This is a genomic window from Enterobacter sp. 168J2 (assembly GCF_034107265.1).
Lineage (GTDB): Bacteria > Pseudomonadota > Gammaproteobacteria > Enterobacterales > Enterobacteriaceae > Enterobacter > Enterobacter nematophilus.
Window position 1 is genome coordinate 173,015 of record NZ_JAWNEB010000004.1, and the last position, 57,671, is coordinate 230,685.

The 57,671-nt window shown below is 57.8% G+C and carries 48 protein-coding genes and 1 tRNA gene (2 of these 49 running past the window's edge); 28 read left to right on the forward strand and 21 right to left on the reverse strand.

Annotation, left to right across the window (positions count from 1 at the left end):
• Together nuoN and USG84_RS13205 are read left to right on the forward strand one after the other, a co-directional pair.
• On the forward strand, positions 1-277 hold the 3' portion of the coding sequence (gene nuoN / locus USG84_RS13200) for an NADH-quinone oxidoreductase subunit NuoN (RefSeq protein ID WP_061097547.1). 1,181 nt of this gene lie to the left of the window's left edge; only the last 277 of its 1,458 coding nucleotides appear in the window; its start codon lies beyond the left edge, outside the window; it ends in the stop codon at positions 275-277.
• A gap of 498 nt (positions 278-775) precedes the next feature.
• Positions 776-1,204, forward strand: coding sequence for a hypothetical protein (locus USG84_RS13205; RefSeq protein ID WP_253542840.1), 429 nt, complete (start codon positions 776-778; stop codon positions 1,202-1,204).
• Positions 1,205-1,327: 123 nt separating this feature from the next.
• On the opposite strand, the gene USG84_RS13210 is transcribed toward USG84_RS13205, so the two are convergent.
• Both USG84_RS13210 and rbn read right to left on the reverse strand, forming a co-directional pair.
• On the reverse strand, positions 1,328-2,332 hold the full coding sequence (locus USG84_RS13210) for a chemotaxis protein (protein WP_253542839.1): 1,005 nt from the start codon (positions 2,330-2,332) through the stop codon (positions 1,328-1,330).
• Between the two features lie 64 nt (positions 2,333-2,396).
• Positions 2,397-3,314: a ribonuclease BN gene (gene rbn / locus USG84_RS13215; RefSeq protein WP_151413965.1), complete on the reverse strand. Its 918-nt coding sequence runs from the start codon at positions 3,312-3,314 to the stop codon at positions 2,397-2,399.
• Positions 3,315-3,385: 71 nt separating this feature from the next.
• Here rbn and USG84_RS13220 point away from each other — a divergent pair, with 71 nt between their 5' ends.
• The 8 genes from USG84_RS13220 (at position 3,386) to menE (ending at position 11,296) form a co-directional block, all read left to right on the forward strand.
• Entirely contained in the window at positions 3,386-3,847 is a 462-nt protein-coding gene (locus USG84_RS13220; protein WP_151413966.1) for a GNAT family N-acetyltransferase, read from the forward strand.
• 53 nt (positions 3,848-3,900) lie between these two features.
• Entirely contained in the window at positions 3,901-4,206 is a 306-nt protein-coding gene (elaB, locus tag USG84_RS13225) for a stress response protein ElaB (protein ID WP_028013924.1), read from the forward strand.
• An 85-nt stretch (positions 4,207-4,291) separates the two neighbouring features.
• Positions 4,292-5,587, forward strand: coding sequence for an isochorismate synthase MenF (gene menF, locus USG84_RS13230; protein WP_320738306.1), 1,296 nt, complete (start codon positions 4,292-4,294; stop codon positions 5,585-5,587).
• 88 nt (positions 5,588-5,675) lie between these two features.
• Positions 5,676-7,346 carry a 2-succinyl-5-enolpyruvyl-6-hydroxy-3-cyclohexene-1-carboxylic-acid synthase gene (gene menD, locus USG84_RS13235; RefSeq protein ID WP_253542836.1) on the forward strand — a complete coding sequence of 557 codons (1,671 nt, stop codon included), beginning with the start codon at positions 5,676-5,678 and terminating at the stop codon, positions 7,344-7,346.
• Positions 7,343-8,119, forward strand: coding sequence for a 2-succinyl-6-hydroxy-2,4-cyclohexadiene-1-carboxylate synthase (gene menH / locus USG84_RS13240; protein WP_253542835.1), 777 nt, complete (start codon positions 7,343-7,345; stop codon positions 8,117-8,119). The genes menD and menH overlap by 4 nt, the downstream gene beginning before the upstream one ends.
• Complete coding sequence (gene menB, locus USG84_RS13245; RefSeq protein WP_061097555.1) at positions 8,116-8,973, forward strand: 1,4-dihydroxy-2-naphthoyl-CoA synthase; 858 nt, start codon at positions 8,116-8,118, stop codon at positions 8,971-8,973. Before menH ends, menB begins: the two co-directional genes overlap by 4 nt.
• Entirely contained in the window at positions 8,973-9,938 is a 966-nt protein-coding gene (menC, locus tag USG84_RS13250) for an o-succinylbenzoate synthase (RefSeq protein ID WP_253542833.1), read from the forward strand. The genes menB and menC overlap by 1 nt, the downstream gene beginning before the upstream one ends.
• Positions 9,935-11,296 carry an o-succinylbenzoate--CoA ligase gene (gene menE, locus USG84_RS13255; protein WP_253542831.1) on the forward strand — a complete coding sequence of 454 codons (1,362 nt, stop codon included), beginning with the start codon at positions 9,935-9,937 and terminating at the stop codon, positions 11,294-11,296. Before menC ends, menE begins: the two co-directional genes overlap by 4 nt.
• On the opposite strand, the gene USG84_RS13260 is transcribed toward menE, so the two are convergent.
• Genes USG84_RS13260 through USG84_RS13270 form a run of 3 tightly spaced genes read right to left on the reverse strand, consistent with a single transcriptional unit; the run spans position 11,297 to position 14,246 of the window.
• Complete coding sequence (locus USG84_RS13260; RefSeq protein ID WP_061097558.1) at positions 11,297-12,811, reverse strand: tripartite tricarboxylate transporter permease; 1,515 nt, start codon at positions 12,809-12,811, stop codon at positions 11,297-11,299. It lies immediately after the preceding gene.
• Positions 12,812-12,822: 11 nt separating this feature from the next.
• Positions 12,823-13,254: a tripartite tricarboxylate transporter TctB family protein gene (locus tag USG84_RS13265; RefSeq protein WP_151413967.1), complete on the reverse strand. Its 432-nt coding sequence runs from the start codon at positions 13,252-13,254 to the stop codon at positions 12,823-12,825.
• Positions 13,255-13,265: 11 nt separating this feature from the next.
• A complete protein-coding gene (locus USG84_RS13270) occupies positions 13,266-14,246 on the reverse strand; it encodes a Bug family tripartite tricarboxylate transporter substrate binding protein (protein WP_252001999.1) in 981 nt (326 codons plus the stop codon).
• Positions 14,247-14,387: 141 nt separating this feature from the next.
• Between USG84_RS13270 and tctD the strand changes: the two genes are divergently transcribed.
• The 4 genes from tctD (at position 14,388) to USG84_RS13290 (ending at position 18,419) form a co-directional block, all read left to right on the forward strand.
• Positions 14,388-15,062: a transcriptional regulator TctD gene (gene tctD, locus USG84_RS13275; RefSeq protein WP_061097559.1), complete on the forward strand. Its 675-nt coding sequence runs from the start codon at positions 14,388-14,390 to the stop codon at positions 15,060-15,062.
• A complete protein-coding gene (locus tag USG84_RS13280) occupies positions 15,049-16,458 on the forward strand; it encodes a sensor histidine kinase (RefSeq protein WP_253542830.1) in 1,410 nt (469 codons plus the stop codon). Before tctD ends, USG84_RS13280 begins: the two co-directional genes overlap by 14 nt.
• Positions 16,459-16,586: 128 nt before the next feature.
• Positions 16,587-17,126 carry a YfaZ family outer membrane protein gene (locus USG84_RS13285; RefSeq protein ID WP_061097561.1) on the forward strand — a complete coding sequence of 180 codons (540 nt, stop codon included), beginning with the start codon at positions 16,587-16,589 and terminating at the stop codon, positions 17,124-17,126.
• A 93-nt stretch (positions 17,127-17,219) separates the two neighbouring features.
• Complete coding sequence (locus USG84_RS13290; protein ID WP_151413968.1) at positions 17,220-18,419, forward strand: nicotinamide mononucleotide deamidase-related protein YfaY; 1,200 nt, start codon at positions 17,220-17,222, stop codon at positions 18,417-18,419.
• A gap of 33 nt (positions 18,420-18,452) precedes the next feature.
• On the opposite strand, the gene glpC is transcribed toward USG84_RS13290, so the two are convergent.
• Genes glpC through glpA form a run of 3 tightly spaced genes read right to left on the reverse strand, consistent with a single transcriptional unit; the run spans position 18,453 to position 22,475 of the window.
• A complete protein-coding gene (gene glpC / locus USG84_RS13295) occupies positions 18,453-19,643 on the reverse strand; it encodes an anaerobic glycerol-3-phosphate dehydrogenase subunit GlpC (RefSeq protein WP_253542829.1) in 1,191 nt (396 codons plus the stop codon).
• Entirely contained in the window at positions 19,640-20,857 is a 1,218-nt protein-coding gene (gene glpB, locus USG84_RS13300) for a glycerol-3-phosphate dehydrogenase subunit GlpB (RefSeq protein WP_320738307.1), read from the reverse strand. The genes glpC and glpB overlap by 4 nt, the downstream gene beginning before the upstream one ends.
• On the reverse strand, positions 20,847-22,475 hold the full coding sequence (glpA, locus tag USG84_RS13305; RefSeq protein ID WP_253542827.1) for an anaerobic glycerol-3-phosphate dehydrogenase subunit A: 1,629 nt from the start codon (positions 22,473-22,475) through the stop codon (positions 20,847-20,849). Before glpA ends, glpB begins: the two co-directional genes overlap by 11 nt.
• A gap of 250 nt (positions 22,476-22,725) precedes the next feature.
• Here glpA and glpT point away from each other — a divergent pair, with 250 nt between their 5' ends.
• Positions 22,726-24,078, forward strand: a complete 1,353-nt coding sequence (gene glpT, locus USG84_RS13310; protein ID WP_028013908.1) for a glycerol-3-phosphate transporter — start codon at positions 22,726-22,728, stop codon at positions 24,076-24,078.
• 11 nt (positions 24,079-24,089) lie between these two features.
• A complete protein-coding gene (gene glpQ / locus USG84_RS13315) occupies positions 24,090-25,148 on the forward strand; it encodes a glycerophosphodiester phosphodiesterase (RefSeq protein ID WP_151413969.1) in 1,059 nt (352 codons plus the stop codon).
• A gap of 105 nt (positions 25,149-25,253) precedes the next feature.
• On the opposite strand, the gene yfaE is transcribed toward glpQ, so the two are convergent.
• The 4 genes from yfaE to ubiG all read right to left on the reverse strand — a co-directional run bounded on the left by yfaE (position 25,254) and on the right by ubiG (position 30,049).
• The gene (gene yfaE, locus USG84_RS13320) at positions 25,254-25,508 is read right to left on the reverse strand and encodes a class I ribonucleotide reductase maintenance protein YfaE (protein WP_061097567.1); all 255 of its coding nucleotides are present in this window, start codon (positions 25,506-25,508) and stop codon (positions 25,254-25,256) included.
• Positions 25,508-26,638, reverse strand: a complete 1,131-nt coding sequence (nrdB, locus tag USG84_RS13325; protein WP_041908962.1) for a class Ia ribonucleoside-diphosphate reductase subunit beta — start codon at positions 26,636-26,638, stop codon at positions 25,508-25,510. The genes yfaE and nrdB overlap by 1 nt, the downstream gene beginning before the upstream one ends.
• A 49-nt stretch (positions 26,639-26,687) precedes the next feature.
• A complete protein-coding gene (gene nrdA, locus USG84_RS13330; protein WP_061097568.1) occupies positions 26,688-28,973 on the reverse strand; it encodes a class 1a ribonucleoside-diphosphate reductase subunit alpha in 2,286 nt (761 codons plus the stop codon).
• Positions 28,974-29,320: 347 nt separating this feature from the next.
• A complete protein-coding gene (ubiG, locus tag USG84_RS13335) occupies positions 29,321-30,049 on the reverse strand; it encodes a bifunctional 2-polyprenyl-6-hydroxyphenol methylase/3-demethylubiquinol 3-O-methyltransferase UbiG (RefSeq protein WP_151413971.1) in 729 nt (242 codons plus the stop codon).
• Positions 30,050-30,195: 146 nt separating this feature from the next.
• Between ubiG and gyrA the strand changes: the two genes are divergently transcribed.
• Entirely contained in the window at positions 30,196-32,832 is a 2,637-nt protein-coding gene (gyrA, locus tag USG84_RS13340; protein WP_061097570.1) for a DNA topoisomerase (ATP-hydrolyzing) subunit A, read from the forward strand.
• Positions 32,833-32,966: 134 nt separating this feature from the next.
• Complete coding sequence (gene rcsC, locus USG84_RS13345; RefSeq protein WP_061097571.1) at positions 32,967-35,813, forward strand: two-component system sensor histidine kinase RcsC; 2,847 nt, start codon at positions 32,967-32,969, stop codon at positions 35,811-35,813.
• A 75-nt stretch (positions 35,814-35,888) separates the two neighbouring features.
• Here rcsC and rcsB read toward each other — a convergent pair whose 3' ends face one another.
• Both rcsB and rcsD read right to left on the reverse strand, forming a co-directional pair.
• Positions 35,889-36,539, reverse strand: coding sequence for a response regulator transcription factor RcsB (gene rcsB / locus USG84_RS13350; RefSeq protein ID WP_006176468.1), 651 nt, complete (start codon positions 36,537-36,539; stop codon positions 35,889-35,891).
• Between the two features lie 16 nt (positions 36,540-36,555).
• On the reverse strand, positions 36,556-39,228 hold the full coding sequence (rcsD, locus tag USG84_RS13355; RefSeq protein ID WP_253542825.1) for a phosphotransferase RcsD: 2,673 nt from the start codon (positions 39,226-39,228) through the stop codon (positions 36,556-36,558).
• A 743-nt stretch (positions 39,229-39,971) separates the two neighbouring features.
• On the opposite strand from rcsD, the gene USG84_RS13360 reads away from it, so the two are divergent.
• The 6 genes from USG84_RS13360 to mgtE all read left to right on the forward strand — a co-directional run bounded on the left by USG84_RS13360 (position 39,972) and on the right by mgtE (position 47,339).
• Positions 39,972-41,084: a porin OmpC gene (locus USG84_RS13360; RefSeq protein WP_061097573.1), complete on the forward strand. Its 1,113-nt coding sequence runs from the start codon at positions 39,972-39,974 to the stop codon at positions 41,082-41,084.
• A 114-nt stretch (positions 41,085-41,198) separates the two neighbouring features.
• On the forward strand, positions 41,199-42,254 hold the full coding sequence (gene apbE / locus USG84_RS13365; RefSeq protein WP_151413972.1) for an FAD:protein FMN transferase ApbE: 1,056 nt from the start codon (positions 41,199-41,201) through the stop codon (positions 42,252-42,254).
• Positions 42,255-42,326: 72 nt separating this feature from the next.
• Positions 42,327-43,385, forward strand: a complete 1,059-nt coding sequence (gene ada, locus USG84_RS13370; protein ID WP_061097575.1) for a bifunctional DNA-binding transcriptional regulator/O6-methylguanine-DNA methyltransferase Ada — start codon at positions 42,327-42,329, stop codon at positions 43,383-43,385.
• The gene (gene alkB / locus USG84_RS13375; protein WP_253542824.1) at positions 43,385-44,041 is read left to right on the forward strand and encodes a DNA oxidative demethylase AlkB; all 657 of its coding nucleotides are present in this window, start codon (positions 43,385-43,387) and stop codon (positions 44,039-44,041) included. The genes ada and alkB overlap by 1 nt, the downstream gene beginning before the upstream one ends.
• A 69-nt stretch (positions 44,042-44,110) precedes the next feature.
• The gene (locus tag USG84_RS13380; protein ID WP_151413973.1) at positions 44,111-45,754 is read left to right on the forward strand and encodes a multidrug ABC transporter permease/ATP-binding protein; all 1,644 of its coding nucleotides are present in this window, start codon (positions 44,111-44,113) and stop codon (positions 45,752-45,754) included.
• A 148-nt stretch (positions 45,755-45,902) separates the two neighbouring features.
• Positions 45,903-47,339 carry a magnesium transporter gene (gene mgtE / locus USG84_RS13385; RefSeq protein ID WP_320738308.1) on the forward strand — a complete coding sequence of 479 codons (1,437 nt, stop codon included), beginning with the start codon at positions 45,903-45,905 and terminating at the stop codon, positions 47,337-47,339.
• On the opposite strand, the gene USG84_RS13390 is transcribed toward mgtE, so the two are convergent.
• Positions 47,302-48,591 carry a SulP family inorganic anion transporter gene (locus tag USG84_RS13390; RefSeq protein WP_151414001.1) on the reverse strand — a complete coding sequence of 430 codons (1,290 nt, stop codon included), beginning with the start codon at positions 48,589-48,591 and terminating at the stop codon, positions 47,302-47,304. The two genes, mgtE and USG84_RS13390, sit on opposite strands and share 38 nt — an antisense overlap.
• A gap of 188 nt (positions 48,592-48,779) precedes the next feature.
• Between USG84_RS13390 and mqo the strand changes: the two genes are divergently transcribed.
• Positions 48,780-50,429, forward strand: coding sequence for a malate dehydrogenase (quinone) (gene mqo / locus USG84_RS13395; RefSeq protein WP_151413974.1), 1,650 nt, complete (start codon positions 48,780-48,782; stop codon positions 50,427-50,429).
• Between the two features lie 135 nt (positions 50,430-50,564).
• On the opposite strand, the gene eco is transcribed toward mqo, so the two are convergent.
• A complete protein-coding gene (gene eco / locus USG84_RS13400; RefSeq protein WP_253542821.1) occupies positions 50,565-51,068 on the reverse strand; it encodes a serine protease inhibitor ecotin in 504 nt (167 codons plus the stop codon).
• A 209-nt stretch (positions 51,069-51,277) separates the two neighbouring features.
• Between eco and USG84_RS13405 the strand changes: the two genes are divergently transcribed.
• Positions 51,278-51,538, forward strand: coding sequence for a DUF2534 family protein (locus USG84_RS13405; RefSeq protein ID WP_008500962.1), 261 nt, complete (start codon positions 51,278-51,280; stop codon positions 51,536-51,538).
• Positions 51,539-51,632: 94 nt separating this feature from the next.
• Here USG84_RS13405 and USG84_RS13410 read toward each other — a convergent pair.
• From USG84_RS13410 to USG84_RS13420, 3 genes are all read right to left on the reverse strand, one after another.
• Positions 51,633-51,709 (reverse strand) — tRNA-Pro (locus USG84_RS13410).
• A 71-nt stretch (positions 51,710-51,780) separates the two neighbouring features.
• Positions 51,781-53,541: an LPS biosynthesis-modulating metalloenzyme YejM gene (gene yejM / locus USG84_RS13415; protein WP_061097581.1), complete on the reverse strand. Its 1,761-nt coding sequence runs from the start codon at positions 53,539-53,541 to the stop codon at positions 51,781-51,783.
• Between the two features lie 19 nt (positions 53,542-53,560).
• Complete coding sequence (locus USG84_RS13420; protein WP_014884596.1) at positions 53,561-53,788, reverse strand: YejL family protein; 228 nt, start codon at positions 53,786-53,788, stop codon at positions 53,561-53,563.
• A 134-nt stretch (positions 53,789-53,922) separates the two neighbouring features.
• Between USG84_RS13420 and yejK the strand changes: the two genes are divergently transcribed.
• Positions 53,923-54,930: a nucleoid-associated protein YejK gene (gene yejK / locus USG84_RS13425; RefSeq protein WP_032641831.1), complete on the forward strand. Its 1,008-nt coding sequence runs from the start codon at positions 53,923-53,925 to the stop codon at positions 54,928-54,930.
• Positions 54,931-54,981: 51 nt separating this feature from the next.
• Here yejK and rplY read toward each other — a convergent pair whose 3' ends face one another.
• Both rplY and USG84_RS13435 read right to left on the reverse strand, forming a co-directional pair.
• Positions 54,982-55,266: a 50S ribosomal protein L25 gene (rplY, locus tag USG84_RS13430; RefSeq protein WP_015572298.1), complete on the reverse strand. Its 285-nt coding sequence runs from the start codon at positions 55,264-55,266 to the stop codon at positions 54,982-54,984.
• Positions 55,267-55,391: 125 nt separating this feature from the next.
• Positions 55,392-57,152 carry a DEAD/DEAH box helicase gene (locus USG84_RS13435; RefSeq protein ID WP_151413976.1) on the reverse strand — a complete coding sequence of 587 codons (1,761 nt, stop codon included), beginning with the start codon at positions 57,150-57,152 and terminating at the stop codon, positions 55,392-55,394.
• Between the two features lie 281 nt (positions 57,153-57,433).
• On the opposite strand from USG84_RS13435, the gene rsuA reads away from it, so the two are divergent.
• Positions 57,434-57,671 carry the start of a 16S rRNA pseudouridine(516) synthase RsuA gene (gene rsuA / locus USG84_RS13440; RefSeq protein ID WP_151413977.1) on the forward strand. 470 nt of this gene lie beyond the right edge of the window, so 238 of the gene's 708 nt are visible here — the first part of the coding sequence; the start codon lies at positions 57,434-57,436; its stop codon lies off the right edge, out of view.

The window sequence follows — 57,671 nt, forward strand, 5'->3', positions numbered from 1 at the left end:
TAAGTTCTACGTGCTGGCCGTTGGTGTGCAGGCGCACCTGTGGTGGCTGACTGCGGGCGTGGTTATCGGCTCCGCGATTGGTCTCTACTACTACCTGCGCGTGGCCGTGAGCCTGTACCTGAGCGCGCCTCAGCAGCTCAATCGCGATGCGCCATCCAACTGGCAGTACAGCGCCGGTGGTATCGTGGTGCTTATCTCCGCGCTGCTGGTGCTGATCTTCGGTATCTATCCGCAGCCGCTGATTGACATCGTGCAGCGAGCGATGCCGCTGATGTAAGCCGGTAAAAAATAAAAAGCCCGCATCTGGACTGCCCCATAAAATCGGGCAGTTCATGAAAAGCGACTAACAGGGCCTGGGTTCGGTTTTCTACCGGACTCAGGCCTTTTAATTTATGCCATGAATACCGTGAGTTACCAGGCTCTTACCCAGCGTCGAACCAATGTTCTCTCTACACCAAAGCGTACAGCTGTACGATGTACTCCCTCTTTTCCGGGAAAAAAATAGTTTTCTTCTTTAGGGTTTATGCTAAATATAAATATACCCTTTGCTTTGTCAGAGAATAAATCCGTTATTTCATGTGAAGCAAATAAATGTATACATTTATTTGGTAATTATTATTTTTGAGCGCCATGTTAAGCGGCGTGTGAATTTAATTATAACGCTGCTGTGAATTAACAAAGTATTAATGCTGACATTCAGAAGAAACGTTTAACTCTTATTCGGTGGTTTCTCTGCTGAGAATAAAATTATATTTTGATGATGGATAAGAAAGAGATGAAAAAAAGATTCATAACCACGCTGACGCTGGCCGCTATTTTGATCTCGCCTGCGCACGCCATTAGCGAGAAATACCGTGCCCAGCTTGAGCGCTCGGGATGCACGCAGGTTACGGACGGTAACGGGTGCGATATTCACAAAACCAAAGCGCAGAATGCGGCAGCCGCTCAAAAGAGTGGACCTGCGGTAGCCGACTTCCAGCCTTACGTGGGCACCTGGCAGTCACTCGATCAGAACGGAAAAACGATCGATACGTTTACTGTCACCCGTACCAGCGTAAAGACGCGTGGCCATCTTGTCGAGCAGGCGAGGGTGGACAATGGTCGCCTGACGTTCCGTGTTCAGGCCGCGGAGTTCAATCTGCTTCCGGAAGGTTTTGGAAGCTGGTTAACCTCAACACAATCAGGCGCAATTAAGCGTCATTAATCAGAGAGGAAAGAGCATGTGCGTTAATCTTTATGACAATGCGCGTCGCTATGCCGACGACAAGAAGTAATCATCAGCTAAAATAGAATGCACTGCCCGAAATAAGGGCAGTGCATTCGACTGTTATGCCAGCGCTTTACGGCTGATCAACGGCCCGTCAATCTTCTTCATCGAGCGGTCCAGCACTTCCTCAATGACCGACGACAGCTCGTTCAGCTCAAACTTCGCCACATACCCGTCCGCCTTCACCTTGCGAATATGGTCTTCGTTGGCGTTGCCGGAAAGGGACGAGTGGATCACCACCGGAATATCCTTAAGCACCGGGTCGGTTTTGATTTTGCGCGTCAGCGTAAAGCCGTCCATCTCCGGCATTTCGAGGTCCGTCAGCACCAGAGCGATCTTATCGGTGATCGGCACGCCCTCGGCCTGCGCCTGAGCGGCCAGCACGCCAATTTTTTCCCACGCGTCTTTGCCGGTGATGTGCAGCTGCGCCGGGATCTCCATCGCCTGCAGACCTTTCTCAAGCATCGAACGCGCCACTTTGGAATCTTCCGCCACAATGGCGACAGAACCCGGCTTGATGTTGAATTTGGTGGTCTTCAGATTGGTCGCGTGGAGATCGTGATTGGCCGGGGTGATGTCATAGAGGATCTGCTCAACGTCCAGCACCATCGCCAGATCGTTGGTATCCGTTTTCTCTTCCAGGCAGGCAATGCTGGTGATATAGCGGCCGCTGACGGCGGTTTCCGCCGCGTGCACCTGCTTCCAGTCCAGACGCATGATGTTCTCAACCGATTCCACGGCAAAGGCCTGCACGCTGCGGGCATATTCGGTGATCAGCAGGATGTTCAGCCCGGTAGTGGGCTTACAGCCCGCCACGGCGGCCAGGTCGATCACCGGGATCACCTGATCGCGAATATTCACCATCCCCATCAGGGGCGACTTCATCCCGGCGGGTTTTGTGAATTCCGGCATTGGCACAATTTCACGCAGCTTAAAGACGTTAATGCCAAACAGCTCGGATTTATTTTCGTTCAGAGAGGTGCCAAGACGGAACAGCAACAGTTCAAAACGGTTCGACAGGGTGAGATTCGCCCTGTCATCAATATCTTTCTGGAAATTATCCATTCTACCCTCGAGAGAAATGCTGACCTTTTAATCGTTATCGGCATTCTGAGAGAAAAATGAAGGGCTAAACGCTGACCTTAGCGAAATCTTCCGCCAGCTCGCACGCCGGGAACACCGCCAGGCACTCTGCCAGCAGGCTTGCACACCCCCGCGCGTCGTAGCGAGAACTGACGTGAGTGACGATCAGCCTCCCGACGCCCGCGTCGCGGGCAAGCTGCGCCGCCTGACGCGTTGAGCTATGGCCGCGGCCGTTGGCTTTCTCTTCCATCGCCGTTTCCAGCGTGGCCTCGTGCACCATCACGTCAACGCCCTTGGCAAGCTGAAGGGCGGCAGGGCACGGCGCCGTGTCGCCAAAAATCGCCAGCTTCTTGCCCGGCTCGGGCGCGGCGAGATAATCCTGGCCGTCGATCGTGCGCCCGTCCTCCAGCGTAACGCTCTCGCCCTGTTTGAGTCGCTGGAACAGCGGCCCTGGCTTGACGCCGTCGGCAACGAGCGCGGCGGCATTTAGAGCGCCGGGTTTATCATGCTCTTCCACGCGATAGCCGTAGCACTCCACCGGATGGTTAAGCGGAAAAGCCCGCACCTGATAATCCCCGTCGTCGAATACCAGACCTTCGCCAATTTCAACCACCTCCAGCGGATAATCGGTCCACGAGCCGCTCAGGCGCAGCGTGGTTTCAACGAATTCCCGAATACCCGCAGGCCCGTAAATCGTCAGCGGGTTGGCGTTACCCGCCATGGAGCGGCTGCACAGCAGGCCGGGAAGGCCAAACAGATGGTCCCCATGCAGGTGAGTGATAAAAATTTTGTCCAGCTTGCCGGGGTGATACGCGGTGTGCAGCAGCTGATGCTGCGTCCCTTCACCGCAGTCAAACAGCCACAGCCCGCCGCGGGTGGGGTGCTTAAGATCCAGCAGAATTGCCGTCACGTTTCGTGAGCGGGTTGGCACGCCAGCGGACGTACCCAGAAAAATCAGTTCCATAACGCAATCAGCCCTTTGCCGAACGGGGAGGGGTTTAGTATAACGTGATGAACCCCAGGAAGGAGAAAGAGATGATCCAGTGGCAAGATTTACATCATAGCGAGCTTACCGTTCATTCCCTTTACGCGCTGCTTAAACTGCGCTGCGAAGTGTTTGTGGTTGAACAGACCTGCCCGTATCAGGACATCGACGGCGATGACCTCGTTGGCGAAAACCGCCATATTCTCGGCTGGAAGGATAACGAGCTGGTGGCGTATGCGAGGATTCTGAAAAGCGAGGACGATGTTGAGCCCGTGGTGATAGGCCGCGTCATCATCAGCGGTAACGCGCGCGGTGAAAAACTGGGCTATCAGCTGATGGAAAAAACGCTGGAGGCGTGCCAGAAACAGTGGCCGGACAAGGCGTTATACCTGGGCGCGCAGGCGCACCTGCAATCCTTCTACGGTCATTTCGGTTTTATGCCGGTCACCGACGTCTACGACGAAGACGGTATTCCGCACATCGGCATGGCGCGCGAAGCGAAACAGGCGTAATGGCGCGTCGTTGTCTATAGTTAGCGGACTGGTGTACTAACATGGAGAAAAATATGTCATTTCAATCCTGGGATACCCGTATCGACGACGACCTGACCCTACTGAGCGAAACGCTGGAAGAGGTGTTACGTTCCTCGGGCGACCCTGCCGATCAGAAATATATCGAGCTGAAAGCCCGTGCCGAGCAGGCGCTCCACGACGTTAAAAACCGCGTCAGCCATGCGTCTGATACATACTACTACCGCGCCAAAAAAGCGGTTTATCGAGCCGATGACTACGTCCACGAAAAACCGTGGCAGGGCATTGGGGTGGGTGCAGCCGTAGGGCTGGTGCTGGGTCTGCTGTTAGCCCGTCGTTAAGCCGCATAACCACTCCCTATACGTGGGTACTGATATTTCTTATGGTACCCCGTATAATATGAGGTTTTAACAGGGAGAGGTTCGCGTGAATTCGATTTTCCTCGCGCTGGAACAACTGCGTATCCATCTTTCGCAAGCGTTACCTGCCACATCCGGCCTGCGTCATTTCGACGTCTCTTTCCCGTTAAACGATGCCTTCGATCCCCTCGCCTGGCTGGGCGAGCAGCAGTGCTATCCGCAGTTTTACTGGCAGCAGCGTAACGGCGATGAAGAGCTGGCCGCGCTGGGAGCGGTCGTCCAATTCTCCTCTCTGACCTTAGCCTCGCAGTTTTTAAGCGCGCAACACGCGCCTGAAGATACCCGAATCTGCGGCCTGAACGCGTTTAACCCGGAGCAGGGCAGCCTCTTTTTACCGCGCCTGCTGTGGCGACGTACCGCTGGCCACGCCACGTTGCGCCTGCAGCTGTGGAGCGACAGCTCGCTTGAGGACGACGTCCGCACCGCGCGGGCGTTCTTACAGCAGCTGCTTCCTGCCAGACCTATCCGTCCGCTCTCCGTGCAGGTTGAGCGCGAAACCCATCACCCGGAAAAACCGCAATGGCTTAGCCTTATCGGCAAAGCGACAGAGACGATTGCACGCGGTGATTTCGAAAAGGTGGTTCTCGCCCGCGCAACAGACCTGCAGTGTAAAGCGCGCGTTAACCCCGTCGCGCTGATGGCGGCCAGCCGCGCCCTGAACTTAAACTGCTATCATTTCTGCATGATATTCGACGCCAGCAACGCGTTTCTCGGCTCCACGCCCGAGCGTCTCTGGCGGCGGCGCGGCAAGCTGCTGCGCACCGAAGCGCTGGCGGGCACCGTCGCCAGCCATACTGACGATAAGCAGGCGCAGCGTCTGGGCGAGTGGCTGCTGAATGACGATAAAAACCAGCGTGAAAATATGCTGGTGGTGGAAGATATCTGCCAGCGTCTTCAACACCATACGCAGACGCTGGAGGTGCTGCCGGCTCAGGTTGTCCGCCTGCGTAAAGTGCAGCACTTACGCCGCTGTATCTGGACCGAGCTCAAGCAGGCCGACGATGAGCTGTGCCTGCTCGTGCTACAGCCGACGGCGGCGGTAGCCGGGCTGCCGCGACAGCCAGCGCGCGAGTTTATTCAGCACGTTGAACCCTTTAGCCGCGAGTGGTACGCCGGTTCGGCCGGGTATCTATCCCCTGAACAAAGCGAATTCTGCGTGGCGCTACGCTCGGCGCGCGTGCGAAATGATGCTCTGAGGCTCTACGCCGGGGCGGGCATTGTCAGCGGGTCTGATCCGGAGCAGGAGTGGCAGGAGATCGAAAACAAAGCCGCCGGATTGCGCTCTCTGCTCCTAAGGGATTAATACTGATTCGCGCAATCCCGATTCATATCAAAATTCCAATTTTTTCTATTATTTATACTGTGTCGCATTCTTGATACCGGACAATCTCATGTCAGTAAGTTCTTTTAACCGACGCTGGGCGGCGGTGATCCTTGAAGCCCTGACGCGCCATGGCGTCAGGCACGTGTGTATTGCACCGGGTTCTCGCTCAACGCCGCTGACGCTGGCGGCCGCTGAAAACCGGGCGTTGATTCACCACACCCATTTTGACGAACGCGGCCTTGGTCATCTGGCGCTCGGGCTGGCGAAGGTCAGTAAAGAACCCGTGGCGGTGATTGTCACCTCCGGTACCGCCGTGGCGAACCTCTATCCGGCTCTGATTGAAGCCGGGTTAACCGGTGAAAAACTGATCCTGCTGACGGCCGACCGTCCGCCTGAGCTAATCGACTGCGGCGCCAATCAGGCCATTCGCCAGCCGGGACTCTTTTCTTCTCATCCTTCGCAGACGGTTTCGTTACCGCGTCCCACCCAGGACATTCCGGCAAGCTGGCTGGTCTCCACCGTCGATCACGCCATGGCGGCATTGCGCAGCGGGGCGCTGCATATCAACTGCCCGTTTGCCGAGCCTCTTTACGGCGAGCTGGACGATACCGGCCTTGACTGGCAGCGGTCGCTCGGCGACTGGTGGCAGAGCGAAAAGCCGTGGCTGCGCGAGCAGACGCATCTTGAGAGCGCGAAACAGCGTGACTGGTTCTTCTGGCGGCAGAAGCGAGGCGTGGTCATCGCCGGGCGCATGAGCGCCGCGGAAGGCAGGCTGGTCGCTGAATGGGCGCAAACCCTCGGATGGCCGTTGATTGGCGACGTGCTTTCCCAGACCGGCCAGCCGCTGCCGTGCGCCGATCTCTGGCTGGGTAACGCGAAAGCGGTTACTGAGCTTTCGCAGGCGCAGATTGTGGTCCAGATCGGCGCAAGCCTCACCGGAAAACGTCTGCTGCAGTGGCAGGCGACCTGCACCCCGGAAGAGTACTGGGTGGTGGACGTGCTGGAAGGGCGGCTCGACCCGGCGCACCATCGCGGCCGTCGTCTGGTGAGCAAAATTGACAGCTGGCTGGAACTGCACCCGGCGGAAAAACGTCAGCCCTGGGCGGTGGCGATCCCGGAGCTGTCGCGTCAGGCGTGGGAAATCACCAAAGCGCGCTGTGAGGCATTCAGCGAAGCCGGGCTGGCGCACCGTATTCGCAAGTACCTGCCGGAACAGGGGCAGCTGTTTGTCGGCAACAGCCTGGTGGTGCGGCTGATTGACGCCTTTTCGAAGCTGCCGTCGGGCTACCCGGTATACAGCAACCGCGGTGCCAGCGGCATCGACGGGCTGATCTCGACGGCGGCGGGCGTGCAGCGCGCCAGCGCGAAATCGACGCTGGCGATCGTGGGCGATCTCTCCGCGCTCTACGACCTCAACGCGCTGGCGCTGCTGCGTCAGGCGTCCGCGCCGTTTGTGCTGATTGTGGTCAACAACAACGGCGGGCAGATTTTCTCCCTGCTGCCAACGCCCCAGAGCGAGCGCGAGCGCTTCTATCTGATGCCGCAGAACGTGCAGTTTGAACACGCCGCGGCGATGTTCAGCCTGAAATACCATCGCCCGGAAAGCTGGGAACAGCTGGAAGCGGCGTTAAGCACCGCCTGGAAGCAGCCGGGCGCGACGCTGATTGAGCTGGTGGTGAACGAGGCCGACGGCGCGCAGACCCTGCAAAGCCTGCTGGCGCAGGTAAGCCAGCTGTGATCCTCTCGGGCGTGCAGCAGGCCGGAAAACCAGGCTATCCCTGGCTGGTCTTTTTGCACGGTTTTTCCGGCGACTGCCGCGAGTGGCAGGCTGTCGGGAAGCAGCTCAGCGACTATCCCCGGCTCTATCTTGACCTGCCGGGCCACGGTGAGTCAGGGGAGATAACCGTGACGGGGTTCGACGAGATGAGCAATTTGCTCACCCGAACCCTTCTTAGTTACAACATACTAAAATTCTGGCTGGTGGGGTACTCCCTCGGCGGCCGCATTGCGATGTTTCATGCCTGCCAGCGGCCGAAGGGGCTGCTGGGGGTGATTGTTGAAGGCGGGCATCCGGGCCTGCGGGATGAGAACGAGCGCACTGCGCGGCGGGTATCCGACCACCGCTGGGCGACGCGTTTTCGCACCGAACCGCTGGAAAAGGTCTTTACCGACTGGTACCAGCAGCCGGTATTTGCCTCCCTCACGGACCACCAGCGCAAGACGCTTATTGCCCTGCGCAGCCAGAACAACGGCGCGACGCTGGCGAAGATGCTCGAAGCGACGTCGCTGGCCGTGCAGCCCGATTTGCGTGCCGCGATTAGCGTATGCAATTCCCCTTTTGACTATATCTACGGTGAACGTGACCAGAAGTTCGCGGCTCTGGCCGCTGAGCTGGACGCCGTTCGCCATGCGATTCCCAACGCCGGACACAACGCCCACCGGGAAAACCCCGACGCGGTTGCCGCGTGTCTGGCTCAGATACTGCGTCTTCGAATAAAGGACACTCTATGATCTATCCTGATGAACACATGCTTTATGCGCCGGTTGAATGGCAGGACTGCTCCGAAGGCTACACCGACATTCGTTACCACAAATCCACCGACGGCATTGCCAAAATCACCATCAACCGTCCGCAGGTGCGTAACGCCTTCCGTCCGCTGACCGTCAAAGAGATGATTCAGGCCCTGGCGGATGCGCGCTATGACGACAGCATCGGCGTGATTGTCCTGACCGGTGAAGGCGAGAAGGCCTTCTGCTCCGGTGGCGATCAGAAAGTGCGCGGCGACTACGGCGGATACCAGGACGATGCGGGTACGCACCACCTGAACGTCCTCGATTTCCAGCGCCAGATCCGCACCTGCCCGAAACCGGTTGTCGCGATGGTGGCGGGTTACTCCATCGGCGGCGGCCACGTGCTGCACATGATGTGCGACCTGACCATTGCCGCTGAAAACGCCATCTTCGGCCAGACCGGCCCGAAAGTGGGCTCCTTCGACGGCGGCTGGGGCGCTTCTTACATGGCGCGCATCGTCGGGCAGAAAAAAGCGCGCGAAATCTGGTTCCTGTGCCGCCAGTACAACGCTCAGGAAGCGCTGGATATGGGCCTGGTGAATACCGTAGTGCCGATTGCCGATCTCGAAAAAGAGACCGTCCGCTGGTGCCGCGAGATGCTGCAAAACAGCCCGATGGCGCTGCGCTGCCTGAAAGCGGCGCTCAACGCTGACTGTGACGGTCAGGCGGGTCTGCAGGAGCTGGCGGGCAACGCCACCATGCTGTTCTACATGACCGAAGAGGGTCAGGAAGGACGCAACGCGTTTAATGAAAAACGCCAGCCGGACTTCAGCAAATACAAACGGAACCCGTAATGCGTCGCGCGCAGGTTTACCGCTGGCAGATACCGATGGACGCGGGCGTGGTGCTGCGTGAACGGCGGTTAAAAACCCGTGACGGCTTCTTTGTGCATCTGCAGCAGGACGGGCGGGAAGGCTGGGGCGAGATTTCGCCTCTGCCGGGCTTTAGCCTTGAATCGCTGGATGACGCGCAGTCTGCATTGCTGGCGTGGGTAAAGGCGTGGCGCGAGGGTGCAAACCCGGCGTTGCCGGGCGCGCCTTCCGCGGCCTTTGGCATCAGCTGCGCGCTGGCGGAGCTGGACGGCAGCCTGCCGGAAGAGGCTAACTACCGCACGGCACCGCTCTGCACGGGCGACCCGGACGAGCTGTTCGCGCTGCTCGCCGCCATGCCGGGCGAGAAAGTGGCGAAAATCAAAGTCGGTCTCTACGAAGCGGTGCGCGACGGCATGGTCGCCAACCTGCTGCTGGAAGCAATCCCCGATCTGCACCTGCGTCTGGATGCCAACCGCGCGTGGACGCCGCTTAAGGCGCAGCAGTTCGCGAAGTACGTCAACCCGGCGTACCGCAGCCGCATTGCCTTCCTCGAAGAGCCGTGCAAAACCCGCGACGATTCGCGCGCGTTTGCCCGCGAAACGGGGATTGCCATCGCCTGGGATGAAAGCCTGCGCGAGGACGATTTTGAATTTATCGCCGAGCCCGGCGTCAGCGCGGTGGTGATTAAACCGACGCTGACCGGCAGCCTGGTGAAGGTGCGCGAGCAGGTCGCGGCGGCGCACGCGCTGGGGCTGACGGCGGTGATCAGCTCGTCGATAGAGTCCAGCCTGGGGCTGACCCAGCTGGCGCGCATTGCCGCCTGGTTAACGCCGGATACGGTTCCCGGCCTCGACACGCTGAACCTGATGCAGGCGCAGCTTCTCCGCCAGTGGCCTGACAGCACGCTGCCGTGCCTCGACGCAGAGGCGCTGGAGCCGCTGCTATGAGCTTTACCGACTGGCCCTGGCGGCACTGGTGCGCGCGTTTTGCCGATAAACCGGCCCTGAGGCTAAATGACGAAGCGCTCACCTGGCGGCAGCTTTGCGCGCGCGTCGACCGTCTTGCGGCAGGCTTTCACCAGCAGGGCGTGGCGGAGGGCGACGGCGTACTGCTGCTGGCCTATAACCACCCGCAAACGCTGCTGGCATGGCTGGCGCTGCTTCAGTGCGGGGCGCGTATTCTTCCCGTTAATCCCCAGCTGCCGCGCCCGCTGCTCGACGTGCTGATCCCGCAGATGACGCTGCGCTTTGCGCTGGTGCTGGACGGCAGCTACGACGGCCTTCATGGCCTGAGCATGCGCGAGCCGGCGGATGCGTACTGCGCTGCGTGGCAGCCGGCGCGGCTGGCCTCCATGACGCTCACATCCGGCTCCACCGGGCTGCCGAAAGCGGCGGTGCATACCTGCGCCGCCCATCTTGCCAGCGCCCGCGGCGTGCTGTCGCTGATGCCCTACGGGGATAACGACGACTGGCTGCTTTCGCTGCCTCTGTTTCACGTTTCCGGCCAGGGGATTTTGTGGCGCTGGCTGCAGGCCGGTGCGCGCTTAACCGTGCGCGAGAAGCAGCCGCTGGAGCAGGCGCTGCGCGGCTGCACCCACGCCTCGCTGGTGCCGACCCAGCTCTGGCGTCTCCTGAATAGCGAAAGCCACATCGCACTGAAAGCGGTGCTGCTTGGCGGGGCGGCTATTCCCGTGACGCTGACGCAAAAGGCCCTGGAGCAGGGCGTTCGGACGTACTGCGGCTACGGTCTGACCGAGTTTGCCTCTACCGTCTGCGCAAAAGAGGCTGACGGCGATCCGGACGTGGGGCGTGTGCTGCCGGGCAGAGAGGTGCAGGTCGTTAACGGTGAAGTCTGGATCAAAGCGCAGAGCATGGCTTCCGGCTACTGGCGAGACGGCGCGCTGATGCCGCTGACCAACGCGCAGGGCTGGTTCGCCACCCGCGATCGCGGGGAATGGCATGGGGACCGTCTGACGATTTTAGGCCGCATGGACAATCTCTTTTTCAGCGGAGGAGAGGGGGTCCAGCCGGAATCGCTGGAGCGCGTTATCGCCGCGCACCCGCAGATTAACCAGGTGTTTATCGTCCCGCTGGATGACGCAGAGTTTGGACAGCGTCCGGTGGCGGTGGTGGAGTGCGAGCCGGGAACGGATATCACCCGTTTCCCGGAATGGGTGCAGGGCAGGCTGGCGCGGTTTGAACAGCCCGTTCACTGGCTGGTGCTGCCGGCTGAGCTAAAAAATGGCGGGATTAAGATCTCCCGCCAGGCGTTAAAGCAGTGGGTAAATGCCCAGCTGTCCGCGTAGTTAGCCGATATCCGGCTCCGGCTTGCGCTGACGACGACGCAGCAGGCGCAACACCGGCGGCACCACAATCACCATGACCGCGAGCGCTAGCAGAACCTTCGCGACGCTGCTGTCCCACAGTATCGACATATTGCCGTTGCTGATGGAGAGGGCGCGGCGCAGGTTCTGCTCCAGCATCTCACCCAGCACAAAGCCCAGAATCAGCGGTGACATCGGGAAGTGCATTTTTCGCAAGATGTAGCCGAACACGCCCAGAACCACCATCAGCACCAGGTCAAACGTGGTGCTGTGCACCGCGTACACCCCCACCGCAGAGACGGCGGCAATGGCGGGCACCAGGAACCACAGCGGAATGGTCAGCATGCGGGTGAACAGCCCAATCAGCGGGATATTCATCACCAGCAGCATCACGTTAGCGATCAGCAGCGCGGCAATCAGCCCCCAGACTATATCGGGCTGCTCGGTAAACATTGCCGGGCCGGGCGTGATGTTATAGAGCGTCAGCGCGCCCATCATCACCGCCGTGGTGCCGGATCCCGGCACGCCCAGGGTCAGCATCGGGATAAACGAGCCGCAGGCCGAGGCGTTATTGGCCGCCTCAGGCGCGGCGACGCCGCGAATATCGCCTTTACCAAAGCTATCGCTGTTGCCGCTGAGCTTCTTCTCGGTCATGTAGGTGATGGCGCTGGCGATAGTGGCCCCGGCGCCCGGCAGGATGCCGACGAAGAAGCCAATCACCGACGAGCGCAGCGTGGTGCCGATGCACTGCGCGCCCTCTTTAGCGCTAAAGAGCATCCGGCCGGTTTTGCGCACCAGCGTCTGCCCGCTGCTGGTATGCTCCAGCATCAGTAAGATCTCAGACACAGAGAACAGGCCGATCACGACGACAATGAACTGCACGCCGTCGGACAGGTGAACGCTGTCGAAGGTAAAGCGATAGACCCCGGTGTTGGCATCCACGCCGACGGTGGCTAACCCTAAGCCAATCAGCGCGGATAAAAACGACTTCAGCGGATTTTGCGCCATCATGCTGCCGAGGCAGGCAATGGCGAACACCATCAGGGCAAAATATTCTGCCGGACCAAACGCCAGCGACCATTGGGCCAGCGCAGGGGCAAACAGAATGATGCCGCCAATGGCAATCAGCGAGCCACAGAACGAACTGACCGCAGAGATGGAGAGGGCCACGCCGCCGCGTCCCTGCCGCGCCATCGGGTAGCCGTCCAGCGCGGTCATAATCGCCGCCGCATCTCCCGGCACGTTAAGCAGGATCGACGAAATGCGTCCGCCATATTCACAGCCGATGTAGACCGTTGCCAGCAGGATCAGCGCCGATTCCGCAGGCAGATGCAGGGCAAACGCCAGCGGGAGTAAAATCGCCACGCCGTTGATCGGCCCAAGGCCCGGCAGCAGGCCGACAATTGTGCCCACGAAACAGCCTATCAGGGCGATCACCAGGTTTTCCGGGGTCATCGCCACGGCGAACCCCTGCGAGAGGTAAATCCAGGTATCCATAGCGTGCTCCGTTAATTAAGCCAGGCGCCGAGCGGTAACGTCACGTCCAGCAGGCGGTCAAAGGCGTACCACAGTAAAATCCCCATCACCACGCCAGAGATCCCCGCCGCGGGGAGGGTGGCGTTAAACAGCATGCCGATGACCATCGTCAGGATGGCGGTTGCCACCGGGAAGCCGAGCCACTCAAAGCCCCAGGCATACATCAGCAGGACAATCACCATCACCAGCAGACGCTGCAGAATGCGACGCGGCGGCCACTCGACGGTATCCGGGTGGCGAAGCAGCAGCGCCACCGAGCAGAGCAGCATCAGGCCGACGATGCCCATCGGAAAGGGGCGGGGCCCTACGGGTTCATAGCTGTATTCGCTGTGGATCTGCCAGGCGACAAACATCCCGCCAACGCAGAACAGCAGCCATATCCCGGCAAAAATACGATCGCTCATAGCGCCTCCGGTTATTTCGCCAGGCCAAAGGCTTTCGCCTGTTCGCGATAGTCATTCACCTGTTTTTTGACGTACTCATCCAGCGGCTTACCGGTCAGGTTGAATTCAAACAGCCCGCGCAGATCGCGCTGTTTCTTAAACTCTTCGGTCTGCTGGAGTTTGTTGAACGCGTCGACCCACCACTGGTACTCGGCATCGGTCACTTTTGGCCCGACGAAGAACCCGCGGATGATCGGCCAGACCAGGTCATAGCCCTGCTCTTTGGCGGTTGGAACGTTCGCCAGCTGGCCCGGCAGGCGGTTTTCCGAGAAGACCGCCAGCACGCGGATCTTATCCCCGCTCAGGTACGGCACCATCTCGCTGAGATCGCCGGAAACGGCCTGAACGTGGTTGCCCATCAGCGCGGTGACCGGTTCGCCGCCGCCCTCAAAGGCCACGTAGCGCATCTTGTGCGGGTCAACCTTCGCCTGCTGGGCGAGAAGGGCCGCTTTCATCCAGTCCTGGCTGCCGATAGACGCGCCCGCGCCAATCACCACGCTGTTCGGATCTTTTTCCATAGCGGTCAGCAGATCTTTCAGGGATTTCCACGGGGAATCGGCACGCACGGCGATCATCCCGTAGTCGGTGCCGACGGTCGCCAGCCAGCGCACGTCGTCCACGCCGTAGCGGCCAAACTTGCCCTGCGACAGGTTCAGCAGCGAGCCGCCGGAGAAGGCCACCACCGTTCCCGCTTCCGCTGGACGTTGGGCGACGATGGCGTTATAGGCCACCGCGCCCACGCCGCCTGGCATGTAGGTGACGCGCATCGGTTTCTCAATGGCCTTCGTCTCCAGCAGGCTGACCTGAATCAGTTTGCAGGTGAGATCGAAGCCGCCGCCCGGCTTGGCCGGGGCGATACATTCGGTACGGGACGGAGCGTCCTGGGCCTGAACGACAGAGGTACTCAACAGCAATACGCTTGCAGCAAGGGTAGAAAGCAATTGTTTTTTCATCATTTATCCTCACGCCGGGGTACGGGTATGGGTCTTTTTTCTGATTATGTGAACCACCTTGTAGCGGTTCCGTTGCGTGATTGTTAAAACAATAACCTTTCATTTCCCTTTCAATGGGGCACCAACTTTACAGGATGTGACATGCGTCTCTTACTCGCAGAAGATAATCGTGAGCTGGCTCACTGGCTGGAGAAAGCGCTGGTGCAGGAAGGCTTTGCCGTGGACTGCGTCTCCGACGGACGTGCCGCCGACCATCTGCTGCAGGGTGAAAACTACGCGGTTGCCATTCTGGACATCGGCATGCCCGGTTTTGACGGCCTGGAAGTGGTCCAGCGCCTCAGAAAACGGGGGCAGACGCTGCCGGTGCTGTTTCTTACCGCCCGCAGCAACGTGGCGGATCGGGTGAAGGGGCTGAACGCCGGGGCAGATGACTATCTGCCAAAACCGTTTGAGCTGGAGGAGCTTGACGCGCGCCTGCGCGCCCTGCTGCGCCGAAGCGAGGGGCGGACGCAGGAGCGCCAGCGCCTTGGGGAGCTGGAGTATGACGACGAGGGCTTTTTCCTGCTGCGCGATGAACCGCTTTCCCTGACGCCGCGAGAGCTCTCCCTGCTGAAGGTGCTGATGCACCGCCGGACCCGTCCGGTTTCACGGCAGCAGCTTTTCGACCAGGTGTTCAGCCTGAACGACGACGTCAGCCCTGAAAGCATCGATCTTTATATTCACCGGCTGCGTAAGAAGCTGACCGGCAGCGGCGTGCGGATCACCACCCTGCGGGGGCTTGGTTACGTTCTGGAGTGCGGCGATGAGGTGGGTTAAGCCGCAGTCGCTCTACCTCCAACTGCTGCTTTTCCTGGGCCTGCCGCTGCTGCTGCTGTGGGGACTGTCGGCCTTTAACAGCTACGTCAGCGCGCTGCAGGCGGCCACGCAGGCCTACGACCGCACGCTGTTATCCTCTGCCCGCACCATCTCGGAGCGGCTGGAAGTACGCAACGGCAGGCTGGCGGTAGACGTGCCCTGGGTGGTGCTCGACAGCTTTGAACTCAACATGAACGACCGGCTCTACTATAAGGTGGTCGACCCCGATGGCCGGGTGATCTCCGGCTATGACGATCTGCCGAAGATGCCGCCTGCGACGTCGCGCACCACGCTCTATCCGGCGCTGGCGTGGTTTTACCACACGGAATATCGCGGCCAGGCGATTCGGGTGGCGCGCCTGCTGCAGCCCGTAAATGAAGATAATATTTTTGGCATGGCGGAGATTTACGTCGCGGAGACGCTCCAGTCCCGCCGCTATCTCGCCAGCCAGCTGCTCTTTTCATCCTGGGTTTCGCAGGGGCTGCTGGTGCTGCTCACGCTGGTGCTGACCGCGTGGCTGCTGCGCCGCGTGCTGCGCCCAATGCGCCAGCTTTCGTCTCTGATGGTGCGGCGCGAGCCGGGCCTGCTCGCACCGCTGCCGGAGCTGCTGCCCTGGTCGGAGACCCGGCTGCTGATTGTCGCCTTTAACCGCTATATCGACCGGCTGCGCGGCGTGCTTTCGCGTCAGGAACGCTTTAACGCGGATGCGTCGCACCAGCTCAAAACGCCGCTGGCGGTGCTGAAAACCCAGGTCTCCGTCGCTCTCGCGCGTCAGGATCCCGCCCTGTGGCAGGAGAGCCTGCGGGCAATGAATGCCACCCTGGACGACACTATCGTGCTCACCGAGCGGCTGCTGCAGCTTTCAGCGGTGAAGGGAAAAGAGCAGGGGGAGCGTCACTTTACGCCCGTGGATCTGGTTCAGGTGGTGCAGAACTGCTGCTTCTCCCGGCTGGCGCAGGCGCGGAGCAAGGCGATTGATTTAGGGTATGACGGTGTACAGCAGCCGGTGACGATCGAGGGCGATGACGTTCTGCTGGGTGAACTGTGCGCCAACCTGCTGGAGAACGCGATTAAATACACGCCTGCAGGCGGAACCGTGACCGTTTTCCTGCGCGTTGACGGCGCTGCCGTTGAGCTGAGCGTTGAGGACAGCGGACCGGGCATTGAAGAGGATCAGATCTACCAGGCGATGCTGCCGTTCCATCGGCTGGACAACGTCGGGGACGCCCCCGGTGCCGGGATTGGGCTGGCGCTGGCGGGGGACATCGCCCGGCTGCACCGCAGCCATTTGCAGCTGACCCGCAGCGAAACGCTGGGTGGCCTGTGCGTCAAAATGCGCTTTCTGCTGCTTACGTAAAAAAGCCGCAGGTTTCAAATCGTTACAATCTTCCTGTCCGCCGCACGCAGAGTGCTTGATCCCCGGGAGACTCAGGTTAAAATCTCGCGGTTTTGGGGACTTCTCTATAATTATGCGGGATCGCGACAATGAAAAAAGTGGCATTACTGGGCCTCGGCCTGATGGTTGTATCTGCGGCGGCTAACGCCATTAGCATTAATGGTTCGGCGGGTCAGGACTATACCCACCTCGGTTTTGGTTTGGGTACTGACACCTCCGGTCTGGCAATGACCGGCGGCTGGACGCACAACGATGACGACGGCGACGCGGCAAGCCTCGGCCTCGGTCTGAATATTCCTCTTGGCCCATTCCTGGCCACCGTTGGCGGTAAAGGTATCTATACCAACCCGAACGACGGTGATGAAGGGTATGCGGCGGCTGTGGGTGGCGGCCTGCAGTGGAAAATTGGCGACAGCTTCGGCCTGTTTGGCGAGTACTACTACTCTCCGGATTCCCTCTCCAGCGGCATCGACAGCTATGAAGAAGCCAACGCCGGCGCGCGCTGGACCATCATGCGTCCGATTACCATCGAAGCGGGCTACCGTTATCTGAACCTGGCCGGTAAAGACGGCAACCGCGATAACGCGCTGGCTGACGGCCCGTACGTGGGCGTGAGCGCAGGCTTCTAATCGTTCCGGCGCGGCGTTCCGTCGCGCCAGTTTCTCTCATCTCCACCCCGCGTTTGCGCTATAGTGTTTTGACTAAATAAGCGGGAGAACACAATGATTAACGTGGAGATGTTATCCACCGGCGACGAAGTGCTGCATGGACAGATTATTGATACCAATGCTGCCTGGCTTGCCGATCTTTTCTTTGAGCAAGGATTACCGTTAACGCGCCGCAATACGGTGGGAGACAATCTTGAGTCCCTGGTCAGCATTCTGCGCGAGCGTAGCGAACAGTGCGACGTGCTGATCGTGAACGGCGGGCTCGGTCCCACCGGTGACGATCTCAGCGCGCTGGCCGCCGCGACCGCAAAAGGCGAAGGGCTGGTGCTGCACGAGGCGTGGCTTTCGCAGATGGAACGCTTCTTCTCCGAACGTGGCCGCGTCATGGCCCCAAGCAACCGCAAGCAGGCTGAAATTCCCGCCAGCGCCGAGCTGGTCGATAACCCGGTCGGGACCGCATGCGGGTTTGCCATGCAGCTGAACCGCTGCCTGATGTTCTTCACGCCGGGCGTGCCCTCCGAATTTAAGGTAATGGTCGAGCAGCAGATCCTGCCGCGCCTTCGCGACCGTTTTACCCTGCCTGAACCCCCGCTGTGCCTGCGCCTGACCACCTTTGGCCGCTCGGAAAGCGATCTGGCCCAGAGCCTTGACCACCTGCCGCTGCCGCCGGGCGTGTCCATGGGCTATCGCTCCTCTATGCCGATCATTGAACTCAAATTAACAGGACCGGCCACGCAAAAAGAGGCGATGCTGGCCCTGTGGCCTGAGGTGCAGCGCGTGGCGGGCGAAAGCCTGATCTTTGAAGGAACGGAAGGGTTACCTGAGCAGATTGCAAAGCATCTCCAGAATCGCCAGCTCAGCGTGACCTTAAGCGAGCAGTTCACCGGTGGCCTGCTGGCGCTGCAATTGTCGCGCGTCAACGCGCCGCTGCTCGCCAGCGAAGTGGTGCCGTTCCAGCAGGAGACCCTGGCGCAAACCGCCCGCTGGGCGTCCGAGAGAAGGGTGAAGCATTTTGCCGGTCTGGCGCTGTTTGTCGGCGGGCTGGATGAGGATTTCCTCAACTTCGCGCTGGCGACGCCGGAAGGCACCTGGGCGCTGCGGGTAAAAATGAGCATCACCCGCCATAGCCTGGCGGTGCGTCAGGAGGTGTGCGCCATGATGGCGCTGAACATGCTGCGCCGCTGGCTCAACGGCAAAGAGGTCGCCAGCGAGCACGGCTGGATTAACGTTGTCGAATCGCTGTTCGTTGAGTAATGCCTGTGCCGGGGCCTTTCGCCCCGGCAACGTTCAGCCCAGCGCTTTCGCCAGCAGGGTAATCGGATGTTCGCAGCGCTTGCTGGTGGACATCTCAATCTGCCATTTACAGGTTTCGCAGTCCGTCACCACGATATCCGCGCCGCTCTCTTCAATCTGGCGGAACAGCGGGGCGCCAATCGCCTGCGAGGTTTCGTAGTTTTCACGCTTAAAGCCGTAGGTGCCTGCGATGCCGCAGCAGCGCGAATCCAGCACCGTCAGCTCCAGCCCCGGAATTAACCGCAGCAGCTCCAGCGTATAGAGCGACCAGCCCATTTTCTCCATATGACACGGGGTGTGATAGACCACCTTCAGCGGCAATGTTCCCAGCGGCAGCGTCTGCCCGCTGTCCAACTTGCGCCACAGGAAGCGCGTCGCCAGCTCGATGTGCTCGCGCAGTCCGGCGTTATCCACGTCCAGCAGATGCGGATACTCATCGCGCAGGGTGAAGGTGCAGGTGGACGACGTCGCCAGCACCGGCATGCCTTTATCGACAATCGCTTCCCGCAGGGAGGTGACGTTGCTTTTGGCCTGCTTGCGCGCTTTATCGGTAAACCCGTTGGCAATCAGCGGCACGCCGCAGCACTTCTCTTTGCTGAGCAGCTGGACGCCGATTCCCATCGCGTTCAAAACCTTCAGCAGGTCTTTTCCCAGCTGCGGATGGTTGTAATTCACATAGCAGCCGTGGAAAAAGGCTACCCGATCGTCGTACTGCGCCTGCTCCGCCGCGACGGACTTGTACCAGCGGCGGAAGGTGCCGTGAGAATATTTTGGCAGGCTGCGGTGATGGTCTATCTTCAGCGTCGCATCCAGCAGCTGGCGTACCGGCTTGAGTGAGGTCGCGGCATTCACCAGCGGGGCAAACGGCGTTGAGACGCTGCCCATCAGGTCGGTATGGCTCAGGATCGCATCGCGCAGCGACGGCTTTTGCGTGCTGTAGCGCGCCCGGGCGCGCTGGATGATGTCGCCGATTTTCACGTCCGACGGGCAGGCGACCTCGCAGCGCTTGCAGTTGATGCAGTATTTCAGCGCCTCGTCGTACAGCTTGCCGTCCTTCAGGCGCAGGCGCTCGCCGTCCGGCCCGGCCTGCTTTGGCCCAGGGTAGCGCGGGTTCACGCCGCTGACCGGGCAGACGGTGGTACAGACCGTGCATTTAATGCAGCTTTCAAAACGGGTGTCGTTCATCGTTCAGCCTCCACGCGCTGGCTAATCTGCTCTGCTACATACAGCGCCGTGACGGCGCAAACCCCGCCGCCGCATCCCTGGATAATGGGATCGTATCCGCCCAGCAGCGAGCCGATGGCAAAAAGATTACCGACGGGCTGACCGGAACGCTGCGGATGCAGCCGGTTATCGACAATCACGCCAAACTGCTGCCAAGGCTGCGGCGTAAAGAAATCACTTTGATACCAGTCCGCGCGGGAGGCGCTTTGCCGCACATCCAGCCCCATAATGGTTTCCCGGATGCCCTCCCGGCTGCTCAGCAGCCCGTTGCTGAAGAAGCTCCCGCTCGCCAGCACCGTATAGCGGGCGCGAAGCGGGATATGCTCGTGGTTGCGTGTCCAGATTTCGCTCACCGCGCCGTCGGTCAGGGTGATTTTTTTCACCTCGTCACCCGCCATCCACACGCCGCCCTGCGCAACAAACTGGCGCTGGAGCTGGGTGTGCAGGCGAATGCCGGGTACGGAAGGGGGCAGCGTGGGCAGCAGGCCGAGCGAGCAGGGCAGACGGTCAGACAGCCAGCGCCACAGCCGGTTGTCGCTGAGGCCAAAGCAGGCGGGCATCATCAGCGCATCGCAGGTTTCACCGAGCGGCCTGAGCGCGTCATACAGCAGCGGCCATTTGTCCTCGTTATCCAGAAAACGGGCGATATTCACCGCGCGAAACTCGCTCGGATTGTCGCGCAGGATATCCAGCTCGGGCAGCTCTATTTCCGCCGTGTCGGCGTTGACGCCCTGGCGACAGAGCGATGCTGCCGCGAGATGGGGCTGAAAATCCAGAAAGCCGCTGATGCCCACCACCCGCACCCGTCGTGCGCTGACGGGGGCAACGGGGACTTCCTCCGGGCTGAGCCACGCGGATCGCAGGGTGCCGAGCGGCGTAATGCGCTGATGATTTTGCCTGGCGCTTCCCTGCAGACGCGCGCCGCAGTCCGCCAGCAGCGCTTCGGCTTCCAGCGCAAAGCGGTCAATATGCTGCGCGCCAATCAGGTGGTAAGGATGCTCCGGCGGCAGCCTGTCGCGGTACGCTTCATCCACCAGGTCCAGCGAGCCGGACGAGAAGTGCAGGGCGCTCTGGCCGCGGGTGATAATGGCGCAGCGCAGCCCCTGCCTCGTGAGTTTGATGCCGCAGAGCAGGCCTGCCAGCCCGCCGCCGACGATGACGGTATCAAATTTCATCGTGTTGCTCCTTCTCCAGGCCGCAAAGCCCCTGATAGACCCAGCGGGTAAATTCGCTTTCGCGCAGGGCATCTCCCCAGGCGACAGGCTGAATGCCTTTCCAGCGCTCGTTCAAAAATGCGCTGAGCTGATCGAGCGACTGGGTGGCGGTGGTGGTATGAAAACGCTGCAGCAGCCCGGCCGCACGACAGGCGCACAGCTCGCCCTGGCAGGTGCCCATTCCGACGCGGGTGCGGCGGCGGAGATCCAGCAGGCTGTTGACCGTCAGGTTCTCTACCGCATACTGCACTTCGCCTGCGGTAACGGCTTCGCACTCGCACACCAGGCTGCGGCTCAATCTTCCTTCACCGAGCCACTGCGGCGTTCTGTCGCCGTGGCGGTAGATGGCCGAACCGCGCAGCGGCGCGGGCAGGGAGATGATTTTTTGCAGCGTTTTTTCGGCAGGCTGGCGCGATCCCGGCAGCGGCTGTTCTGCCGTAACGCACGGTTCGGTATTCCCGAGCTTGCGGCAGACGGCATCGGTCGCCCACTCGGCCATCAGGCGGTAGGTCATCAGCTTGCCGCCGGTGATGGTGATAAACCCGTCCATGCCGTCGCGCTCGGCGTGATCGAGCAGCACAATGCCCCGACTCACGTTGCGTCCGCTCGGATCGTTATCGCTGGCGACAAGGGGGCGCACGCCCGCGTAGGCGCGCAGGATACGCGTCTGCGCCATCACCGGCGCCAGCTTTTCCCCTTCGCGCAGCAGAATATCCACTTCTTCGGCGGTGACCCGGTTGACGTCAATGTCGCTGTAGTCAACGTGCGTTGACGTCGTACCGATGAGCGAAATGGTGTCGCCCGGCACCAGAATGTCGGCGTCAGACGGCTTGCGGCAGCGGTTGATGACGTGGTTATTGATGCGGTGGTCGAGGATCAGCAGCGACCCTTTTGCCGGGAACATGCGGATGGATAAATCGGCGTATTCCGCGATGCGCTGGCCCCAGATCCCCGCCGCGTTGACCACCACGGCGGCGTGCAGCTCGCCGTGCTCGTTATACTGCGTATCAAACACCCGCACGCCGCAGATGCGATGACTCTCGCGGATAAGCCCGGTCACTTCGTGCCCGGTCAGAATGCGCGCGCCGTGCTCGCGGGCGTCCAGCATGTTGGCGGCGGTCAGGCGGAAGGGGTCAACGGTGCCGTCAGGCACCTTCACCGCGCCGATCAGCGCCGGGTTTACCGACGTCTCCAGCCGCCGGGCCATCGCCGGATCCATAGCCTCAGCCTGAATGCCCGCTGCGGTACAGGCGGTTATAAAAGTTTTTTGAAAGGCGAGGTCATCTTCGGGAAGAGTAATAAAGAGGCCGTCGGTTGGCTCAATGCAGTGCCGGGCGATGCGCTTGAGGATCTGGTTTTCAGCGATACATTCGCGCGCGGATTCACCGTCGGTTACCGCATACCGCGCGCCGCTGTGCAGCAGGCCGTGGTTTCGTCCGGTTGCGCCCGTGGCAATATCGTGGCGCTCCAGAAGCGTGACGCTTAAGCCGCGAAGGGCGCAGTCGCGTGCGATGCCGGCGCCGGTTGCGCCACCGCCAATGATAATCACATCGCTGTAGCGTGGATCGTGAATTGTCATTGCCTTTCCTCTATGTTCGTTTTTTAGCATTTAGCCACATAGATCGTGTGGTTTGTTTGATTTCGAACATAAACGCGCGAAATTCGAAACTGAAACGTGATTTCATGCGCTATTTTGCGCATCCTGTCATATTTCTGTAACAATCTGTGCGTTGATTCACAGTAACAAACCGCATGTTTTTTTAACATCCCCGCCTCTGTAACCGGGCGCGAGATGCCTGGTCATTTTTTGAAAGGCCACGGAGGCTGTTATGCTCAGTATCTTCAAACCTGCGCCGCATCGGGCGCGTCTGCCAGAGGCAGAAATTGATCCGCTATACCGTCGTCTGCGTTGGCAAATTTTCCTGGGGATCTTCTTCGGGTACGCGGCGTACTACCTGGTACGTAAAAACTTTGCGCTCGCCATGCCGTATCTGGTGGAGCAGGGCTTTTCACGCGGCGATCTGGGATTCGCGCTGTCGGGGATCTCTATCGCCTACGGTTTTTCTAAATTCATCATGGGTTCGGTGTCGGACCGCTCGAATCCGCGCGTGTTTCTCCCTGCCGGTCTGATCCTGGCGGCAGCGGTGATGCTGTTCATGGGCTTTGTGCCGTGGGCGACGTCCAGCATTGCCATTATGTTTGTTCTGCTGTTCCTCTGCGGCTGGTTCCAGGGGATGGGGTGGCCGCCGTGCGGACGCACCATGGTGCACTGGTGGTCGCAGAAAGAGCGCGGCGGCATTGTATCGGTGTGGAACTGCGCGCATAACGTCGGGGGCGGGCTTCCACCTCTGCTGTTCCTGCTGGGGATGGCCTGGTTCAACGACTGGCACGCGGCGCTCTACATGCCTGCCTTTGGCGCTATTCTGGTGGCGATTATTGCTTTTGCGCTGATGCGCGATACGCCGCAGTCCTGCGGCCTGCCGCCAATTGAAGAGTACAAAAACGACTATCCGGACGATTACAGCGAGAAGCACGAAGAAGAGCTGACCGCGAAACAGATATTCATGAAGTACGTGCTGCCGAACAAGCTGCTGTGGTACATCGCGGTGGCGAACGTGTTCGTTTACCTGCTGCGCTACGGCATCCTCGACTGGTCTCCGACCTATCTGAAAGAGGTGAAGCACTTCGCGCTGGATAAATCCTCCTGGGCGTACTTCCTGTATGAATACGCCGGGATCCCGGGCACGCTGATTTGCGGCTGGATGTCGGACAAAGTGTTTAAAGGCAACCGCGGCGCGACGGGCGTGTTCTTCATGACCCTGGTGACCATCGCGACTGTCGTTTACTGGCTAAACCCGCCGGGCAACCCGTCCGTAGACATGGCCTGTATGATCGTTATCGGCTTCCTGATTTACGGTCCGGTGATGCTGATTGGTCTGCACGCGCTGGAGCTGGCGCCGAAAAAAGCGGCGGGCACGGCGGCAGGCTTTACCGGTCTGTTTGGCTACCTCGGCGGTTCGGTCGCGGCGAGCGCCATTGTGGGCTATACCGTTGACTTCTTCGGCTGGGACGGCGGCTTTATGGTGATGATCGGCGGCAGCGTGCTGGCGGTTCTGCTGCTGGTGGTTGTGATGATCGGCGAGAAACGTCACCACGCGGAAGTGCTGGCGCGTCGTCAATAAGGAGCATTGCGATGAAATTAACTCAATTAACCACCGGCCTGCTGCTGGCAGGCCTGATGACAGGCTCCGCGCTGGCGACGGATAAAATCGTTATCGCCCACCGCGGTGCCAGCGGCTATCTGCCGGAGCATACGCTGCCGGCGAAAGCGATGGCCTATGCCCAGGGCGCGGATTATCTGGAGCAGGATCTGGTGATGACCAAGGACGACCAGCTGGTCGTCCTGCATGACCACTATCTTGACCGCGTGACCGACGTGGCGGAGCGTTTCCCGGACCGCGCGCGCAAAGATGATCGTTATTACGCCATCGACTTCACGCTGGATGAAATCCGCTCTCTGAAGTTTACCGAAGGCTTTGAGATTGAAAACGGCAAGAAGGTGCAGGTCTATCCGGGACGCTTCCCGATGGGCAAATCCGACTTCCGGATCCATACCTTCCAGGAAGAGATTGAGTTTGTTCAGGGGTTGAACCACTCTACCGGGAAAAACATCGGTATCTACCCGGAAATCAAAGCGCCGTGGTTCCACCATCAGGAAGGAAAAGACATTGCCGCGAAGACGCTGGAGGTGCTGAAACAGTACGGCTATACCAATAAGAAGGACAAAGTTTACCTGCAGTGTTTTGACGCCGCCGAGCTGAAGCGCATTAAAACCGAGCTGGAGCCGAAGATGGGGATGGATCTCAACCTGGTGCAGCTGATTGCCTATACCGACTGGAACGAAACCCAGGAGAAGCAGCCGGACGGGAAGTGGGTGAACTACAGCTACGACTGGATGTTCAAGCCGGGCGCGATGAAGCAGATTGCGCAGTACGCCGACGGCATCGGGCCGGATTATCACATGCTGGTGGCGGAAGGCTCAACGCCTGGCCACGTGAAGCTGACGGCGATGGTGAAAGAGGCGCACGCCAGCAAGATGCAGGTGCATCCTTATACGGTGCGTGCAGACCAGCTGCCGCCATATGCCACCGATGTGAATCAGCTTTACGAGGTGTTGTATAAGCAGGCGGACGTGGACGGGCTGTTTACGGATTTCCCGGATAAAGCGGTTGAATTTATTCACCGGAAGTAGGTTTGGTAGGTCGGGTAAGGCGAAGCCGCCACCCGACAATCAGGCTCTGCGGCCTGATGCCCTCACCCTAACCCTCTCCCACAGGGAGAGGGGATAAGGACAACATCACATCTCGATCTCAATATCGCCTTTTGCCCGGCAGCAGCAGGGCAAAATTTCCCCATCACTGATAAAGGCCAGCGGCTCGGTCAGCCAGTCCACCTGGCCTGCGACCAGACGGCAGCGGCAGGAGCCGCAATAGCCTTCACGACACTGGTACTCTACCTCCACCTGATGCGCTTCAAGCGCCACCAGCAGGGAAGGGTGCTCTTCCTGGCACAGCACTTCGGTGCCAGAAAGGCTCAGCGTTACGCGGCTCATCAGAGCTGGAAGTCGCTCAGGTCGTCGGTGTTGACTTCAGAATCAATCTGACCGACCAGATAAGAGCTCACTTCCACTTCCTGCGGCGCAACCTGAACGTTATCGGATACCAGCCAGGTGTTGATCCACGGAATCGGGTTAGAGCGCGTCTGGAACGGCAGGTCCAGGCCAACCGCCTGCATGCGGATGTTGGTAATGTACTCAACGTACTGGCACAGGATGTCTTTGTTCAGGCCAATCATGGAGCCGTCGCGGAACAGGTAGTCTGCCCACTCTTTCTCCTGCTGGGCCGCCAGCACGAACAGGTCATAGCACTCCTGCTTGCACTCTTCGGCGATTTCCGCCATCTCCGGGTCGTCCGTACCGCTGCGCAGCAGGTTCAGCATGTGCTGGGTGCCGGTCAGGTGCAGGGCTTCATCACGGGCGATCAGGCGAATGATTTTGGCGTTGCCTTCCATCAGCTTGCGCTCGGCAAAGGCGAAGGAGCAGGCGAAGCTCACGTAGAAGCGGATCGCTTCCAGGGCGTTAACGCTCATCAGACACAGGTAGAGCTGCTTTTTCAGCGCGCGCAGGTTCACGGTAACGGTTTTGCCGTTCACGCTGTGGGTGCCTTCGCCCAGCAGATGCCAGTAGCTGGTCATCTCGATCAGCTCGTCGTAGTAGTGCGCAATGCCTTCCGCGCGCTTCTGGATCTGCTCGTTAGTAACGATATCGTCAAACACCACCGCCGGATCGTTCACGATGTTGCGGATGATGTGGGTGTAAGAGCGGGAGTGGATCGTCTCGGAGAACGCCCAGGTTTCCACCCAGGTTTCCAGCTCGGGAATGGAGATCAGCGGCAGCAGCGCCACGTTCGGGCTGCGGCCCTGAATGGAGTCCAGCAGCGTCTGGTACTTCAGGTTGCTGATGAAGATATGCTTTTCGTGATCCGGCAGCGACTGGTAGTCAATACGGTCGCGGGAAACGTCCACTTCTTCCGGACGCCAGAAGAAGGAGAGTTGCTTTTCAATCAGCTTTTCGAAGATGTCGTATTTTTGCTGATCGTAGCGTGCCACGTTGACCGGCTGGCCGAAGAACATCGGCTCTTTGAGCTGGTCGTTTTTCGTCTGTGAAAAGGTGGTATATGCCATGAGTGTGTCCTGTCTTACGAAATAAAGGCGGGGATATCCCCGCCCTTCATTAGATCTTACATGCGCCGCTTTCGCAGCCATCGTCCTGAATTGACGGTACCAGGTCGTCCTGCGCGTCTTCTGCACCGTCACGGGTATTGTGATAGTACAGCGTTTTCACGCCAAATTTGTAGGCTGTCAGCAGGTCTTTCAACAGCTGCTGCATTGGTACCTTGCCGGACGGGAAGCGCGTCGGGTCATAGTTGGTGTTGGCAGAGATCGATTGGTCGATAAACTTCTGCATGATACCCACCAGCTGCAGGTAGCCGTCGTTGTTTGGCATCTCCCACAGCAGCTCGTAGTTGTTGCCCAGCGTTTCGTAATCCGGCACCACCTGACGCAGCACGCCGTCTTTCGATGCTTTGATGCTGACGTGGCCGCGCGGTGGCTCAATACCGTTGGTGGCGTTGGAGATCTGCGAAGAGGTCTCGGACGGCATCAGGGCAGAGAGCGTGGAGTTACGCAGGCCGTGCGTTTTGATGGACTCGCGCAGGCCTTCCCAGTCCAGGTGCAGCGGCTCGCTGACGATCGCATCCAGGTCTTTCTTATAGGTGTCGATCGGCAGAATGCCTTTTGCGTAGGTGGTTTCGTTGAACCACGGGCACGCGCCTTGCTCTTTCGCCAGCTCGTTAGAAGCTTTCATCAGGTAATACTGAATGGCTTCGAACGTCTGGTGCGTCAGGTTGTTAGCGCTGCCGTCGGAGTAACGCTTGCCGTTTTTCGCCAGCCAGTAGGCGAAGTTGATCACGCCGATACCCAGAGTACGACGGCCCATCGCACCGCGTTTAGCGGCCGGGATTGGGTAATCCTGGTAGTCCAGCAGGGCATCCAGCGCGCGAACCGCCAGCACGGCCAGCTCTTCCAGCTCGTCCAGGCTCTTAATCGCGCCCAGGTTGAACGCGGACAGCGTACACAGGGCGATTTCGCCGTTTTCGTCGTTCACGTCTTCCAGCGGTTTGGTCGGCAGGGCGATCTCCAGGCACAGGTTAGACTGGCGCACTGGCGCAACCACCGGATCAAACGGGCTGTGCGTGTTGCAGTGGTCAACGTTCTGGATGTAGATACGGCCGGTAGAGGCACGTTCCTGCATCATCAGGGAGAACAGGTCTACCGCCTTCAGGCGCTGTTTGCGGATGCTGTCGTCTTTTTCATATTTGGTGTACAGGCGCTCGAACTCGTCCTGATCGGCGAAGAACGCGTCGTACAGGCCCGGGACGTCGGACGGGCTGAACAGGGTGATGTCTTCCCCTTTCAGCAGGCGGGTGTACATCAGCTTGTTGATCTGCACGCCGTAGTCCATGTGACGCACGCGGTTGCCTTCCACGCCGCGGTTGTTTTTCAGTACCAGCAGGCTTTCCACTTCCAGGTGCCACATCGGGTAGAACAGGGTCGCTGCGCCGCCGCGCACGCCGCCCTGAGAGCAGGATTTTACCGCCGTCTGGAAGTGCTTGTAGAACGGGATACAGCCGGTGTGGAACGCTTCACCGCCGCGAATCGGGCTGCCCAGCGCGCGGATGCGACCGGCGTTGATGCCGATACCGGCACGCTGGGAAACGTATTTCACGATGGCGCTGGAGGTGGCGTTGATGGAATCCAGGCTGTCACCGCACTCGATCAGTACGCAGGAGCTGAACTGACGGGTAGGGGTGCGCACGCCAGACATGATTGGCGTTGGCAGAGAAATTTTGAACGTCGATACCGCATCGTAGAAACGCTTCACGTAGTCCAGACGGGTGTCGCGCGGGTAGTTTGAGAACAGGCAGGCGGCCACCAGAATATAGAGGAACTGGGCGCTTTCGTAGATCTCACCGGTCACACGGTTCTGAACCAGGTATTTGCCTTCGAGCTGCTTCACCGCCGCGTAGGAGAAGTTCATGTCGCGCCAGTGATCGATAAACCCGTTCATCTGCTCGAACTCTTCTTCCGTATAGTCTTCCAGCAGATGCGTGTCGTATTTGCCCAGCTCGACCATTTTCACCACGTGATCGTAAAGCTTCGGCGGCTCAAACTGGCCGTAGGCTTTCTTACGCAGGTGGAAAATCGCCAGACGCGCAGCGAGGTACTGATAATCCGGCGCTTCGCGGGAGATAAGGTCAGCCGCTGCTTTAATGATCGTTTCGTGGATATCAGACGTTTTGATGCCGTCGTAGAACTGAATATGAGAACGCAGTTCAACCTGGGATATAGATACGTTGTTCAGTCCTTCTGCTGCCCAGTCGAGAACTCGATGGATTTTGTCCAGATTGATACGCTCGGTAGTACCGTCGCGCTTTGTCACCAGCAGACTCTGATTCATGTGGGTTTTACCTGTCCGTGAAATAAAAAATATCCCCCGCTTATCCACAGATCCGTCTTGTGACTAACTCTGTGGATAAATACTACATATAGGGGGTTTGCGATAAGAAAAACGCTATATGGTGAGTATTCTAGTATCGAATCTTTTCAGCACAAGGGTTGATTTTGACGTTGAATTGAGGTTGTGAAAGGGTAAAAAAGCGTAAGTCCTCGTACCGTAAGGCCTGGACGACATGTCAATAATTAAGAAAAAAAATTCAAAATTTGATCGAGTGCTGATTTCTTCAACGGGAGGTAAGAATTGCGCAACATGATGTCGCGCAATCTTTATAAGAATAACGAATGACGTTAGTCGTTTTTGGCGGTTGTGTGCAACATATAGTTAACATCCACGCCCGGTGCGAGTTTGAATTTATCGGTCAGGGGATTGTAGTGCAGGCCGGTGATGTGCTGCTCTTTCAGCCACGTCTGGTCAACCCAGCTTAACAGCTCGGCCGGCTTGATGAATTTCTTCACGTCGTGCGTGCCTTTCGGCACCATGCGCAGCACATATTCTGCGCCGACGACGGCCATCAGCCAGGCTTTGCCGTTGCGGTTGATTGTCGAGAAGAAAACCTGGCCGCCCGGCTTCACCAGTTTTGCACAGGCGTTGACCACGGACTGCGGATCGGGAACGTGCTCCAGCATCTCCATGCAGGTCACCACATCGTACTGGTGGGCATGTTTTGCCGCGTGCGCTTCCACGGTTTCCTGCACGTAATCCACCTGTATACCGGACTCCAGCGCATGAAGACGGGCAACCTGCAGCGGCTCAAAGCCCATGTCCAGGCCGGTGACGGTGGCCCCTTCGCGCGCCATGCTCTCCGCCAGGATGCCGCCGCCGCAGCCGACGTCGAGCACTTTTTTACCGAACAGACCGCCGGAACGCTCCGCGATATAGCCCAGACGCAGCGGGTTAATGCGATGCAGCGGTTTGAACTCACCTTCGAGATCCCACCAGCGGGACGCCACCGCTTCAAATTTGGCAATCTCTTCGTGGTCAACGTTGTGTGCCACCGGGGATTTTTCGGCATTCATGGGCGCTTTTACTCCTTATTTAGCAAGACAAATGAGTATATCAGGCAATCCCTGTGAATAAAGCGTATAGGTTTACCTGTATCACCGCGGCTGTGTTATAATTTGCGACCTTTGAATCCGGGATACAGTAGAGGGATAGCGGTTAGATGAGCGACCTTGCGAGAGAAATTACACCGGTTAACATCGAGGAAGAGCTGAAGAGCTCCTATCTGGACTATGCGATGTCGGTCATTGTTGGCCGTGCGCTGCCGGACGTCCGCGATGGCCTGAAGCCGGTACACCGTCGCGTACTATACGCCATGAACGTATTGGGCAATGACTGGAATAAAGCCTACAAAAAATCTGCCCGTGTCGTTGGTGACGTAATCGGTAAATACCATCCCCATGGTGATTCCGCGGTGTACGACACTATCGTCCGTATGGCGCAGCCATTCTCGCTGCGTTACATGCTGGTAGATGGTCAGGGTAACTTTGGTTCTATCGACGGCGACTCCGCCGCGGCGATGCGTTATACGGAAATCCGTCTGGCGAAGATTGCCCATGAGCTGATGGCCGACCTGGAAAAAGAGACGGTTGATTTCGTTGATAACTACGACGGCACGGAAAAAATTCCTGACGTTATGCCAACGAAGATCCCTAACCTGCTGGTGAACGGCTCGTCCGGTATCGCCGTCGGTATGGCAACCAACATTCCGCCACATAACATCACGGAAGTGATCAACGGCTGCCTGGCCTATATCGACGATGAAGACATCAGCATTGAAGGGCTGATGGAACACATCCCGGGCCCGGACTTCCCGACGGCGGCGATCATCAACGGTCGTCGCGGCATTGAAGAAGCGTACCGCACCGGTCGCGGCAAGATTTACATCCGTGCCCGCGCTGAAGTAGAAGCGGACGCCAAATCCGGCCGTGAAACCATCATTGTTCACGAGATCCCGTATCAGGTGAACAAAGCGCGTCTGATTGAAAAAATCGCCGAGCTGGTAAAAGAGAAACGCGTTGAAGGCATCAGCGCGCTGCGCGACGAGTCTGACAAAGACGGTATGCGCATCGTGATTGAAATCAAGCGCGACGCGGTGGGTGAGGTTGTGCTGAACAACCTGTACTCCCAGACTCAGCTTCAGGTCTCCTTCGGTATCAACATGGTTGCGCTGCACCATGGCCAGCCGAAGATCATGAACCTGAAAGAGATCCTGAGCGCGTTCGTGCGTCACCGCCGCGAAGTGGTGACCCGCCGTACCATCTTCGAACTGCGCAAAGCGCGCGATCGTGCGCACATCCTTGAAGCGCTGGCGGTTGCGCTGGCCAACATCGACCCAATCATCGAACTGATCCGTCGTGCGCCAACCCCGGCTGAAGCGAAAGCGTCGCTGGTTGCGCGTCCGTGGGATCTGGGCAACGTGGCGGCGATGCTGGAACGTGCGGGCGATGACGCCGCGCGTCCTGAGTGGCTGGAGCCTGAATTCGGCGTGCGTGACGGTCAGTACTACCTGACTGAACAGCAGGCCCAGGCGATTCTGGATCTGCGTCTGCAGAAGCTGACCGGCCTTGAGCATGAAAAACTGCTCGACGAGTACAAAGAGCTGCTGGAGCAAATTGCTGAGCTGCTGCACATCCTGGGCAGCGCCGAGCGCCTGATGGAAGTGATCCGCGAAGAGCTGGAGCTGGTCCGCGATCAGTTCGGCGACGAGCGCCGCACCGAAATCACCGCGAACAGCTCTGATATCAACATTGAAGATCTGATCAACCGCGAAGACGTGGTGGTCACCCTGTCTCACCAGGGCTATGTGAAGTATCAGCCGCTGACCGACTACGAAGCACAGCGTCGTGGCGGTAAGGGCAAATCTGCGGCACGTATTAAAGAAGAAGACTTTATTGACCGCCTGCTGGTGGCCAACACCCACGACACGATCCTCTGCTTCTCCAGCCGCGGTCGTCTGTACTGGATGAAGGTCTATCAGCTGCCGGAAGCGAGCCGCGGCGCGCGTGGTCGTCCAATCGTCAACCTGCTGCCGCTGGAAGCGAACGAACGTATCACCGCCATCCTGCCGGTACGCGAGTACGAAGAGGGCGTGAACGTCTTTATGGCGACCGCCAGCGGTACCGTGAAGAAAACCGCGCTGACCGAATTCAGCCGTCCGCGTTCTGCCGGTATTATTGCGGTGAACCTGAACGAAGGCGACGAGCTGATCGGCGTGGATCTGACCTCCGGTTCTGATGAAGTGATGCTGTTCTCTGCGGCTGGTAAAGTGGTGCGCTTCAAAGAGAACGCCGTGCGCGCAATGGGCCGTACGGCGACCGGCGTACGCGGTATCAAGCTGGCGGGTGAAGACTCCGTTGTTTCCCTGATCGTTCCACGTGGCGAAGGCGCAATCCTGACCGTCACCCAGAACGGCTACGGTAAACGTACGGCGGAAAGCGAATACCCGACCAAGTCGCGCGGCACGCAGGGCGTTATCTCCATCAAGGTTACCGAGCGCAACGGGTCCGTTGTGGGCGCGGTGCAGGTGGACGATGCCGACCAGATCATGATGATCACCGATGCCGGTACGCTGGTGCGTACCCGCGTATCCGAGATCAGCGTGGTGGGCCGTAACACCCAGGGCGTGATCCTCATCCGTACGGCGGAAGATGAAAACGTGGTGGGTCTGCAGCGCGTAGCTGAGCCGGTGGACGACGAAGAGCTCGACTCCATCGACGGCAGCGTCGCGGAAGGTGATGATGAAATCGCACCGGAAGCGGAGACCGACGACGACGCAGCGGATGACGCTGACGAGTAATCTCTTCTGACGCATAAAGGGCCGGATTCCGGCCCTTTTCTTTTGCAGATGCAGATACGTGAACGTTGCGACAAGCCGCGTTTACCGCTACCTTAACCACATTCTTTTGACCCCGACGGCGGAGCCTCGCCCCTTTGAAATACCTCGTCTCCTTTCGTACCACGCTGAAAGTTTCTCGCTATCTGTTCCGGGCGCTGGCGCTCCTGCTTTGGCTGCTGGTGGCCTTGCTGTCGGTGTTTTACATCGTCAATGCGCTGCACCAGAAAGAAGCGGAGATCCGCCAGGAGTTTAATTTAAGCTCCGATCAGGCCCAGCGCTACATTCAGCGAACGTCTGACGTGATGAAGGAGCTGAAGTATATTGCCGAAAACCGGCTGACGGCGGAAAACGGTATCCTTGCCCTGCGCGGGCGCAATGACAAAACCGAAGTGCCGGACTTCCAGCCGCTGTTCCCGGACTCCGATTGCTCCACCATGAGCAGCACCTGGCGCGGGTCGCTGGAATCCCTCGCCTGGTTTATGCGCTACTGGCGCGACAATTTCTCCGCCGCCTACGATCTCAACCGCGTATTCCTGATTGGCAGCGAAAATCTCTGCATGGCTGACTTCGGCCTGCGCGATGTGCCCGTCGAGCGCGATGATGCGCTGAAAAGCCTGCACGAGCGTATTGTGAAATATCGTAATGCGCCGCAGGACGAGCGCGGGAACAACATCTTCTGGATTAGCCAGGGGCCGCGCATGGGCGTGGGCTACTTCTACGCGCTAACGCCGGTCTACCTGGGCAATCGCCTGCAGGCGCTGCTGGGAATTGAGCAGACCATCCGCATGGAAAACTTCTTTACGCCGGGCAGCCTGCCGATGGGCGTGACCATTCTGGATGAAAACGGGCATCAGCTGATCTCCCTCGCCGGGCCGGATAAAAGTTTGAACGTCGATCCGCACTGGATGCAGGAACGCTCATGGTTCGGCTACACCTCCGGCTTCCGCGAGCTGGTGCTGAAAAAAAGCCTGCCGCCATCGTCGCTGAGCATTGTTTACTCGCTGCCGGTGGATATGGTGCTTGAGCGGATACGCATTCTTATCATGAATGCGATTCTGCTGAACCTGCTGGTGGGCGGGGCGCTGTTTACGCTGGCGCGCATGTATGAGCGGAGAATCTTTATTCCCGCCGAAAGTGACGCCCAGCGTCTGGAGGAGCACGAGCAGTTCAACCGCAAGATTGTCGCTTCTGCTCCGGTGGGGATCTGCATTCTGCGTACTCAGGACGGGACCAACATCCTGAGTAACGAGCTGGCGCACAACTACCTGAACATGCTGACGCACGAGGACCGGCAAAGGCTGACGCAAATCATCTGCGGCCAGCAGGTGAACTTTGTCGACGTGCTCACCAGCACCCATACCAACCTGCAGATCAGCTTTGTCCATTCCCGCTATCGCAATGAAAACGTGGCGATTTGCGTGCTGGTGGATGTCTCCGCGCGCGTGAAGATGGAAGAGTCGCTGCAGGAGATGGCGCAGGCCGCGGAGCAGGCCAGCCAGTCGAAATCCATGTTCCTGGCTACCGTCAGCCACGAGCTGCGTACGCCGCTGTACGGGATTATCGGTAACCTCGATCTGCTGCAGACGAAGGAGTTGCCGAAAGGCGTCGACCGGCTGGTAACGGCGATGAACAACTCCTCCAGCCTGCTGCTGAAGATCATCAGCGATATTCTCGACTTCTCCAAAATTGAGTCTGAGCAGCTGAAAATCGAGCCGCGCGAGTTTTCGCCGCGTGAGGTCATGAACCACATCAGCGCCAACTATCTGCCGCTGGTGGTGCGTAAACAGCTGGGGCTTTACTGCTTCATCGAACCGGACGTGCCGCTGACGCTGCACGGCGACCCGATGCGTCTGCAGCAGGTCATCTCTAACCTGCTCAGCAACGCCATCAAATTCACCGATATCGGCTGCATTGTGCTACACGTCTGCCGGGCGGGAGATTACCTCAGCATCCGCGTGCGCGACACGGGGGTAGGCATTCCGGCGAAAGAAGTGGTTCGTCTGTTCGACCCGTTCTTCCAGGTCGGGACCGGCGTGCAGCGTAACTTCCAGGGCACCGGTCTGGGCCTGGCGATTTGCGAGAAGCTCGTCAGCATGATGGACGGTGATATCTCGGTGGATACCGAGCCCGGCATGGGCAGCCAGTTCACCATCCGTATTCCGCTCTATTCCGCGCAGTATCCGGCGAAAGCCACGGTTGACGGGCTGAGCGATAAGCGCTGCTGGCTGGCGGTCAATAACGCCTCGCTGAATGACTATCTGACGGCGCTGCTCAGCCATAGCGGCGTGAGGGTCTGCCGCTATGAAGGCCAGACGCCGGACGTGGACGATGTGCTCATCACCGACGAGATGCCGGAGCAGCCGTGGCAGGGGAGAGGAACGGTGCTCTTCTGCCGTCGCCACATTGGCATCCCGGTTGAACGTTCGCCGGGGGAATGGGTGCACAGCGTCGCAACGCCGCATGAGCTGTTGAGCCTGCTGGCCCGTATCTATAAAGTCGAGCTGGAAGAGAACGACGGTGCAGGCGCGCTGCCGTCACCGGAAGGTCTGGCGTCAGTGAATGACGATATGATGATTCTGGTGGTGGATGACCATCCGATTAACCGCCGCCTGCTGGCTGACCAGCTAGGATCGCTGGGCTACCAGTGCAAAACCGCCAATGACGGCGTGGATGCGCTGAATGTTCTGAGTAAAAATCATATTGATATCGTGCTGAGCGACGTCAACATGCCTAACATGGACGGCTACCGTCTGACGCAGCGCATCCGACAGCTTGGCCTGACGCTGCCGGTCGTGGGCGTAACGGCGAACGCGCTGGCGGAAGAGAAACAGCGCTGTCTGGAGTCGGGCATGGACAGCTGCCTGTCGAAACCGGTGACGCTGGACGTGCTGAAGCAGACGTTGTCGATTTACGCGGATCGCGTGAGAAAAACGAGAATATAAAAAAGGCCCGAAAGGGCCTTTTATGTTTTGGAAGAGGGATGGGGTGAGGGCATCAGGCCGCACACCCGCCCTGGATCAATCCTTATCCGATGCGCTCAGCGTAACGGAGGAGAGATAGTTCAGCAGGGCAATATCGTTGTCCACGCCCAGCTTCATCATTGCGGATTTCTTCTGGCTGCTGATGGTTTTAATGCTGCGGTTCAGCTTCTTGGCAATTTCGGTCACCAGGAAACCTTCGGCGAACAGGCGCAGAACTTCACTCTCTTTCGGCGACAGGCGTTTGTCACCGTAGCCACCCGCGCTGATTTTTTCCAGCAGACGAGAGACGCTCTCAGGCGTGAACTTCTTGCCTTTCTGCAGCGCAGCCAGCGCTTTTGGCAGATCGGTCGGGGCGCCTTGCTTCAGCACAATCCCTTCGATGTCCAGATCCAGCACGGCGCTCAGGATCGCCGGGTTGTTGTTCATGGTCAGAACAATGATCGAGATGTCCGGGAAGTGGCGTTTAATATATTTGATGAGCGTGATCCCATCACCGTATTTATCTCCAGGCATGGAGAGATCGGTAATGAGCACGTGTGCATCAAGCTTTGGGAGGTTATTGATCAGTGCTGTAGAGTCTTCAAATTCACCGACTACATTCACCCACTCGATCTGTTCAAGTGATTTGCGAATACCGAACAGTACAATCGGATGGTCATCGGCAATAATTACGTTCATATTGTTCATGTATAAGGCTACCTTGCTACAGCAAGCTTTTGACGTAGGCGTCAATGTCGCTGATGTATTTTTCAATGCCAGAGGCATCTTTCTCACGAATTAGATGTTCCAGCGTTTCACATAACTGCTTGCCGGGAACCAGATTAAGCATGGCAAACACCCCTTTAAGCCGGTGTGCTGTCTGTGCCAGCGCTGCAAAATCATTTGCAGCGGACTCAGTATACAACCGCTTCACATCATCTGGTACTGTATCAACAAAGAGGGAATAGTATCCGCTGGCGTGAAGCTCGGCATTTTCATTGCCGCCTAACGGGGATTCCGTTATCTCTTCCTGCGCCAGCTGCTCTTCTATTAGTTGTAGTACAGCTTCCTGCATCGCATTGCTTATATTAAAGTTGACGCGCAGCTGGCCAGGGCCGATTTTCCGCACGCCTGACTCATCATCGCTTAAAAGCAAGCCCGAGGCAGTAAGATTAGACGGATTATCAGTTAAAAACAGATCAAATTCTTGACTTGCCAGCCTTTCATCCGGCGTGATGCAGGCCGCGCCCCAGTTTTCGAGCTGACGAACCACAATATTGCGGATCTCGTTTGAGGTCACATCCACCATCACCACGACGTCATCCAGCAGGCGTTCTTCATCTTCTTCCTGCGGATTGGCGGCCATTTTCACGTGCAGAGAGTAACGGGTGCCGAGCGATTCACGGGCCTTAATATTCAGATGGCCGCCGAGCTTGCGCGCCAGCTGATCGCACAGCCAGAAGGTCAGGGCGTTAGCTTTGCCGTAATGATCGCTTTGCGTGTCATTCAGGAACGGGAAGTGCAGATTATCAATTTCACTCGCCGTGACGCCTTCTCCGGTGTCCAGGATACGGAACGTCAGGCGATCCTCCGCCGACTCGTCGGTGCTCACTTCGAGGGTGATCTTGCCGATTTGCGTGGTGGTCACGGCGTACTGAATAATCATCAGCAGAATACGACGCAGCGCCTCGCGGTCGCCGTGACGTTCGTCATTGGCGGGTAAATGGTTGTTGATCAGCAGCTGCAGCCCTTTGCGCTTAATTACGGGCAGGACTTCGGGAACCACTTCATCGATCAGATCCTGAATGGAGAAGAGAGAAGGGGTGCCTTTCCAGAAATCATTCTCCAGCATGTTTGCCAGCTGGATCTCATCCACCATGCGGACCAGCGAGTCGGCCTGGCAGGCGAGCTGGTGGCTTTCAGACGTGTTCAACGCCGCCGCCTGGGTCGCCAGCGTTTTTAACGGCTGCTTGAAGGCATCGCCAATATTCTGCATGAATGCCGCGCGCCCCTGCTGATTCTTCTCATACAGCCTTTGCGCCTGCTTAAGCTTTTTATTCACCAGCACTTCGCGATCCTGATCGCGAATGATGAAGATTTGCGTACGAGGGGCCACCTGGCTGCGGAACTGACGGATCTCGTACAGTTCATTGTTGATGGTGGCCTGAATAACCCCCTGATGCTGGTCCGCCATGGCGGTGATGTTCTGCAGGTTAAGGTGCGGCAGCAGATGGTCAGCAATTTTATTGCTCATCACCGTGCGATTCGCTTCCTGATCGTGAACTAACACCCCTAGCGGCAGCACGGAGACAATCTCTTCATTGAGCGCGCGCAACACGCGCAGCTCGTTGGTGTTGCCCGCGGAGACCGCAGACGCGTCGCTCTGGCGTCCCGGCTGGAAACGGAAGGTGCTGTAGCCAAACAGGGCCAGCGCCAGCAGGCCAATATTCAGCAGCAGCGGCAGCAGAATATTTTGCAGGGTATCAAGCAGCAGCGTGCCGAACGGTACCTGCCACACCAGTCGCATGCCGGTTGAGTTCAGCGACGAGGCAATTTCAATTTTTGAGCCGTTAAAGGAGATGGTGACGCTCTCTGCGGCCTCTTTGTCAGACGCCGCACGCATGTTCTGGGTGCTGCTGTCGGGCTCCAGACGGAAGCTGTCGAGCGGCATATCCGGCGGGATCAAATCATTAATGGGTAAATCGAAGGCCACGACCGTCGCCAGATGTCCCGGCTGGTTAAAGGTGGTACGCAGGGTAAAATAGTGACCATTCTGCCAGGCCAGGCGGCGCAGCGATGAGAAGCTCTCACGTTCATCAAGGGCGTTGGCCTGCTGCAGCATTTCTGCCCGGCGGGAGTCGACAATGCTGCCGACCGTCGTCTCTTTAAATCCGGAGGAGAGATCCTTCAACGGCAGGGTCGAGATCAGGATCATGCTGTTGTCCTGACCGTTCAGATAGTACATCGACCACGGTACCGTTTCGGCGCCCCAGAGGGTATCCAGGTAGGTCGAAATACGCTGCGTCATCTCAAGGGTCGCGCTGTCGTGAGAGCCAAAGATAAGCGCCTCAGTCTTACGCTGCGGTTTTTCGAGATAGTAAACATCCTGCTTCAGCCGCGTCTCCTGAAGCCCGTCTCCGGACGAGCTGGCAGGCGCTGCCGCAATGTTGTCGTAAATCTGCCAGGTGGCGTAGCGCCAGGTATCAATGCGCTTGTGGACGGCGTGGGTAATATCCACCACCTGATAGCTCTTATCTTTTAGCCAGGCGTTAACCGCGCTCTGCACCATCACGCCCATTGTGACCAACAGCACCACGATCAAAAGAAGAAAGAAACGGGTGATGCTCCCGGGAAGGAGGGAGAATTTGCTCTGGGCGGTAGTTTCAGTCTGACTCATTGATATCTTTAACCCGTGATGGTCGTGCTCTGTGGCGATAGGGCAGTATAAAGGGTAATAACTGAATTTCCAGCGCCACTGTCCTGGAACAAGCGACTTTTTCGATGACCCGTGCGAGAGATGAAGTGCGCCTTAAATGTGTACAAGCACATAAGGCATGTACAAATAAAAAATGCATTTCGTCAGAAAATAGCACGAATTAACAAGAAATTAAGATTTGAGCGAATTTTCCCGTCATGCAGAGGGGCTGGCGGGAATTTAGTTAATAGTCGTTACAATTACGGTGCGGTAGCACAAAAAAAGAAAAGTTACGTAAAGAAGGGTAAAAAAAAACCGAATGCGATGCATCCGGTTGAATTAGGGATAAACAGACATTCAAAGCTGAATGACGGTAATAAATAAAGTTAATGATGATAGCGAGAGTTATTTTAGAGACTGGCGTCGATCTTGTTTTGTCATTCAGTGCGGTAACGTTTTTTATTTTAAGTGCTTGATATGTATTGGTTGTTTTTTCTTTTTGATTATAAGTGCTAAATTTCTAAGCTTTTTGTGCTTTGTAAAAGTTCCTTTTCATTTACATCCTGAAACATGTTGATAGATAAATGAAACATCTTCAAAGTTTTCGTATCATATTCGCATTGGATTATTCTGTAATTTTGCGGAGAATGAAATTGCCGACTGGTTAATGAGGGTTAACCAGTAAGCAGTGGCAATTATAAGGCATATAACAGAGGGTTAATAAAATGAAAGTTAAAGTACTGTCCCTCCTGGTACCAGCACTGCTGGTAGCAGGCGCAGCAAATGCGGCCGAAATTTATAACAAAGATGGCAACAAATTAGATCTGTACGGCAAAGTTGATGGTCTGCACTATTTCTCTGACGACAAGGGTGCTGACGGCGACCAGACCTACATGCGTCTTGGCTTCAAAGGCGAAACTCAGGTTAACGATCAGCTGACCGGTTACGGCCAGTGGGAATACCAGATCCAGGGTAACACCACTGAAAGCGACAACCAGTCCTGGACGCGTGTGGCGTTTGCCGGTCTGAAATTCGCTGAAGCAGGTTCTTTCGATTACGGTCGTAACTACGGCGTGATCTACGACGTAACTTCCTGGACTGACGTTCTGCCAGAATTTGGCGGCGATACCTACGGCTCAGACAACTTCCTGCAGTCTCGTGCTAACGGCGTGGCGACCTACCGTAACCAGGACTTCTTTGGTCTGGTGGATGGTCTGAACTTTGCGCTGCAGTATCAGGGTAAAAACGGTAGCGTAAGCGGCGAAAACGTCGGTGGACGTAGCCTGCTGAAACAGAACGGCGACGGCTACGGTGCATCCGTAACCTATAACCTGGGCGAAGGCTTCAGCGTGGGTGGTGCGATGTCCTCCTCCAAACGTACCGCTGACCAGAACGCACCGGGCGTTTACGGTAACGGCGATCACGCAGAAGTCTATTCTGGCGGCCTGAAATACGACGCCAACAACATCTACCTGGCTGCGCAGTATTCTCAGACCTACAACGCAACCCGCTTCGGTACCTCTAACGGCGACAGCCCGACTACCGCTTACGGCTTTGCTAACAAAGCGCAGAACTTCGAAGTGGTTGCTCAGTACCAGTTCGACTTCGGCCTGCGTCCATCCGTGGCTTACCTGCAGTCCAAAGGTAAAGACATCGAAGGTTACGGCGATCAGGATCTGCTGAAATATGTTGATGTGGGTGCCACTTACTACTTCAACAAAAACATGTCCACCTACGTGGATTACAAAATCAACCTGGTTGATGAAAATGAGTTCACCCGTCAGGCCGGTATCGGTACTGATGATATCGTCGCGCTGGGTCTGGTTTACCAGTTCTAATCGCGTCATCGTGTGACTAAGGGGCCGGATGGCCCCTTTTTTGTGCCTTTTTGGGGCCTCACAATGCAACTGTTTTGGTGTACTCTTGCCGCCCTGGCATGAGGATAATAATGAATGGACATGACTTTTTTACGCGCCAGCTTTCTGGCTATGCTTTTTTTCCTGACCGCGTGTGACGATTCCGCGCCCGTGGCGAAAACCGATGCTCCCGCCGCGACGGTGCTCGAAGGCAAAACGATGGGCACCTTCTGGCGCATCAGCGTGATGGGCCTGGATAAAACCCGCGTTGATGAACTTCGCGGTAAAATCCAGTCTCAGCTGGATGCCGACGATCAGCTGCTCTCAACCTATAAAAATGACTCGGCGCTGATGCGCTTCAATCTCTCCACCAGTACCTCCCTGTGGCCGGTGAGCGAAGCGATGGCCGATATCGTCACTGAATCAATGCGCGTGGGATATAAAACCAACGGCGCGATGGACGTCACCGTCGGGCCTCTGGTCAATCTCTGGGGATTTGGCCCCAACAAACAGCCGGATACCACACCCGACCAGGCGGCCATTGATGATGCCCGCGCCCGTACAGGGCTAAAGCATCTGACGGTGATCAACCAGTACGGCCAGCAGTATCTGCAGAAAGACATCCCGGATCTGTTTGTCGATCTGTCGACGGTCGGTGAAGGCTACGCGGCGGATCATCTTGCCGCGCTGATGACGCAGGAAGGGATATCGCGCTACCTGGTCTCCGTGGGCGGCGCGTTAGTCAGCCGGGGCATGAACGCCAGCGGTAAACCGTGGCGCGTGGCGATTCAAAAACCGACCGATCGGCAAAACGCCGTACAGGCCATTGTGGATATTAACGGGCACGGCATCAGCACGTCCGGGAGCTACCGTAACTATTACGAACTCGACGGGAAGCGTATTTCGCACGTGATTGACCCTCAGACCGGGCGTCCCATCACGCATAACCTGGTCTCGGTGACCGTGATTGCGCCGACCGCGCTGGAAGCCGATGCCTGGGATACCGGCTTAATGGTTCTCGGCCCGGAAAAAGCTAAAGAGGTGGTTCGTCAGGAAGGGCTGGCGGTTTATATGATCACTAAAGAGGGCGACGGGTTCAAAACCTGGAGCTCGCCGCAGTTCAACAGCTTCCTGGTGAGCGACAAAAATTAAAAAGCAAGGTTGCGGGTTTTTTATCACTGGCGCTCATGCACGCTAAAGGTATGCTTGTAAGAGGAGCTGATGATGAAAAATCCAACCTACATGAACGATGAGGATCGCTGGCAGGCCGTTCTGGCTCGCGATCCGCGCGCTGACGATCGGTTTGTCTTTGCCGTGCAGACGACGGGGATTTTCTGCCGCCCGTCCTGCCGCGCCCGTCGCGCGCTGCGTAAAAACGTCTGCTTTTATCCCGATGTCCAGCATGCCATTCAGGCAGGGTTTCGCCCGTGCAAGCGCTGCATGCCGGACAAACGCGATCCGCAGCAGCAGAAGCTGGCGAAAGTGGAGCACGCCTGCCGTCTTCTGGAGCAGGATCCCGCGCTGACGCTGGAAGGCCTGGCGCAGCAGGTCGCCATGAGTCCTTTTCATTTCCATCGGCTGTTTAAGTCCGTCACCGGGATGACGCCAAAAGCCTGGCAGCAGGCGGCGCGGGGGCAACGTCTGCGCGCGGCGCTTGCGCAGGGAAACAAAATTACCGATGCCGTGCTGGCGGCAGGTTTTCCCGACAGCAGCACCTATTACCGCAAGGCCAACGACGCGCTGGGGATGACGGCGAAGCAGTACCGCAAAGGTGAGGTATCGGTGCAGTACGCCATTGACGACTGTTCGTTAGGACGCTGTCTGGTCGCTGAAAGCGAGCGGGGGATTTGCGCGATACTGCTGGGCGACAGCGATACCGAATTAGCCGAAGAGCTGGCGACGCTGTTTCCAAACGCGGAGCCTGCTCCACGGGAAGATGCCTTTGCGCAGCGTATCCGTCAGGTCATTGCCAGTATTGATAACCGCGCGGCGCCGCTGGCGCTGCCGCTGGATATACGCGGCACCGCGTTTCAGCAGCGGGTCTGGCAGGCCCTTCGTGACATCCCCTGCGGGGAAACGGCCAGCTATCAGCAGGTGGCGCAGGCGATTGGCCAGCCCAACGCGGTGCGTGCCGTCGCCGGTGCCTGCGCGGCAAACAGGCTGGCGATTGTGATCCCCTGTCATCGCGTGGTTCGTAACGACGGCGCGCTGTCGGGCTATCGCTGGGGGGCGGCGCGAAAAGCGCTATTACTGAAACGTGAGGCGAAACGCCGGGAGGGATAATGCTCGATCTTTTTGCGGATGCTGAACCCTGGCAGGAGCCGCTTGCGCCTGGAGCGACGATCCTGCGCCGCTTTGCACTCTCACGCGCGCAGGCGCTGCTTGCCGGCATAGAAGAGGTGACGGCCGTTTCACCGTTTCGCCATATGGTGACGCCGGGCGGCTACACCATGTCGGTAGCCATGGCCAACTGCGGGGAGCTGGGGTGGGCGACGAACGCGCGCGGCTATCTGTATGCCCCGAACGATCCCGCCACCGGCCAGCCGTGGCCCCCGATGCCGGCAGCTTTTCAGGCGCTCTGCCACGAGGCTGCCGTTGCGGCAGGTTACCCGGACTTCCGGCCGGATGCCTGCCTGATTAACCGCTACGCCGTCGGCGCGAAGCTCTCCCTGCATCAGGACAAAGATGAACCCGATCTGCGGGCGCCCATCGTCTCGGTATCGTTGGGTCTGCCCGCCGTCTTCCAGTTTGGCGGATTGCGCCGCAACGATCCGCTCAAGCGCATTTTGCTGGAGCATGGCGACGTGGTGGTGTGGGGCAGGGAGTCACGGCTGTACTATCACGGCATTCAGCCCCTGAAGCCCGGGGTTCATCCCCTTACTGGCGAGTACCGCTATAATCTGACGTTCCGTCAGGCGGGATTGAGCAAACAAAAATAAGAATTATTCTTGATGTCCGCGCAGGGCAGTTTACACTGCTGGCTGATTTTTATTGTCCGGATTGCCTGCATGCAACTACTTCTTCTTGTCTGGCGTCAGTATCGCTGGCCCTTTATCGCCGTAATGGCATTAAGCCTCGCCAGCGCCGCGCTGGGTATTGGCCTGATCGCGTTTATCAACGTGCGGCTGATCGAAATGGTCGATACCTCACTCTCGGTGCTGCCGGAGTTTCTCGGCCTGCTGCTGCTGTTGATGGCGGTTACGCTTGGCTCTCAGCTGGCGCTGACCGCGCTTGGCCACCATTTTGTTTTCCGCCTGCGCAGCGAGTTCATCAAGCGGATCCTCGACACGCAGGTTGAGCGCGTGGAGCAGCTCGGCAGCGCCTCCCTTCTGGCGGGGCTGACCAGCGACGTGCGCGCGATTACCATCGCGTTTGTCCGCCTGCCGGAGCTTGTGCAGGGGATCATCCTGACCTTTGGCTCGGCGGCGTATCTCGCCTGGCTTTCGACAAAAATGCTGGCGGTGACCGCGGTGTGGATTGCCATCACCATCTGGGGCGGTTTCGTGCTGGTGTCGCGCGTCTATAAACACATGGCGGTCCTGCGCGAAACGGAAGATAAGCTCTATAACGATTACCAGACGGTGCTGGAAGGGCGCAAAGAGCTGACCCTCAACCGCGAGCGTGCCGAGCATATCTTCAATAACCTCTATATTCCGGACGCGCGCGAATACCGGCACCACATTATTCGCGCCGATACCTTCCACCTGAGCGCGGTGAACTGGTCCAATATTATGATGCTGGGCGCCATTGGCCTGGTGTTCTGGATGGCGAACAGCCTGGGCTGGGCGGACACCAACGTGGCGGCGACCTACTCGCTGACGCTGCTGTTTTTGCGCACGCCGCTGCTCTCGGCCGTCGGCGCATTGCCCACCTTGCTGAGCGCGCAGGTGGCATTTAATAAGCTCAAAAAATTCGATCTCGCGCCGTTTAAGGCTGAATTCCCGCGTCCGCAGGCCTTCCCGAACTGGCAGACGCTGGAGCTACGTAACGTCACGTTCCGCTATCAGGACAACGCCTTCTCCGTGGGGCCGGTCAACCTGACGATTCACCGCGGCGAACTGCTGTTCCTCATCGGCGGCAACGGCAGCGGAAAATCCACGCTGGCGATGCTGCTCACCGGACTTTACCAGCCGCAGTCGGGCGAGATCCTGCTGGACGGCAAGGCGCTGAGCGCGGAGAAGCCCGAGGATTACCGCAAGCTTTTCTCAGCGGTATTCACCGACGTCTGGCTGTTTGACCAGCTGCTGGGGCCGGAAGGGCAGCAGGCCAATCCTGAGCTGGTGGAAAAATGGCTTACGCAGCTGCAGATGGCGCACAAGCTGGAGCTTCAGGACGGCAAAATCCTGAACCTCAAGCTCTCCAAGGGGCAGAAGAAGCGCGTGGCGCTGCTGCTGGCGCTGGCGGAAGAGCGTGACATCATCCTGCTGGATGAATGGGCGGCGGATCAGGATCCTCACTTCCGCCGCGAGTTTTATCAGGTGCTGCTGCCACTGATGCAGGAGATGGGCAAGACCATTTTCGCCATCAGCCACGACGATCATTACTTCATTCACGCCGACCGTCTGCTGGAGATGCGCGACGGCAGGCTGAGCGAGTTGACCGGCGACGAGCGCGATGCGGCATCGCGTGATGCGGTGGCGCGTACGGCCTGATGCCCTCACCCTAACCCTCTCCCACAGGGAGAGGGGATAGATCGTGGCTGTAATGACGTTTTTTTCTCCACCTCGGCCCGTTGTTTATTCTTATTTACATATCCCCGCGCTATGCTTAACGCCAACTCATTTAATGGATTTATGATTGATGTCGGTATTAAAGAAAAACAGCGCCAGGCAGCGTGACCAGGAACGTGCGCGACTCATCTGGCTTCTCACGACCGATAAAGCGGTCACGTCTACGCTATTAGGCAAACTGACCCTGGCTGAGCAATATGATGTCGGCACCTTAGCCGACGATATTGCTGAGGTAGGTGCGCTGGTTGCTCATTTACCGCCGCCGGATCTGGCGGATACCCTGGAAGCGCTTCCTTCGGAAGAGCGTCACGCCCTCTGGCGCCTGGTGCAGGATCACGAGCGTGGCCAGGTCCTGCTTGAGGCATCCGAAAACGTCTGGGATGACCTGATCGACGAGATGAGCGACCGGGACATCCTCGACGCCCTGCAAACCCTGGATATCGACGAGCAGATTTACCTTGTACAGCACCTGCCGCGTAATCTGACCGGTCGCCTGCTGGCCTCTCTGCCTGCCGATGAACGCGCGCGCGTGCGTCAGGTGATGCACTACGAGAAAAACAGCGTTGGCGCGATCATGGAGTTTGGCGTTATCACGGTACGTCCGGACGTCACGCTCGGTACCGTACAGCGCTACCTGCGCCGCCTGGGCAAAATGCCGGACAACACCGATAAGCTGTTTGTCACCGCGCGGGATAAAACCCTGCTCGGCGAGCTGGAGCTGAAAACCATCCTGCTCAACAGCACCCAGCAGAAGGTGAGCGAGGTGATGGAAAACGAGCCGATGGTCTTCTCCCCGGAAGACGATGCGGAAAAAGCGGCGCGTACCTTTGAACGTGATGACCTTGTGAGTGCGGCGGTCGTAGACTCCGTCGGCAAGCTGATGGGCCGTCTGACCATTGATGAGATCGTTGACGTGGTTTATGAAGAGACCGATAACGACCTCCGCGCGCTAGGCGGGATCAGCGCCGAAGATGACGTCCACGCCTCCGTCGGCAAGGCGGTGAAAACCCGCTGGGCGTGGCTGGCTATTAACCTGTGTACCGCCTTCATCGCTTCCCGCGTGATTGACGGCTTTGAACACACCATTTCGCAGCTGGTGGCGCTGGCCTCGCTGATGCCTATTGTGGCCGGGATTGGCGGCAACACCGGAAACCAGACCATCACCATGATTGTCCGCGCGCTGGCGCTGGAAAATATTCAGCCCGGTAACTTCGCCTTTCTGATCTTCAGGGAAATGGGGGTGGCGCTGATCAACGGCCTGGTGTGGGGCGGGATTATGGGCGGCATCACCTGGTGGCTGTATGACGATATGGCTTTAGGCGGCGTGATGATGCTGGCGATGGTGCTGAATTTGCTGGTGGCATCAATGATGGGCGTCATTATCCCGCTGACGATGACCAAACTGGGCCGCGACCCCGCGGTGGGGTCGAGCGTGATGATCACCGCCATCACCGATACCGGCGGTTTCTTTATTTTTCTTGGGCTGGCAACGATTTTTCTGCTTTAACCCGACGCTTAATGCGGGCGGGGATCAGCGCCATGACGATAATCCCGCCCAGCACGCCAACCGCCAGATTGCCGGTTGAAACCGTTGCGGCAACGGTCACCAGCATTACCACCGTTTCTGCAACCGGGGCATTTTTTATCGTGGCGGGCTGAAGGCTGTGCCAGCTGAAGGTTTTGACGGCGACAATCGCCATAATCCCCGCGAGCACCGCCATCGGGATTTTAGCCATCACTTCACTGAGTGCCGTCACCAGGATCAGCAGCACGATGCCTGCCGCAATGGTTGAAATGCGGCTTCGCCCTTTTCCCATCTCCACGTTAACGATGGTTTGTCCGATCATCGCGCAGCCCGCAATGCCACCGTAAAGCCCGGCCATGATATTTCCGACGCCCAGCCCGATGCTCTCGCGACGCTTGCTGGAGGGCGTAACCGTCAGTTCGTCCACCAGTTTTGCCGTCAGCAGGGACTCCAGCAGACCGACGAAGGCAATGCTCAACGCGCACGGCCAGATAATGCTCAGCGTCTGTAAGTTAAGCGGCACCAGCAGCTCGGTAAATCCAGGCAGACCGCCAGTCATTGAGCCTTCATCACCGACGGTCGGCAGGACCTGACCGGTGGTGACGGTGAAAAGGGTTAACAGCACAATCGCAATCAGCGGGGAAGGGACGCTTTTAATATAGCGCGGCACCCACAGCACAATCAGCAGCGTCAGCACGAACAGGCCCACAATCAGCGGGCTTCGGCTCCAGAAATGCGGCACCTGAGCGAAGAAAATCAAAATGCCCAGGGCGTTAACAAATCCGGTCATCACCGACTGGGGAATAAAGCGCATCAGTCTTGCCATGCCCAGCACGCCAAACAAAATCTGGATCGCGCCAGCCATCAGCACGGCGGGAAGAATGTACTGTACCCCGTGCTGATGCACCATCGGGCCAATCACCAGCGCCACGGAACCGGCCGCAGCCGTGACCATCGCCGGACGACCGCCCAGCACAGAGAGAGTAAGACACAGCACCACGGAGGCGATCAGGCTAACCTTCGGGTCAACGCCCGCCACCACGGAAAATGAGATGACCTCGGGGATCAGCGCCAGAGCGGTAATCACGCCCGCCAGCGTTTCACGCGTCAGTTGTTTAGGGGAGCGCAGCACGCTGGCTACGCTGTCTTCAGGGGATACAGCAGAATGGGGTAAGGACATAACAGTTCGCTGGTTAGGGCAGGCTTCCGTGCGCGCGATCACAAAGTGCAGCATAGTAGCCATAAATTCCCCGTATTGCCAGTTGCGCGCCGCAATCCCCTACAAACAATCCATCATTAAATTTCACAATTACAATAATTTCGTAACCTTTAAACAATATTTAAAAGTTGTTACCGTGCCCACGCAGCTTTTTTCACCTGCAATTTCCACGCATCAAGCACTTTTACACTAAGGCATAAATTATGAAAAAAATGACTGCCATGCTCTTTTCTCTGGCCGTTGGGCTCAGCGCCGTCTCAATGGCAGCGAAAGCAGACGCACCAAAAGAGCAGGAAACGGACGTCCTTTTGATTGGTGGCGGCATCATGAGCGCCACGCTGGGAACCTATCTGCAAGAACTGCAGCCGGACTGGTCCATGACCATGGTCGAGCGCCTCGATGGCGTGGCGCAGGAGAGTTCGAACGGCTGGAATAACGCCGGTACGGGCCATTCGGCACTCATGGAACTGAACTATACGCCGCAGAAAAAGGACGGTTCCATTAGTATCGAGAAGGCGGTAGAGATCAACGAAGCGTTCCAGATCTCGCGTCAGTTCTGGTCTCACCAGGTCAACAGCGGCGTGATGCACGACCCGCACTCCTTCATCAATACCGTGCCGCACATGAGCTTTGTGTGGGGCGAGCAGAACGTGAATTTCCTGCGCGCGCGCTACGCTGCGCTGCAGCAGAGCACCCTGTTCCGCGGGATGAAATACTCTGAAGACCACGCGCAGATTAAAGAGTGGGCACCGCTGGTCATGGAAGGTCGTGATCCGAACCAGAAAGTCGCGGCGACCCGCACCGAAATCGGGACCGACGTGAATTACGGCGAGATTACCCGTCAGCTGGTGGCGTCCCTGAAGAAGAAAGATAACTTCAATCTGCAGCTCAGCACCGAAGTGCGCGGCTTTAAGCGCAATGCGGACAACAGCTGGAGCGTGACCGTTGCCGATCTGAAAAACAATGAAGCCGAGCACGTCATTAAGGCGAAGTTTGTCTTCATCGGTGCGGGTGGCGCGGCGCTGAAGCTGCTGCAGGAGTCCGGTATTCCTGAAGCTGACGACTACGCGGGCTTCCCGGTCGGCGGTCAGTTCCTGGTGTCCGAGAACCCGGAAGTGGTGAATCGTCATCTGGCAAAAGTGTACGGTCAGGCTTCCGTAGGTGCGCCACCGATGTCCGTCCCGCACATCGACACCCGCATGCTTGACGGTAAACGCGTGGTGCTGTTCGGACCGTTCGCGACCTTCTCCACCAAGTTCCTGAAAAACGGCTCACTGTGGGATCTGCTGAGCGCGACCACCACCTCTAACGTCAAACCGATGATGGACGTGGGGCTGGATAACTTCGATTTGGTGAAATACCTGATTAGCCAGGTGATGCTTTCTGATGAAGAACGCTTCGAGGCGCTGAAAGAGTACTATCCGCAGGCGAAGAAAGAAGACTGGCGTCTGTGGCAGGCCGGTCAGCGCGTGCAGATCATCAAGCGCGATCCGAAAGAGGGCGGCGTGCTGCGTCTGGGTACCGAAGTGGTGAGCGATAAGGATGGCACGATCGCCGCGCTGCTGGGTGCGTCACCGGGTGCGTCTACCGCTGCGCCAATCATGCTGCACCTGATGGAAAAAGTGTTTAAAGACAAAGTCGCCAGCCCGGAATGGCAGGCGAAGCTGAAAACCATTATTCCTTCCTACGGCACGAAGCTGAACGGTAACGTGGATGCGACGGAGCAGGAGCTGGAGTACACCAGCCGCGTGCTGCAGCTGCAGTACGTGAAGCCGCAGGCTGCGGACGCTGCACCGAAGGCGGAGCTGAAGCCTCAGCCGGAAAACAAACCGGTTGCGGATATTGCGCTGTAAGGTAAAAGCAAAACGGTAACATCCGTTACCGTTTTTAGCGTTTTCTCCCTCTCCCGGTGGGAGAGGGGTGGGGTGAGGGCACCAGAGCGCACCCTTTCCGGGTCGGGTAAGGCGAAGCCGCCACCCGACTTATTTTTAGCGTACTACCGCTTGTCCGACCGTCTCTTCTGCCTTCCACACGCGATATTTTACTTCCACGTTTTCAGGCGTATATACCACGATCGGCAACTTGCTGTTGTAGCGCAGCAGGCTGTTGTCGCCCAGATACGCCGTCACAAATTTCTTCTCTTTCTTGCCGTCCGGGCAGGCCATCATGGTGGAAACCGGAGAGGTCACTTTATCAAAGACGTAATAGTCATAGCCCCAGCCTTCCAGGGTTTTGCTTTCCAGCTGACCGCCCAGACGATGCTGATTGCAGTCCACTTCCAGCGTCTTGCCAATTAACAGTTCCACTTTGTAATTCGCTTCGTCCTGCTGAACCGGCAGCTGAATCACCTGACGCTTCATGCCTTTTTCCGCTTGCGGATAGGGGGCAACTTTTTCCAGCGGCTGCGCTTTTTGGGCGTCACTGGCGAAAGCGCTGGTGCTGGCGCACGCGGCGGCGAGAAGCGCCATGGCAAATTTAGGTGCGTTTTTCATTGTCATTCCTTTATGTCAAAACGGTCCTGAACAGACTAACATAACGAGTGTGAATGATTGGTGTGATTTACCTACATTTTCATTATATGTAGCGTAATAAACTTAATATTTACCGTTTTGGCAGGTGTTTGTACTGGTGTGGAGTGTGGCGGGCGTTCGTGTTATTTTAGGCTCTCTATAATGTTATTCATCTGTGAAAGGGAAGAGAGATGGTTCGTGCAAAACTGAAAACACCTGAAGGCCGCAAGTTCCTCCTGGCGCTACTTGTCGTGTTTATGATTGCTGCCGCGTGCGTCGGGCGGGCCACCATTGTTGGCGTCATCGAACAGTACAACATTCCTCTCTCCGCCTGGACTACCAGCATGTATGTGCTGCAGTCGGCGATGATCTTCGTTTACAGCCTTGTCTTCACCGTTCTGCTGGCTATCCCGCTGGGCATTTTCTTCCTGGGCGGACGTGAAAAACACTAAGCGTTTATCTGCTATAAGAAGCCAGCCTGCGGGCTGGCTTTTTTACAGGCAATAAAAAAAACCAGCCATAAGAGGCTGGTTTTCAATGTGTTTTTGGTCGGCACGAGAGGATTTGAACCTCCGACCCCCGACACCCCATGACGGTGCGCTACCAGGCTGCGCTACGTGCCGACGCATAAAAAGATACTACTCGATTCCGTTTCGAATGCAAGGGAATCTGTCGCTAACTGGTTTATAATTAATCAGTTAGCGATAAAACGTTTCTCATCCGTCAGGACCTGCAGCAGCAGGCTAAGCTGTGGTTTCTGGTCCTTCAGCCGTTCACCCTGCAGATTATAGGTCTGATAGTTCCCGTTGCTGTTCAGCACCAGCGTCAGCTTCGGCGTGGTCACTACCAGCGTGTTGCCGTCAGCAGCCGTCACCCAGTTATGGCGGCGCGTGGCGCTGAAGAGATCCTGCCCCTGCGAATACTCGTTTGCTGGCGTACTGACGTGCAGCAGGCGCTGCATCAGGGTCGTCATGACGTCTTTATGTTCTGTGAGCATATTGATGCGCTGCGCCGGCGTTCCCGGCCAGTGGATCACCAGCGGAACGTGCAGGTTTGGACGTGACCAGCTCATGCTCTTCGTCTCGTCGCCTAACGGTACGCCATGCCCCGCGGTCACGATCACGACGGTGTTATCAAGCTTGCCCGATTCACGTAGCGCGTCAAGCACGCGGCCAATCTGTGCGTCAACATCGCTGGCCGCGCGGCCGTAGCGGCGCGCAAAGCCTGCCTGGTTGCTGTCGTTAAGCGTTGTGCCGTTAAAGGCCACCCACGAGAACCAGCGGTTATCTTCCTGCGCGTAGCGATGCAGCCAGTTTATCCACTGGTTTGCGGTCTGGGCATCAGACTGGCTCTGCGCGGCAGGCAGTGAGAAATCAGAGAGCAGCGCCTGGCGGTACAGTGAACTGTTAAAGCCGTCCGATGAGAACAGCCCTAACTGATAGCCCTGCTGATTAAGCCCGGTGATCAGCGCCGCAGGGATGCGCGCAGACAGCACGCCGTCCATGTATCCGGCAGAAATGCCGTAGAACAGGCCAAAGATACCCGCATCGGTTGAGTTGCCTGAACTCATATGCTGGGTAAACGACACGTTCTGACTCGCGAAATCGGCCAACGCAGGCATCTGCTTCTCGTAACGGGAATAGTTAAGGCCATCGACGGTAATCAGCAGGACGTTTTGCCCGCGACCCATATCGCGATAGCGCAGATCGCTAAGCGGATACTGCACGCTAACCGCTTCCGGATTACCCTGTTCGACCAGACGGCGCTGATACTCCTGGGCATCAAGCAGGCCGTGCTTCTCAAGGAAACGACGGGCCGTCATCGGATAAGAGAGCGGCAGGTTAGCGCGCTGCATGGTAATAGGGCGATAGAAGTTCGCATCCGCCCAGATATACATGATGTGCGAACTGATAAATGAGACGAAAAAGAGCGCGGCGACGGGCTTCGCGTAATGGCGGCGTCGGGTCAGGCTGCGAAGCTTTTGCCAGCTCCAGGTGGCAAACAGCATCTCGATCAACAGGATCACCGGGACGCTGATGAACATCAGCTGCCAGTCGCGGGCCGTTTCGTTCTGGTCCGGGTTTATTACCAGTTCCCAGACGATAGGGTTGAGATGCAGGTGGAAACGGGTGAACACTTCACTGTCGATAAGCAGCAGCGTCATCCCCACCGTCGCAAGGATTGCGGACAAGAACCGCATCAAACGCTGCGACATGACGATAAACGTCAGAGGAAACAGGATCAGCAGATAGGTGGCGAATACCAAAAAGCTAAAGTGACCGACGACGCTTATCCAGGAGTAGATACGCCCGGTTAGCGTTGTGGGCCAGTCTGCGACAAACAGATAACGACAGCCAATTACCGTCGCTAGCAGAATGTTGAACAGGGCAAACCAGTGTCCCCAGCTGACCATCTGGGAGACTTTTTCACGGTAGCGCTGACGATTCGTCACCATAAACTGTTGTTCGTTTCCCTTAATGGGCCTGGTCGTTGCTGACGGATGACTGTAACGCCTGGGCGAAAGATTTGGCGATCGCCTGACGCTGAGCCGGAGCAACGCTGGTGTTGATAAGGTTGGTGACCATATTTCCCAAAACCATCAGGGAGAGATCGGTCGGCGTTTTATGTTTTTCCAGTACGTTGACCAGCTCACTGAGCAGTTGTTCAACGTGTTCATCACTGTAGCGGGAATGTTGTGGCATAAATCAAAATCAGTTTGTTGATGAAAGGGCAACATATTACCGTAGCAACAGCTTTTTTTCCCCTTTTTTATCTGTTGTTGCACACATGTCCTGGTGGTGGTTGAATACCGCCCGGTCTAAAAGGAGAGTTTATCATGAGTCTGGAAATCAACCAGATTGCCTTGCACCAGCTTATCAAGCGTGATGAGCAAACCCTTGAAGTGGTGCTACGCGATTCGTTACTGGAACCCACGGCAACCGTTGTGGAAATGATGGCAGAGCTGCATCGCGTCTACAGCGCTAAAAATAAAGCCTATGGTCTGTTCAGCGAAGAGAGTGAGCTGGCCGATAGCCTGCGCCTGCAGCGTCAGGGCGAAGAGGATTTCCTGGCGTTTAGCCGTGCGGCAACCGGGCGTCTGCGCGACGAGCTGGCAAAATATCCGTTCGCCGACGGCGGCATCGTCCTGTTCTGCCACTATCGTTATCTGGCGGTCGAATATCTTCTGGTCAGCGTGCTGAACAACTTAAGCAGCATGCGCGTGAACGAGCAGCTGGACATCAGCTCCACGCACTATCTGGATATCAACCATGCGGATATTGTGGCGCGTATTGATTTGACCGAGTGGGAAACCAACCCGGAGTCGACCCGCTACCTCACCTTCCTGAAGGGGCGCGTGGGCCGTAAGGTGGCCGATTTCTTTATGGACTTCCTCGGCGCCAGTGAAGGCCTGAACGCCAAAGCGCAGAACAAAGGGTTGCTGCAGGCCGTTGATGACTTTACGGCTGAAGCGCAGCTCGATAAATCTGAACGCCAGACCGTACGCCAGCAGGTTTACAGCTACTGCAACGAGCAGCTGCAGGCGGGGGAAGAGATTGAACTAGAGTCGCTGTCAAAAGAGCTGGCGGGCGTCAGCGAAGTGAGCTTCCAGGAATTTACCGCGGAGAAAGGCTATGAGCTTGAGGAGAGCTTCCCGGCAGATCGCAGCACGCTGCGTCAGTTAACCAAATTTGCCGGCAGCGGCGGTGGGTTAACCATCAACTTTGACGCCATGCTGTTAGGTGAACGCATCTTCTGGGATCCGGCCACCGACACCCTGACCATCAAAGGTACGCCGCCGAACCTGCGCGATCAGCTTCAGCGCCGCACCTCTGGCGGTAAATAACAGCCATAAAAAAACCCCGCAGCTGCGGGGTTTTTTTCGACTGGTTTGCGATTACGCGCGAACGAAGTCGATGTGAGTCAGTTTTGGCTTGAACGCGTGACGCTGAACGGCCTGAACCTTCACTTTTTCTTCTTTACCGTCAACAACGATGGTCAGAACTTCGCTGTAGAACTCAGCTTTGTTCTGCATGTTCCATACTTTGTCGTGATCCAGTTCGATAGCAACTGGAGCAGCTTCGCCACCGTAAACGATAGCCGGGAACTTGTTAGCGGTACGCAGGCGGCGGCTCGCACCCTTACCCTGCACGTTACGTACTTCTGCTTCGATAGTGAACATTGATTTCTCTCTGTATTTAAAACCCTACTACAGGCGACCCAGCAGCAGGTGAGTGTTCTGCTCCACGGATGTGAAGCGGGCGGCATTTTATACTCAAATGCCCCGCACATCAATGAAAAGTCCCGTTAACCGCGCAATTCATTTGCCCGACGGAAGCGGCCTTCATAGTCAAAGAACTTCTCGCGAACCTGCCAGAACTGGCCTTTCTTGCGGGCGACCACGAAGTCGGGGTGGCGCAGCAGCACCTGCTGATGAACGATATCCGCGACGGTTATCCAGCGCAGCGGCACGCCAGGCGTACGGGTATGCGGGCGGATGAAGAGCTGCTCAAATGCCGTGCGCTGGGCAGGCGTCTGAACCCTGAACCGTTCGCTGACGTCAGCGCCATCCTCGTCGTAATAGGTGATTTTCAGCCATTCGCCTTTTTCATCCGCGCCGGGCTGCAGCGCCATGCCGGAGCAGCGCAGCACCAGCGCATCTTTCAGCTTCAGCGCCGCTTTCAGCATGTCGTCCGGGTCCACCAGCACCGTGTCGCACTCGCGGCAGCGGCGGGCGGCGATGTCGTTTTCGGCGTTGCACTGCGGGCAGTTTTTGAAGCGGAAGCGGAAATCGCACTGCTCGCGATGTCCCTCATCATCTTCAAACCAGCCCTGACAGCGGCGGCCAAAGTGTTCAATCAGCGTGCCGTCGGCGGTGGTTTTCCCCCAGAAGGTGTTGGCAAAGCCGCAGGCCGGGCAAAACACCTGCACCGGCACGTTGTCGCTTTTGCCTTTCGGCGTGCCCACTTCGGGGGAGTAGAGATCGTGCGGGTTACCCGCGTAATCGAGGATCAGACAGTCGGTTTTTCCCGGGGCCAGGCGCAGGCCGCGGCCGACAATCTGCTGATACAGGCTGACGGATTCGGTAGGGCGCAGAATGGCGATCAGATCCACGTGCGGGGCATCGAAACCGGTAGTCAAAACAGAGACGTTGACCAGATAGCGAAACTGCTGCGCTTTGAAGACCTCAATCAGCCTGTCGCGCTCCGGGCCGGGCGTTTCGCCAGTGATCAGCGCCGCGTCGTCAGCGGGCAGCAGGCCGGTGATTTCGCGCGCGTGCTCAACGGTGGCGGCAAAAATCATGACCCCTTTGCGCGTCTGCGCAAATTCTTCGATCTGGCTAATGATGTGCGGCGTGATCCGCTTTTGCTTTTTCAGCTCCTGATTGAGGTCAGCTTCGCTGAACAAGCCGTTGTTCTGCGGCTGCAACCGGCTGAAATCATACTGCACCACCGGCATATCCAACCGCTCGGGCGGCGTCAGGTAGCCGTGCTTAATCATGTAGCGCAGCGGAAGTTCATAGATACAGTCGCTGAACAGCGCTTTCTCGTCGCCGCGCACCATGCCGTGATAATGAAAGCGATAGATCCAGCCTTTGCCCAGGCGAAACGGGGTGGCCGTCAGGCCGAGCAGGCGTAAGTGAGGGTTCACCTCTTTAAGGTGAGTGAGGATTTGCTGATACTGGCTGTCGTCGTCATCGCTGATGCGGTGACATTCGTCGACAATCAGCAGCGAAAACTCGCTGCGGAACAGATCCAGGTTGCGGGCCACCGACTGTACGCTGCCGAAAACCACTTTGCCGTGGCTCTCTTTGCGCTTCAGCCCGGCGGCGAAAATGTCGGCTTCCAGCCCCAGCGCGCAATATTTGGCATGGTTTTGCGCGACCAGCTCTTTGACGTGCGCCAGCACCAGCACGCGACCGCGCGCCAGGCGGGCCAGCTCGGCAATGACCAGGCTCTTGCCTGCACCGGTCGGGAGGACAATGGCCGCCGGTTCCCGGTGTTTGCGGAACCAGGCGAGGGTCGCGTCAACGGCTTCCTGCTGATAGGGACGAAGTGTAAAAGTCATAGGGTCTCGGTTTCGTTATTCCGCACATATACCCGTCATACTTCAAGTTGCCTGTGCGTTGGCTGCACTCGTTCACCCCGGTCACTTACTTATGTAAGCTCCCGGGGATTCACTCCTTTGCCGCCTTCATGCAACTCGAATTATTTAGGGTATAGATAGTATGCCACGAAACTTTTTCCCTTGAGTGGCGCAACCAGACCATTATACTGAACCGTTCCTGACTGCTTCTTTTTTCGGACGCACGGTCCGACTTCCAGCACCATTAAGGCTAAAAAGATTTCATGCGACTTGATAAGTTTATCGCTCAGCAACTCGGCGTAAGCCGCGCTATTGCCGGGCGCGAAATACGCGCCAGCCGCGTTACCGTGGATGGCGACATTGTGCGAGACAGCGCGTTCAAACTCCAGCCTGACCATCAGGTTGAGTACGACGGTAATCCGCTGACCCAGCAGCACGGTCCCCGCTATTTCATGCTCAATAAGCCGGAAGGCTATGTCTGCTCAACGGACGATCCGGATC

Excerpts from the sequence above, each read along its gene's own strand:
- USG84_RS13205 (WP_253542840.1), top strand. The coding sequence starts at position 776 with ATGAAAAAAAGATTCATAACCACGCTGACGCTGGCCGCTATTTTGATC.
- USG84_RS13210 (WP_253542839.1), bottom strand. The coding sequence starts at position 2,332 with ATGGATAATTTCCAGAAAGATATTGATGACAGGGCGAATCTCACCCTG.
- rbn (WP_151413965.1), bottom strand. The coding sequence starts at position 3,314 with ATGGAACTGATTTTTCTGGGTACGTCCGCTGGCGTGCCAACCCGCTCA.
- USG84_RS13220 (WP_151413966.1), top strand. The coding sequence starts at position 3,386 with ATGATCCAGTGGCAAGATTTACATCATAGCGAGCTTACCGTTCATTCC.
- elaB (WP_028013924.1), top strand. The coding sequence starts at position 3,901 with ATGTCATTTCAATCCTGGGATACCCGTATCGACGACGACCTGACCCTA.
- menD (WP_253542836.1), top strand. The coding sequence starts at position 5,676 with ATGTCAGTAAGTTCTTTTAACCGACGCTGGGCGGCGGTGATCCTTGAA.
- menB (WP_061097555.1), top strand. The coding sequence starts at position 8,116 with ATGATCTATCCTGATGAACACATGCTTTATGCGCCGGTTGAATGGCAG.
- menC (WP_253542833.1), top strand. The coding sequence starts at position 8,973 with ATGCGTCGCGCGCAGGTTTACCGCTGGCAGATACCGATGGACGCGGGC.
- menE (WP_253542831.1), top strand. The coding sequence starts at position 9,935 with ATGAGCTTTACCGACTGGCCCTGGCGGCACTGGTGCGCGCGTTTTGCC.
- USG84_RS13260 (WP_061097558.1), bottom strand. The coding sequence starts at position 12,811 with ATGGATACCTGGATTTACCTCTCGCAGGGGTTCGCCGTGGCGATGACC.
- USG84_RS13265 (WP_151413967.1), bottom strand. The coding sequence starts at position 13,254 with ATGAGCGATCGTATTTTTGCCGGGATATGGCTGCTGTTCTGCGTTGGC.
- USG84_RS13270 (WP_252001999.1), bottom strand. The coding sequence starts at position 14,246 with ATGAAAAAACAATTGCTTTCTACCCTTGCTGCAAGCGTATTGCTGTTG.
- tctD (WP_061097559.1), top strand. The coding sequence starts at position 14,388 with ATGCGTCTCTTACTCGCAGAAGATAATCGTGAGCTGGCTCACTGGCTG.
- USG84_RS13280 (WP_253542830.1), top strand. The coding sequence starts at position 15,049 with ATGAGGTGGGTTAAGCCGCAGTCGCTCTACCTCCAACTGCTGCTTTTC.
- USG84_RS13285 (WP_061097561.1), top strand. The coding sequence starts at position 16,587 with ATGAAAAAAGTGGCATTACTGGGCCTCGGCCTGATGGTTGTATCTGCG.
- USG84_RS13290 (WP_151413968.1), top strand. The coding sequence starts at position 17,220 with ATGATTAACGTGGAGATGTTATCCACCGGCGACGAAGTGCTGCATGGA.
- glpC (WP_253542829.1), bottom strand. The coding sequence starts at position 19,643 with ATGAACGACACCCGTTTTGAAAGCTGCATTAAATGCACGGTCTGTACC.
- glpB (WP_320738307.1), bottom strand. The coding sequence starts at position 20,857 with ATGAAATTTGATACCGTCATCGTCGGCGGCGGGCTGGCAGGCCTGCTC.
- glpA (WP_253542827.1), bottom strand. The coding sequence starts at position 22,475 with ATGACAATTCACGATCCACGCTACAGCGATGTGATTATCATTGGCGGT.
- glpT (WP_028013908.1), top strand. The coding sequence starts at position 22,726 with ATGCTCAGTATCTTCAAACCTGCGCCGCATCGGGCGCGTCTGCCAGAG.
- glpQ (WP_151413969.1), top strand. The coding sequence starts at position 24,090 with ATGAAATTAACTCAATTAACCACCGGCCTGCTGCTGGCAGGCCTGATG.
- yfaE (WP_061097567.1), bottom strand. The coding sequence starts at position 25,508 with ATGAGCCGCGTAACGCTGAGCCTTTCTGGCACCGAAGTGCTGTGCCAG.
- nrdB (WP_041908962.1), bottom strand. The coding sequence starts at position 26,638 with ATGGCATATACCACCTTTTCACAGACGAAAAACGACCAGCTCAAAGAG.
- nrdA (WP_061097568.1), bottom strand. The coding sequence starts at position 28,973 with ATGAATCAGAGTCTGCTGGTGACAAAGCGCGACGGTACTACCGAGCGT.
- ubiG (WP_151413971.1), bottom strand. The coding sequence starts at position 30,049 with ATGAATGCCGAAAAATCCCCGGTGGCACACAACGTTGACCACGAAGAG.
- gyrA (WP_061097570.1), top strand. The coding sequence starts at position 30,196 with ATGAGCGACCTTGCGAGAGAAATTACACCGGTTAACATCGAGGAAGAG.
- rcsB (WP_006176468.1), bottom strand. The coding sequence starts at position 36,539 with ATGAACAATATGAACGTAATTATTGCCGATGACCATCCGATTGTACTG.
- rcsD (WP_253542825.1), bottom strand. The coding sequence starts at position 39,228 with ATGAGTCAGACTGAAACTACCGCCCAGAGCAAATTCTCCCTCCTTCCC.
- USG84_RS13360 (WP_061097573.1), top strand. The coding sequence starts at position 39,972 with ATGAAAGTTAAAGTACTGTCCCTCCTGGTACCAGCACTGCTGGTAGCA.
- apbE (WP_151413972.1), top strand. The coding sequence starts at position 41,199 with ATGGACATGACTTTTTTACGCGCCAGCTTTCTGGCTATGCTTTTTTTC.
- ada (WP_061097575.1), top strand. The coding sequence starts at position 42,327 with ATGAAAAATCCAACCTACATGAACGATGAGGATCGCTGGCAGGCCGTT.
- alkB (WP_253542824.1), top strand. The coding sequence starts at position 43,385 with ATGCTCGATCTTTTTGCGGATGCTGAACCCTGGCAGGAGCCGCTTGCG.
- USG84_RS13380 (WP_151413973.1), top strand. The coding sequence starts at position 44,111 with ATGCAACTACTTCTTCTTGTCTGGCGTCAGTATCGCTGGCCCTTTATC.
- mgtE (WP_320738308.1), top strand. The coding sequence starts at position 45,903 with ATGTCGGTATTAAAGAAAAACAGCGCCAGGCAGCGTGACCAGGAACGT.
- USG84_RS13390 (WP_151414001.1), bottom strand. The coding sequence starts at position 48,591 with ATGCTGCACTTTGTGATCGCGCGCACGGAAGCCTGCCCTAACCAGCGA.
- mqo (WP_151413974.1), top strand. The coding sequence starts at position 48,780 with ATGAAAAAAATGACTGCCATGCTCTTTTCTCTGGCCGTTGGGCTCAGC.
- eco (WP_253542821.1), bottom strand. The coding sequence starts at position 51,068 with ATGAAAAACGCACCTAAATTTGCCATGGCGCTTCTCGCCGCCGCGTGC.
- USG84_RS13405 (WP_008500962.1), top strand. The coding sequence starts at position 51,278 with ATGGTTCGTGCAAAACTGAAAACACCTGAAGGCCGCAAGTTCCTCCTG.
- yejM (WP_061097581.1), bottom strand. The coding sequence starts at position 53,541 with ATGGTGACGAATCGTCAGCGCTACCGTGAAAAAGTCTCCCAGATGGTC.
- USG84_RS13420 (WP_014884596.1), bottom strand. The coding sequence starts at position 53,788 with ATGCCACAACATTCCCGCTACAGTGATGAACACGTTGAACAACTGCTC.
- yejK (WP_032641831.1), top strand. The coding sequence starts at position 53,923 with ATGAGTCTGGAAATCAACCAGATTGCCTTGCACCAGCTTATCAAGCGT.
- rplY (WP_015572298.1), bottom strand. The coding sequence starts at position 55,266 with ATGTTCACTATCGAAGCAGAAGTACGTAACGTGCAGGGTAAGGGTGCG.
- USG84_RS13435 (WP_151413976.1), bottom strand. The coding sequence starts at position 57,152 with ATGACTTTTACACTTCGTCCCTATCAGCAGGAAGCCGTTGACGCGACC.